Source organism: Ralstonia edaphi (genome assembly GCF_958350185.1).
In the GTDB taxonomy this organism is placed as follows: domain Bacteria; phylum Pseudomonadota; class Gammaproteobacteria; order Burkholderiales; family Burkholderiaceae; genus Ralstonia; species Ralstonia edaphi.
The window spans coordinates 1-57,671 of record NZ_CATWHI010000003.1; the positions used below are offsets into that span (position 1 = coordinate 1).

49 protein-coding genes and 2 pseudogenes (1 of these 51 running past the window's edge) are annotated in these 57,671 nt (G+C 62.6%); 17 read left to right on the plus strand and 34 right to left on the minus strand.

Annotated elements, in window-relative coordinates:
* From R2669_RS10420 to R2669_RS10430, 3 genes and pseudogenes are all read right to left on the minus strand, one after another.
* Positions 1–175: pseudogene (locus R2669_RS10420) on the minus strand (electron transfer flavoprotein subunit beta/FixA family protein); the annotation flags it as partial.
* Positions 176–195: 20 nt separating this feature from the next.
* Positions 196–1,581, minus strand: coding sequence for an FAD-binding oxidoreductase (locus R2669_RS10425; RefSeq protein ID WP_316888374.1), 1,386 nt, complete (start codon positions 1,579–1,581; stop codon positions 196–198).
* A complete protein-coding gene (locus tag R2669_RS10430; RefSeq protein WP_147216741.1) occupies positions 1,578–2,915 on the minus strand; it encodes an MFS transporter in 1,338 nt (445 codons plus the stop codon). Before R2669_RS10430 ends, R2669_RS10425 begins: the two co-directional genes overlap by 4 nt.
* A 123-nt stretch (positions 2,916–3,038) precedes the next feature.
* On the opposite strand from R2669_RS10430, the gene R2669_RS10435 reads away from it, so the two are divergent.
* Positions 3,039–3,974: a LysR family transcriptional regulator gene (locus R2669_RS10435; protein WP_102064638.1), complete on the plus strand. Its 936-nt coding sequence runs from the start codon at positions 3,039–3,041 to the stop codon at positions 3,972–3,974.
* A 74-nt stretch (positions 3,975–4,048) separates the two neighbouring features.
* Here the strand turns inward: R2669_RS10435 and R2669_RS10440 are convergent, their stop codons facing one another.
* The gene (locus R2669_RS10440; RefSeq protein WP_316888377.1) at positions 4,049–5,029 is read right to left on the minus strand and encodes a LacI family DNA-binding transcriptional regulator; all 981 of its coding nucleotides are present in this window, start codon (positions 5,027–5,029) and stop codon (positions 4,049–4,051) included.
* Between the two features lie 286 nt (positions 5,030–5,315).
* Here R2669_RS10440 and R2669_RS10445 point away from each other — a divergent pair, with 286 nt between their 5' ends.
* Both R2669_RS10445 and R2669_RS10450 read left to right on the plus strand, forming a co-directional pair.
* Positions 5,316–6,674, plus strand: a complete 1,359-nt coding sequence (locus tag R2669_RS10445; protein ID WP_147216737.1) for an MFS transporter — start codon at positions 5,316–5,318, stop codon at positions 6,672–6,674.
* A gap of 51 nt (positions 6,675–6,725) precedes the next feature.
* Complete coding sequence (locus R2669_RS10450) at positions 6,726–7,883, plus strand: L-talarate/galactarate dehydratase (RefSeq protein WP_316899998.1); 1,158 nt, start codon at positions 6,726–6,728, stop codon at positions 7,881–7,883.
* Between the two features lie 453 nt (positions 7,884–8,336).
* Here R2669_RS10450 and R2669_RS10455 read toward each other — a convergent pair whose 3' ends face one another.
* From R2669_RS10455 to R2669_RS10490, 8 genes are all read right to left on the minus strand, one after another.
* Positions 8,337–9,338: a transketolase family protein gene (locus R2669_RS10455; RefSeq protein ID WP_316888382.1), complete on the minus strand. Its 1,002-nt coding sequence runs from the start codon at positions 9,336–9,338 to the stop codon at positions 8,337–8,339.
* Positions 9,335–10,186: a transketolase gene (locus R2669_RS10460; RefSeq protein ID WP_316888384.1), complete on the minus strand. Its 852-nt coding sequence runs from the start codon at positions 10,184–10,186 to the stop codon at positions 9,335–9,337. Before R2669_RS10460 ends, R2669_RS10455 begins: the two co-directional genes overlap by 4 nt.
* A gap of 52 nt (positions 10,187–10,238) precedes the next feature.
* Positions 10,239–11,564: an MFS transporter gene (locus R2669_RS10465; RefSeq protein ID WP_102064632.1), complete on the minus strand. Its 1,326-nt coding sequence runs from the start codon at positions 11,562–11,564 to the stop codon at positions 10,239–10,241.
* Between the two features lie 92 nt (positions 11,565–11,656).
* Entirely contained in the window at positions 11,657–12,406 is a 750-nt protein-coding gene (locus R2669_RS10470; protein WP_147216729.1) for an SDR family NAD(P)-dependent oxidoreductase, read from the minus strand.
* A 149-nt stretch (positions 12,407–12,555) separates the two neighbouring features.
* Positions 12,556–13,449 carry a LysR substrate-binding domain-containing protein gene (locus tag R2669_RS10475; protein WP_096745283.1) on the minus strand — a complete coding sequence of 298 codons (894 nt, stop codon included), beginning with the start codon at positions 13,447–13,449 and terminating at the stop codon, positions 12,556–12,558.
* A 1,080-nt stretch (positions 13,450–14,529) separates the two neighbouring features.
* On the minus strand, positions 14,530–17,652 hold the full coding sequence (locus R2669_RS10480; protein WP_147216727.1) for an efflux RND transporter permease subunit: 3,123 nt from the start codon (positions 17,650–17,652) through the stop codon (positions 14,530–14,532).
* Positions 17,649–18,788 carry an efflux RND transporter periplasmic adaptor subunit gene (locus R2669_RS10485; protein ID WP_147216725.1) on the minus strand — a complete coding sequence of 380 codons (1,140 nt, stop codon included), beginning with the start codon at positions 18,786–18,788 and terminating at the stop codon, positions 17,649–17,651. The genes R2669_RS10480 and R2669_RS10485 overlap by 4 nt, the downstream gene beginning before the upstream one ends.
* Before the next feature lie 86 nt (positions 18,789–18,874).
* Positions 18,875–19,489, minus strand: a complete 615-nt coding sequence (locus R2669_RS10490; protein WP_147216723.1) for a TetR/AcrR family transcriptional regulator — start codon at positions 19,487–19,489, stop codon at positions 18,875–18,877.
* Positions 19,490–19,575: 86 nt separating this feature from the next.
* On the opposite strand from R2669_RS10490, the gene R2669_RS10495 reads away from it, so the two are divergent.
* The 3 genes and pseudogenes from R2669_RS10495 to R2669_RS10505 all read left to right on the plus strand — a co-directional run.
* The gene (locus R2669_RS10495) at positions 19,576–21,036 is read left to right on the plus strand and encodes an efflux transporter outer membrane subunit (protein ID WP_316888387.1); all 1,461 of its coding nucleotides are present in this window, start codon (positions 19,576–19,578) and stop codon (positions 21,034–21,036) included.
* Positions 21,037–21,095: 59 nt separating this feature from the next.
* Complete coding sequence (locus R2669_RS10500; protein ID WP_147216719.1) at positions 21,096–21,902, plus strand: oxidoreductase; 807 nt, start codon at positions 21,096–21,098, stop codon at positions 21,900–21,902.
* Between the two features lie 49 nt (positions 21,903–21,951).
* Positions 21,952–22,182 (plus strand): annotated as a pseudogene (locus R2669_RS10505) (MFS transporter); the annotation flags it as partial.
* Positions 22,183–22,309: 127 nt separating this feature from the next.
* On the opposite strand, the gene R2669_RS10510 reads toward R2669_RS10505, so the two are convergent.
* From R2669_RS10510 to R2669_RS10540, 7 genes are all read right to left on the minus strand, one after another.
* Entirely contained in the window at positions 22,310–23,284 is a 975-nt protein-coding gene (locus R2669_RS10510; RefSeq protein WP_316899999.1) for a hydroxymethylglutaryl-CoA lyase, read from the minus strand.
* Complete coding sequence (locus R2669_RS10515) at positions 23,281–24,513, minus strand: CaiB/BaiF CoA transferase family protein (RefSeq protein ID WP_316900001.1); 1,233 nt, start codon at positions 24,511–24,513, stop codon at positions 23,281–23,283. Before R2669_RS10515 ends, R2669_RS10510 begins: the two co-directional genes overlap by 4 nt.
* Before the next feature lie 9 nt (positions 24,514–24,522).
* A complete protein-coding gene (locus R2669_RS10520; protein WP_147216757.1) occupies positions 24,523–25,827 on the minus strand; it encodes an MFS transporter in 1,305 nt (434 codons plus the stop codon).
* A 199-nt stretch (positions 25,828–26,026) separates the two neighbouring features.
* The gene (locus R2669_RS10525; protein WP_316900843.1) at positions 26,027–26,926 is read right to left on the minus strand and encodes a LysR substrate-binding domain-containing protein; all 900 of its coding nucleotides are present in this window, start codon (positions 26,924–26,926) and stop codon (positions 26,027–26,029) included.
* A 498-nt stretch (positions 26,927–27,424) separates the two neighbouring features.
* The gene (locus tag R2669_RS10530) at positions 27,425–27,637 is read right to left on the minus strand and encodes a hypothetical protein (RefSeq protein ID WP_147216714.1); all 213 of its coding nucleotides are present in this window, start codon (positions 27,635–27,637) and stop codon (positions 27,425–27,427) included.
* A gap of 97 nt (positions 27,638–27,734) precedes the next feature.
* Positions 27,735–27,989 (minus strand): translation initiation factor 1, encoded by a 255-nt coding sequence (locus R2669_RS10535; protein WP_147216712.1) that lies wholly within the window; start codon positions 27,987–27,989, stop codon positions 27,735–27,737.
* 82 nt (positions 27,990–28,071) lie between these two features.
* Positions 28,072–28,302, minus strand: coding sequence for an isochorismatase (locus R2669_RS10540; protein ID WP_147216710.1), 231 nt, complete (start codon positions 28,300–28,302; stop codon positions 28,072–28,074).
* A gap of 629 nt (positions 28,303–28,931) precedes the next feature.
* On the opposite strand from R2669_RS10540, the gene R2669_RS10545 reads away from it, so the two are divergent.
* The gene (locus tag R2669_RS10545) at positions 28,932–29,276 is read left to right on the plus strand and encodes a hypothetical protein (RefSeq protein ID WP_316900845.1); all 345 of its coding nucleotides are present in this window, start codon (positions 28,932–28,934) and stop codon (positions 29,274–29,276) included.
* A 94-nt stretch (positions 29,277–29,370) separates the two neighbouring features.
* On the plus strand, positions 29,371–29,655 hold the full coding sequence (locus tag R2669_RS10550; RefSeq protein WP_147216708.1) for a hypothetical protein: 285 nt from the start codon (positions 29,371–29,373) through the stop codon (positions 29,653–29,655).
* 40 nt (positions 29,656–29,695) lie between these two features.
* Here the strand turns inward: R2669_RS10550 and R2669_RS10555 are convergent, their stop codons facing one another.
* Genes R2669_RS10555 through R2669_RS10575 form a run of 5 tightly spaced genes read right to left on the minus strand, consistent with a single transcriptional unit; the run spans position 29,696 to position 36,269 of the window.
* Positions 29,696–30,583 (minus strand): OmpW/AlkL family protein, encoded by an 888-nt coding sequence (locus R2669_RS10555; RefSeq protein ID WP_147216706.1) that lies wholly within the window; start codon positions 30,581–30,583, stop codon positions 29,696–29,698.
* 58 nt (positions 30,584–30,641) lie between these two features.
* Complete coding sequence (locus R2669_RS10560; protein ID WP_316900004.1) at positions 30,642–32,606, minus strand: acyl-CoA synthetase; 1,965 nt, start codon at positions 32,604–32,606, stop codon at positions 30,642–30,644.
* Positions 32,603–33,559 carry a fumarylacetoacetate hydrolase family protein gene (locus R2669_RS10565; RefSeq protein WP_316888405.1) on the minus strand — a complete coding sequence of 319 codons (957 nt, stop codon included), beginning with the start codon at positions 33,557–33,559 and terminating at the stop codon, positions 32,603–32,605. The genes R2669_RS10560 and R2669_RS10565 overlap by 4 nt, the downstream gene beginning before the upstream one ends.
* A gap of 31 nt (positions 33,560–33,590) precedes the next feature.
* Entirely contained in the window at positions 33,591–34,661 is a 1,071-nt protein-coding gene (locus R2669_RS10570; RefSeq protein ID WP_316900005.1) for a VOC family protein, read from the minus strand.
* A 9-nt stretch (positions 34,662–34,670) separates the two neighbouring features.
* Positions 34,671–36,269, minus strand: coding sequence for a bifunctional 3-(3-hydroxy-phenyl)propionate/3-hydroxycinnamic acid hydroxylase (locus R2669_RS10575; protein ID WP_410003888.1), 1,599 nt, complete (start codon positions 36,267–36,269; stop codon positions 34,671–34,673).
* A gap of 207 nt (positions 36,270–36,476) precedes the next feature.
* Between R2669_RS10575 and R2669_RS10580 the strand changes: the two genes are divergently transcribed.
* Entirely contained in the window at positions 36,477–37,244 is a 768-nt protein-coding gene (locus R2669_RS10580; RefSeq protein WP_147216697.1) for a TetR/AcrR family transcriptional regulator, read from the plus strand.
* A gap of 14 nt (positions 37,245–37,258) precedes the next feature.
* Here R2669_RS10580 and R2669_RS10585 read toward each other — a convergent pair whose 3' ends face one another.
* Positions 37,259–38,152 carry a LysR family transcriptional regulator gene (locus R2669_RS10585; RefSeq protein ID WP_316900007.1) on the minus strand — a complete coding sequence of 298 codons (894 nt, stop codon included), beginning with the start codon at positions 38,150–38,152 and terminating at the stop codon, positions 37,259–37,261.
* Between the two features lie 103 nt (positions 38,153–38,255).
* Here R2669_RS10585 and R2669_RS10590 point away from each other — a divergent pair, with 103 nt between their 5' ends.
* Both R2669_RS10590 and R2669_RS10595 read left to right on the plus strand, forming a co-directional pair.
* On the plus strand, positions 38,256–39,119 hold the full coding sequence (locus R2669_RS10590) for an SDR family oxidoreductase (protein WP_316900008.1): 864 nt from the start codon (positions 38,256–38,258) through the stop codon (positions 39,117–39,119).
* Positions 39,120–39,362: 243 nt separating this feature from the next.
* Positions 39,363–40,865, plus strand: coding sequence for a GGDEF domain-containing protein (locus tag R2669_RS10595; RefSeq protein WP_316900010.1), 1,503 nt, complete (start codon positions 39,363–39,365; stop codon positions 40,863–40,865).
* A 25-nt stretch (positions 40,866–40,890) separates the two neighbouring features.
* Here R2669_RS10595 and R2669_RS10600 read toward each other — a convergent pair whose 3' ends face one another.
* Complete coding sequence (locus R2669_RS10600) at positions 40,891–42,162, minus strand: hypothetical protein (protein WP_316888414.1); 1,272 nt, start codon at positions 42,160–42,162, stop codon at positions 40,891–40,893.
* A 567-nt stretch (positions 42,163–42,729) separates the two neighbouring features.
* On the opposite strand from R2669_RS10600, the gene R2669_RS10605 reads away from it, so the two are divergent.
* Positions 42,730–43,647 (plus strand): LysR family transcriptional regulator, encoded by a 918-nt coding sequence (locus tag R2669_RS10605; RefSeq protein WP_316888415.1) that lies wholly within the window; start codon positions 42,730–42,732, stop codon positions 43,645–43,647.
* A gap of 36 nt (positions 43,648–43,683) precedes the next feature.
* On the opposite strand, the gene R2669_RS10610 is transcribed toward R2669_RS10605, so the two are convergent.
* The 3 genes from R2669_RS10610 to R2669_RS10620 all read right to left on the minus strand — a co-directional run bounded on the left by R2669_RS10610 (position 43,684) and on the right by R2669_RS10620 (position 46,984).
* Positions 43,684–44,466, minus strand: coding sequence for a substrate-binding domain-containing protein (locus tag R2669_RS10610; RefSeq protein ID WP_316900012.1), 783 nt, complete (start codon positions 44,464–44,466; stop codon positions 43,684–43,686).
* Between the two features lie 62 nt (positions 44,467–44,528).
* Positions 44,529–45,824, minus strand: coding sequence for an MFS transporter (gene tcuC / locus R2669_RS10615; protein ID WP_316900014.1), 1,296 nt, complete (start codon positions 45,822–45,824; stop codon positions 44,529–44,531).
* A gap of 131 nt (positions 45,825–45,955) precedes the next feature.
* Positions 45,956–46,984: a GlxA family transcriptional regulator gene (locus tag R2669_RS10620; RefSeq protein ID WP_316900015.1), complete on the minus strand. Its 1,029-nt coding sequence runs from the start codon at positions 46,982–46,984 to the stop codon at positions 45,956–45,958.
* An 83-nt stretch (positions 46,985–47,067) separates the two neighbouring features.
* Between R2669_RS10620 and R2669_RS10625 the strand changes: the two genes are divergently transcribed.
* Entirely contained in the window at positions 47,068–48,165 is a 1,098-nt protein-coding gene (locus R2669_RS10625) for a DJ-1/PfpI family protein (RefSeq protein ID WP_316900017.1), read from the plus strand.
* A gap of 94 nt (positions 48,166–48,259) precedes the next feature.
* On the opposite strand, the gene R2669_RS10630 is transcribed toward R2669_RS10625, so the two are convergent.
* On the minus strand, positions 48,260–49,846 hold the full coding sequence (locus R2669_RS10630) for an isocitrate lyase (RefSeq protein ID WP_027678070.1): 1,587 nt from the start codon (positions 49,844–49,846) through the stop codon (positions 48,260–48,262).
* 147 nt (positions 49,847–49,993) lie between these two features.
* Positions 49,994–50,290 (minus strand): hypothetical protein, encoded by a 297-nt coding sequence (locus R2669_RS10635; protein WP_316900020.1) that lies wholly within the window; start codon positions 50,288–50,290, stop codon positions 49,994–49,996.
* On the opposite strand from R2669_RS10635, the gene R2669_RS10640 reads away from it, so the two are divergent.
* Entirely contained in the window at positions 50,289–51,533 is a 1,245-nt protein-coding gene (locus R2669_RS10640; RefSeq protein ID WP_316900022.1) for a saccharopine dehydrogenase family protein, read from the plus strand. The two genes, R2669_RS10635 and R2669_RS10640, sit on opposite strands and share 2 nt — an antisense overlap.
* Positions 51,534–51,563: 30 nt before the next feature.
* Here the strand turns inward: R2669_RS10640 and R2669_RS10645 are convergent, their stop codons facing one another.
* Positions 51,564–52,613 (minus strand): AI-2E family transporter, encoded by a 1,050-nt coding sequence (locus R2669_RS10645; protein WP_316900023.1) that lies wholly within the window; start codon positions 52,611–52,613, stop codon positions 51,564–51,566.
* Positions 52,614–52,867: 254 nt separating this feature from the next.
* Here R2669_RS10645 and R2669_RS10650 point away from each other — a divergent pair, with 254 nt between their 5' ends.
* Positions 52,868–53,149: an antibiotic biosynthesis monooxygenase family protein gene (locus R2669_RS10650; RefSeq protein WP_316900025.1), complete on the plus strand. Its 282-nt coding sequence runs from the start codon at positions 52,868–52,870 to the stop codon at positions 53,147–53,149.
* Between the two features lie 341 nt (positions 53,150–53,490).
* On the plus strand, positions 53,491–55,248 hold the full coding sequence (locus R2669_RS10655) for a GGDEF domain-containing protein (protein WP_316900848.1): 1,758 nt from the start codon (positions 53,491–53,493) through the stop codon (positions 55,246–55,248).
* A gap of 11 nt (positions 55,249–55,259) precedes the next feature.
* Here R2669_RS10655 and R2669_RS10660 read toward each other — a convergent pair whose 3' ends face one another.
* The gene (locus R2669_RS10660) at positions 55,260–56,072 is read right to left on the minus strand and encodes a DUF6597 domain-containing transcriptional factor (RefSeq protein ID WP_316900027.1); all 813 of its coding nucleotides are present in this window, start codon (positions 56,070–56,072) and stop codon (positions 55,260–55,262) included.
* A gap of 127 nt (positions 56,073–56,199) precedes the next feature.
* Between R2669_RS10660 and R2669_RS10665 the strand changes: the two genes are divergently transcribed.
* Positions 56,200–56,868: a glutathione S-transferase family protein gene (locus R2669_RS10665; protein WP_316873906.1), complete on the plus strand. Its 669-nt coding sequence runs from the start codon at positions 56,200–56,202 to the stop codon at positions 56,866–56,868.
* A 7-nt stretch (positions 56,869–56,875) separates the two neighbouring features.
* Here R2669_RS10665 and R2669_RS10670 read toward each other — a convergent pair whose 3' ends face one another.
* Positions 56,876–57,671, minus strand: the 3' portion of a protein-coding gene (locus tag R2669_RS10670) for a methyl-accepting chemotaxis protein (protein ID WP_316888430.1). It continues 1,007 nt past the right edge of the window; only the last 796 of its 1,803 coding nucleotides appear in the window; its start codon lies beyond the right edge, outside the window; it ends in the stop codon at positions 56,876–56,878.

The following is a 57,671-nucleotide window of genomic DNA, read 5'->3' on the forward strand; positions in this document are numbered from 1 at the left end:
TCACTTCGGTAGCGACGCCCGCTTCCTTCAGGCGGACCGCTTCTTCCACGGCGATCTCGTCGAACGGGTTCATGCTCATCTTGACGTTGGCCAGATCGACACCGCTGCCGTCCGTCTTCACGCGAACCTTCACGTTGTAATCGATCACGCGCTTGACTGCGACCAGGACTTTCATCGTGCCTTCCCTCTTGCTGTTTATAGAATCCGGCCGCTGTTCAGAATGGAGTTCGGGTCGAACAATGCCTTGAGGCTGCGCATCAACGAAATCTCTTCCGTGGACCGGCTGTTGTGCAAGAACGCCTTCTTGATAACGCCGATGCCATGTTCCGCAGAGATGGAGCCACCCACGTCCCGAACCGCGGTGTAGACGATGTCCTCGACGCAATGCAGGTTCTCGTCGGTCAGGTGAGGGCCCGACAGGACGTGCAGGTTGCCGTCGCCGATGTGTCCGAAGAACAGATGCCGCTGATCTGGAAACCTTCGCGTCAAAACCTCTCGGGTCGAACTCACGAACGTCTCCATGGCGGCCATCGGGATTCCCACATCAAACGCAGCGTGGGGTTTCATCTGGGCCAGCAGTTCGCCGACAGTTTCCCGGTATTGCCATAGCCGTTCCTTGTCATCGAGCGACTGCGCAACGATGACGTCCATCACCGTCTCCGCTTCCAACGCGTCGCCCAGGAAGGTCTCGAGCTGCCGACGCTCTTCCTCCTCGTTGGCACCCTGCGTTTCAATCAGGACGTAGACGGGCGCCTCCGCTGCAAATGGCTGGCGAAGCGATGCAACCTGCATGGCCGCTGCCATGAAATCGGCCCACATCACCTCAAATGCCGAGAGGCTGGGCAGCGCCATACGCGCTTGTTTAAGGAGTCGAGCGGCGGACGAGAATGAAGGCAGTGCACACAACGCGGTGCACGAACTGGTCGGCTTGGGGGTCAGTTTCAAGACGAGCCGCGTGATGACACCCAGCGTCCCCTCACTGCCAATGAAAAGATGCTTCAGGTCGATGCCGGTGGTGTTTTTCTCCACTCGGTTGAGCATCGTAAGGAGGGTACCGTTGGGCAATGCAACTTCGATGCCCAGCACCATTGCGCGCATGGTTCCGTAGCGGATGACGCGATTTCCCCCCGCATTGACAGCAGCGTTTCCGCCCAGTTGGCAGGATCCTCGCGCACCGAGGTCCAAGGGGAATGACCACCCGTGCTCTTCAACGCTCTTCTGCAGCGCTTCAAGGACCACCCCAGCTTGTACGACGGCGATACCGCCAACCGCATCGATCTCTTCAATGCGGTTCAGCCGCGAAAGCGAAAGCGCAATCTCGCCCGGGCGCGGCGTGCCTCCACCGGCAAGCCCGGTCAGACCGCCTTGCACCACAACAGGCTGCGAAAAGCGCGAACACACGTCGAGCGCGGCAGCCACCTGTTGCGACGTCTGCGGCAGCAGAACCAGTCCGGGCAACTGCCTTGGCGCTTCGCTCCAGTCGCCGGCGTACGCCGACACGAGGTCCTCGTCACGGACGATGCAAGCCTCTCCGAGCACGTCGACCAGGGCGGCGTACAAGTCTTCTAGGTGGTGTTTCATGATGCAGATTCCTGATTGAGCAGGCTGGCAGCGGCCTTGTGCGACTGGTCTCGAAGCGCGAATACGATGGCGCCCGACGCAAAGAGACATCCGGCAATGACGTAGAGCGCCAGGTTCGTACTGCCGGTGTGATCGACAATCCAGCCGACCATGTAAGGGCTCAGGAAGCCGGCGAGATTGCCCACTGAGTTGATCAACGCGATGCCAGCAGCGGCTGCAACGCCGCCCAGCAGGGAAGTTGGAATTCGCCAGAACACAGGCGCAAGACACTGCAGACCCATGCAAGCCAGCGTAAGCGCCACAATTGAGACGGCTCGATGATCGCTATATGCAGCACTCAAGGCCAACCCGGCCGCTCCCGCAATCGCCGCCACCAAGTAGTGCCAGCGATGCTCGTTTCGATGATCGGCACTGCGTCCGACAACGAGCATGGCCGCAATACCAAACGCATACGGAATCGCGGACAGCAGCCCGACTTCAGAGGGCGACTTCACACCCAGATTTTTGATGATGGAAGGAAGCCAGAACCCGAATCCGTACTGGCCCATGGCTGCCCCGAAGTAGACGAGTGCCAAGACCCAGACAAGGGGTCGTCGAAACGCAGCAGACAATGAAACCGTCGTTTTGCGTTGGCTATCCGCTTGAATGTTGGCAACCAGCAGTTGCTGCTCCGCCGGGGTCAGCCATTTGGCGGCATGAATGCTGTCGTCGAGATAAAAAAGGGCGGCGATGCCAATGACGAGCGAGGGAACGCTTTCGACAAGAAAGAGCCACTGCCAGCCGGCCAAAGCGTGATAGCCGTCGAGCGCAGTCAGGATCCACCCCGATAGCACACCCCCACTGACCCCAGCGATCGGGATGGCCGTCATGAAGATGGCGATCACGCGGCTCCTTCGGTTGGCGGGATACCAGTAGGTCAGATACAGGATGATGGCGGGAAAAAACCCCGCTTCGGCCGCCCCGATCAAAAAGCGCACTACGTAGAACGCCGTGGTGGAGTGTGCGAACGCCATGACGCCTGTGAGCAACGCCCACGTGATCATGATCCGCGCGATCCAGCGTCGCGCGCCTACGCGATGCATGACGAGGTTGCTCGGAACCTCAAAGAGGAAGTAGGCGAGGAAGAAGATTCCCGCACCGAAACCGTAGGCCTGCTCGCTCCATCCCAACTGGGAAACCATCTGAAGCTTGGCAAAAGCAACATTGACGCGGTCTAGAAACGCGATCACGAAGCACAGGCAAAGAAACGGGACCAACCGCCACGTGACTTTTCTGTAGGTGCGTTCTTCAGAATCGCCCGTCGTGGCGAGGGCCGCAATGATGGGGTGCGCCATGGTGTCTCCTTGGGTGGAATCGTTTTTTTTCTTTGGACTGGCGCGAGCATGCAGCACGGCATAGAACAACACAATCGATGAATAGTGGCCTATCATTAAGCTCGTCTTATTAATCGGTCGAACATGTCTCAAGCGCGTTTCACCCCGCGACAACTCAGCGCCTTCCTGACCGTTGCCGACGTTCGTAGCTTTGCCAAAGCGGGTGAGCGAATGAGTCTGTCAGCCTCGGCAATCAGCCAACTCGTGGCGGAACTCGAGGCGGCGGTGGGTTTTCGACTGTTTGATCGGACGACCCGCAGCGTGATGCTGTCCCCAGCGGGACGCGAGTTTTTGGCGCCGGCCAGAAGCGTGCTCAAGCACATTGAACTGGCCCAGTCATCCGCGGATGACATCCGCAATCGCGCGGCGGGCATCGTGCGCGTCGCTGCGCCCCTGGTGGTTGCCAGCACCATCCTGCCCGCGGCAATCAAGGCCTATGTGAAAGATCACCCTAAGGTCGTGATTCGCATCCGCGACGCGGCGGTGGACGATCTCATCAACATGGTGGTCAATGCTGACGTTGATCTCGCCATCGGACCTGACCAGGGGGTGTCGGAGGATGTCGCGAGCGTCGGCCTATTCCAAAGTCCTTGGGTGCTTTGGTGTGCGCGCAGCCATCCACTCGCCAAGCGGCGGGAAATTGCATGGGCAGACTTGCGTCATCAGCCGCTCGTTGCGGCGGGGCGGGACTACGAACGCAACGTATCCCTGATGCGAGCCGGCGCAGACGAACACGAGCGCATTGCACCCATGGATATCGTGGACAACATCAGTACAGCGCTGGGGATGGCGGCCGAGGGGTTGGCGCTTACGCTTGCACCGGCCTATGTTGGCCTGCTGGGTCGCCCGCTTGGTCTGGTGATGCGACACATCGTCGATCCAGAGGTGATGCGGCAGGTGTGTCTCTACCATTCCACTAGCCGGACAGTGTCGCCTGCGGCTGAAGGGTTTCGCGATCATCTAGTCGACTGGCTCAGGGGCAAAGACGATCTCGGGATGGCGGCGAGCAAAGCTAAATGATCTTTCGCTAGACGCTGGCAGCCGAGAATCTTCCAGTTATGCAATCGTGTCGCCGCACCCGGACGATTGCTGCACTAGGCACTCTCCCGATCAATGATGGAGAAACCGGTATCGATGCACACCGGGCCTCGGGCGGCGGCCATCTGGAACCGTTCAAGCAAAGCTGCTGCCGTCCGCTTGCCGATATCCGCACCGCCGACCTTGACCGTGGATAGCGCGGGGTGCAGTTGCGCCGCCATGGTCAGATCGCCGAAACCCATTACCGCCAGATCGTCAGGCACGTGCATGCCCCGGCTGGCTGCTTCCATCAGGACGCCCTCAGCAAGCGTGTCGGAGCTGCAGACGATGATGTCAGGCCTTGTGTATTCGAGCATGCGCCACAGCCCGCGCCGCCCGCCCTCAAGCGTTGCCGGTGCGGGCAGTGTTTCGAACGGACAGTCGCCGATGCCTTGTCTCGCAAGCTCTGCCTTGAAGCTTTCACATCGCCGCAAGCCGCGTGGGTCGTTGACCGAGATGACGCCGAAGCGGCGATAGCCCTTCTTCACTAGGTGGCGAGCAACGTCCCGTCCGACCTGTTCGTGTGAGAAGCCGATGGCCATGTCGATGGGCTTCTCGGTCAGATCCCAGATTTCCACGACGGGAATGCCGGCTCTGGTCAAGCGGTCGACAGTCGTGCTGGTGTGGTCGGTTCCCGCAAGAACGATGGCATCTGGCCGACGCCCCAGCAGTGCCTCGACCAAGGCTTCTTCACGACTGGCGGAGTAGCCAGTCAAACCTATCAGCGTCTGGTAGTTCGCCACCGACAATCCATCCATCAATGCCTGGACTGTCTCGGCAAAGATGGAGCTGGCAATGGTAGGCAGCAGAACAGCCACCAACCGGCTGCGGCTGCTGGCAAGGCCGCCGGCAAGCATGTTTGGCACATATCCCGTTGCCCGCACAGCCGCCAATACCTTCTTCTGCGTCTCCTCTCGGACGAGTTCAGGACGATTCAGGGCGCGCGAAACCGTCATGGGCGCGACGCCGGCCATGCGAGCCACATCGATGAGTGTCACGCTGGACGTCCCGTCGGCAGACGTGCCTTGCGACCGGCTTTTCGGCTTTCTGGCCATATTGCCCTCCCGGCAGAGTCAGTGGGGGATGGATGGAGGACGTTTTCGTCACCCTCGGTAACCGCAGGGTAAACGAGGATGATTGCGCAATCAATTCCGCTTGAATGATTGCGCAATCATCTAATAATGGCTTCGTCGGGTGCCGTATTTCACATGACACCGAAGGCGGCCCGGCAAAGAAAGATCTCGCTCAATTAGAAGCGAGCCTGGCATCCCACAGGAGACCCGTATGACCGTGCCAACTCAACTCGCGCATCGAACCGGGGTGCGATGGTTCATCTTGTCGATGATCTTCATCGTGACGGTATTCAACTATGTGGACCGCGCCACGCTGTCTATCGCGGCACCCGCGATGCGCCACGACCTCGGCTTTGACGCAATGGCCATGGGCATCGCGTTTTCGGCTTTCGGATGGGCCTACACGGCAATGCAGATCCCCGGCGGCCTGCTTCTCGACCGGTTCGGTGCGCGAATCGTGCTTGGAGTCAGCCTGCTTACATGGTCTGCCCTGACATTCCTCCAGGGCTACGTGCACCTGTTTGCAGCGTCAGCCTTCATCGTCCTCTTCGCGCTGCGCTTCCTGATGGGAATAGCCGAATCGCCAGCGTTCCCTTGCAACAGCCGGCTGACGGTGATGTGGTTTCCCACGCAGGAACGGGGGCTAGCGACATCAGTGTTCCAGTCAGCCCAGTACTTCGCGCTGGCAGCATTCACACCCATCATGACGTTCACCGTCAGTACATGGGGATGGCAGTGCGTCTTTTTCACTACGGGCGCCGTAGGTGTTTTGCTCGGACTGGTATGGCTACGCGTCGTCCGTGAACCATCCAGGCATGCCCGGGTGAACGCCGCAGAACTTCAGTACATCTCCACCGGCGGCGGCCTGCCCACCATGACAGATGGTCCGAGTCCGTTCAGCTGGCGTCAGTTGAAAGCGATCTCGGCCAATCGCATGATGGTGGGCATCTATATCGGTCAGTTCTGCCTGACGTCTATTACGTGGTTCTTTCTGACATGGTTCCCGACCTACCTCATCGAGGCGAAGGGCATGTCGATCTTGAAGGTGGGCGTGGTGGCAGCGATTCCCGCCGTTGCCGGTTGCCTGGGCGGAATGATCGGGGGCCTGTGGTCTGACTGGATGCTCAAGCGTGGCTTCAGTCTGACCGCTGCCCGCAAGATCCCGATCATTACCGGGCTGGCCCTGTCCAGCAGCATCGTCATTGCCAACTACGTGCAGTCGACCGCCATCGTGGTGCTCGTGATGTCGATCGCCTTCTTCGCCAAGGGTATTGGAAATCTCGGCTGGTGCATCGTGGGCGATGTCTCGCCCAAGAAAGCCATGGGCGTCAGCGGCGGCATCTTCAACCTGTGCGGCAATCTCGCAAGCATCGTTACGCCGTTGGCCATAGGTTGGATGATCAAGCAGACCGGTTCATTCGAGGCTGCGCTCACCTACGTTGCAGGCGTCGCTCTGGCGGGTGCGTTCTCTTATCTCTTGGTGGTCGGCAAGCTTGAGCGCCTTCCCTCCGAAGCCGCACCCGATATCAATTCGATTTCATCAACGGCTGCCGCGAAATCGTTGCCCTGATCTCGATGTAGCAGCAGTCAAACTTTCCATTTCTTCTCTTTAGCAATCACCATGAATCATCCTGACAGCCTTCTTACCGGCCAGCTCGCTCGCGACCGCATCGAGCACATTCGCATCAGTTCTGTTTTCCTGCCCCTTGCTGCCCCAATCAGCGACGCGAAAGTCCTCACCGGCCGCCAAAGGCCGATGACGGAAATCGCCATCCTGTTTGTCGAGATCAGCACGGCAGACGGCCATCGCGGTCTGGGCTTCAGCTATTCCAAACGTGCAGGTGGGCCAGGCCAGTTTGCGCATGCCAAGGAGATCGCGCCAGCACTCATCGGCGAAGATCCGAATAACATCGCGCGCCTGTGGGACAAGCTCGCTTGGGCTGGCGCATCGGTGGGCCGAAGCGGCTTGGCTGCCCAAGCTATCGGCGCCTTCGATGTCGCCTTGTGGGACATGAAAGCGAAACGTGCCAATTTGTCGCTTGCAAAGCTACTGGGTGCGCAACGTGATTCCGTTCGCTGCTACAACACCTCGGGTGGGTTCCTGCATACCCCACTTGATCAGTTGCTCGTCAATACCGACATCTCGCGCGCCAAGGGCATCGGGGGTATTAAGCTCAAGGTTGGTCAGCCGGATCGCGCCTTGGATGTGAAGCGTGTCGAAACGGTGCGGAAGCATCTCGGCGATGACTTCCCGCTCATGGTGGACGCCAACCAGCAGTGGGACCGACCGACTGCACAGCGTATGTGCCGCACCTTCGAGCAATTCAACCTGGTTTGGATCGAAGAACCGCTTGATTGCCATGACGCAGAGGGCCATGCCGCCCTGGCCGCACAGTTCGACACGCCGATCGCCACGGGGGAGATGCTGACCAGCGTGTCAGAGCACTGGGAATTCATCCGACAGCGCGGGGCGGATTACCTCATGCCGGATGGCCCGCGCGTTGGAGGCGTCACCCCCTTCCTCAGGATTGCCGCGTTGGCGGACCACGCGGGCCTCATGCTTGCGCCGCACTTTGCAATGGAACTACACGTTCACCTTGCGGCGGCATATTCCCGGGAACCGTGGGTCGAGCATTTCGAGTGGCTGGAGCCCCTGTTCAACGAGAAGCTGGACACCCGCGATGGGCGGATGATTGTCCCCACGCGTCCGGGCCTTGGGTTGTCCTTGAGCGAGCGGGTCGCAGGTTGGACCGCTCAGGCGACTGAAATCACAAATTGACAATAGAGGAAGTAGGACCCGCGTTCTTTCGGGATGGAAACGACGCCATCCTGTGAGCGGGGGGAGAGCGATATTGTTGCTAGAGGTCTTATCGATCCGATCTTTTGCCATAAGCGAAGAAAGGCAGGGAAGCGACGGGAGAAGATTCCGCCCCGCGAAGCACTCTTGCAAATGCTCGCGATGCAACAGTCAAAGACGGTTCAGCGCGAGTGTCGGCGTTGTCGGGACTGTAAATGTGACCCCTTCGAGGACTTGCCACGACTGCTTACGCGGCGCCAACCTCGCTTGGCATAAGTTGACGAACGTTATCGCCAAGCCATGAAAGCCAGCAAACTGAAACTTACGAAGGCGAAATGCGCTTTCGTCGCGTCAGATACTCAGTATCCGACGAATGCGAAGAAATTCGACCCTGAATGACAAAGACGCCTCCACCGACGGGCGGAGGCGTTTTTGTTAGTCCAGCCATCCCCGAATCGTGGATGCCATGACATTGGTGGAAATGCCGTAGCGGTCATGCAGCGTCGGCAGTGCACCGGCATCCAGGAACGCATCCGGCAGTCCCACCTGGCGGAACGGCACGCTGACGCCGGCGCGCATCAACGTGCCTGCGACCGCCTCGCCCAGCCCGCCGATCACGGTGTGGTTCTCCGCCACCACCACGAGCCGGCCTGAGCGTCGTGCCTCGCGCAGGATCGTCTCCGTATCGAGCGGCTTGATCGTCGGCACGTGCAGGACGCCCACGCCAATGCCATCGCCCTCCAGCGACTTGGCCACTTCGAGCGCGCGCATCGTCATGATGCCCGACGAGATGACGAGCACCTCGGCGCCGTCGCGCAGCAGCTTGGCCTTGCCCAGCTCGAACTGATAGCCGTATTCGTCAAGCACCACCGGCACGTTGCCGCGCAGCAGGCGCGCATAGACAGGCCCTTCATGCGCCGAAATGGCCGGCACCATCTGCTCGATCTCCAGCGCGTCGCATGGGTCGATGACGGTCATGTTCGGCATGGCGCGCATCAGCGCGAGGTCTTCGGCGGCCTGGTGGCTCGGCCCGTAGCCGGTGGTCAACCCAGGCAGCGCGCAGATGATCTTTACGTCGAGGTTGTCTTCGGCGATCGTCTGGTGCATGAAGTCGTATGCGCGACGGGTGGCGAAGACAGCGTAGGTCGTCACAAACGGCTGTGCACCTTCATTGGCCAAGCCGGCGGCGGCGCCCATGAGCAACTGCTCAGCCATGCCCATCTGGTAGTAGCGGTCCGGAAATTCCTTGGCGAAGATATGCAGATCGGTGTATTTGCCCAGGTCCGCGGTCATGCCGATGACGTTCGGCTTTACGCGCGCCAACTCGGCCAGCGCATGCCCAAACGGTGCTGGACGGGTTGCCTGCCCTTCCCCGGCGATCGACGCGATCATTGCCGAAGTCTTCAGCTTGGGCTTGTTGATGACGGTGCTGCTCATGCGGTCCTCCCGGCTTCCAGTGCTTGCAGCGCGAGCTGCCATTCGTGCGCATCAACGCGGATGAAGTGATTCTTTTCGCGTTGCTCCAGGAACGGAACACCGCAACCCATGCGGGTGTCGCAGATGATCATGCGCGGTTGTGCACCCTTGTGCGCGCGCGCTGCATCGAAGGCGGCCTTGACCGCATCGATGTCGTTGCCATCCACGCGCTGGGTGAACCAGCCGAACGCTTCAAGCTTCGGCAGCAACGGCTCGAACGCCATGATCTGCGTCGACGGGCCGTCGGCCTGCTGGTTGTTCACGTCCACCACGGCGATCAGGTTGTCCAGCTTCCAATGCGCGGCGGACAGCAACCCCTCCCACACGGCGCCCTCATCCAGCTCGCCATCTGAGAACAGCGTGTAGACGAACGCGTCGGAGCCCTTGCGTTTGAGGCCGAGGCAGCGGCCGACTGCAATCGTGAGCCCCTGCCCCAACGAGCCACCGGACATCTCCATGCCGGGCGTATAGCTGGCCATGCCAGACATCGGCAGGCGGCTGTCGTCACTGCCGTATGTCTCCAGCTCTTCGGCAGGCAGGATGCCAGCTTCGAGCAAGGCGGCGTAGAGCGCGATCGCATAGTGGCCGTTGGAGAGCAAGAAGCGGTCGCGGCCTCCCCAGTCGGGGTCTTCGGGTCGATAGCGCATGGCGCCGAAGTAGGCAACGGCAAGCACGTCGGCAATGTCCAGCGCTTGTCCGATGTAGCCCTGGCCTTGCACTTCGCCCATCAAGAGCGCGTTGCGGCGGATGCGGTAAGCGCGCTCGGCCAGGGGCACGGCGTCGGTCGGTGGCAATGATGTGGAAGTCATGATTGTTCCTGTGATGAAGCGGGGAGCACGGGCGACAGAGACAGTCACCGGCTCAACGGTTGACGGTCTTCGCCGGCACGAAGAACACCAGCACGGCGCCAAGTACGATGGCCGACGAGATGAAGATCAGCCCCGCCGTTGATTTACCCGTCAGATCGTTGAGCCAGCCGACAATGGCCGGAGAAAAGAACCCTGCGAGGTTGGCGAAGCAGTTGACTGCAGCGATGCCTGCAGCGGCCGACATGCCGCCCAACATGGCGGTGGGCAACGACCAGAACTGCGATGACGAAGACAGGATCCCAGCGGCAGCAATGCTCAGGCAGACCAGCGCGGCGCCTACGTTGCCAATCAACGGCAGCGCTGCGAACCCGGCGGCCGCCACCACCATCGGCACGGCAAGATGCAGGCGGCGCTCGCGGTGGCGATCAGCGCTCATGCCGATCAGCGGCAGCGCGACGATGGCGCATACGTAAGGCACGGCGGTGAACACGCCCACCAACAGCGGATCCGCCACGCCAGCCTTGCGGATCAACGTCGGCAGCCAGAACGTCAGCCCGTATTGCCCAAGCACCACGCAGAAGTAGATGGCAGCCAGCAGCCACAGGCGGCGGTCGGCGATGAAGGCGCCCACCGAACCATGTGCGGTTTTCTGTGCGTTGTCGCCGGCGACGTTGCGCTCGAGCAGCGCCTTTTCCGCATCGGTCAGCCACTTGGCGTTGGCAATCCCGTTGTCGAGATAGAAGAGAATCGCCACACCCAGCAGCAGCGAAGGCAAGGCTTCGATGAGGAACAGCCACTTCCAGCCGGCCAACCCCGCCGCACCGTGGAACGTATGCAGGATGTAGCCCGACAGCGGCCCGCCGACGATGCCTGCCAGCGGGATCGCCATGAAGAACATCGACAATGCCTTGGCCCGGCGCTGCGACGGGAACCAGTACGTCATGTACAGGATGACGCCCGGCGCGAAGCCCGCTTCGGCGACCCCGAGCAGAAAGCGCAGCACGTAGAACGACGTCGGCGTGCTCACGAACGCAAAGCCCGCTGAGATGACGGCCCACGTCAACATGATGCGCGCCAGCCAATTGCGCGCGCCCACCTTGTGCAGGATCACATTGCTTGGCACTTCAAAGAGAAAGTAGCCGAGAAAGAAAATGCCGGCGCCCAAGCCATACACCGTCTCGCTGAACCGCAGATCGTTGAGCATCTGCAGCTTGGCGAAGCCCACGTTGACGCGGTCCAGATAGGCGCCTAGGTAACAGATCATCAGGAAGGGAATGAGCCGACGCGCAACCTTGGCGTAGGTGCGGGACTCGAACGTGGCCGCATCCGCGCGCGCCGACTCGTCGCCCGGCAAGGGCGATGCAAACTTCGTGGTCATGGTGTCTCCTACCATGTGCCCCGGGTGGGCCCGGGTGCATGTGTCTCGAAGAAGTCCACGGCCGGTATGCCAGCCATGGCGGTGTGGGTCGTTCAGTGGATCAGCATGCCGCCGTTCACGTCGAGCGTGATGCCTGTCAAGTAGGCAGACAGATCGCTGATGAGGAACAGGCACGCGTTGGCAACGTCGGCCGCATCGCCAAGCCGGCCGAGCGGAATGCCCTTGATGATCTCCGCGCGCATCTCGGGCGTGAGCTTGTCCCCGGTGATGTCGGTCTGGATGAGCCCCGGCGTGATGGAGTTGATGCGGACATTGTCGCCACCAAATTCCCGTGCCATGGCCTTGGCCAGCCCCAGCACGCCCGCCTTTGCGGCGCTGTAGTGCGGGCCACCGAAAATACCGCCGCCACGCTGTGCGGATACCGACGACATGCAGACGATGCTGCCGCCCTTGTGCGCCTTCATGTGCGGCAACACAGCCTGCGACATATAGAGCGTGCCGCGCAAGTTCACATCGACCACAGCATCGAAATTGCCGGCCTGGATGTCCAGCGTGCGCAGCGGCTGCGTGATCCCGGCGTTATTGATGAGACCGTCAATGCGGTCGTATTTGGTGAGAGCGGCTTGCACAGCGGCATCGCAGGCGCTGCGATCGGTTACATCGCAGGCGAGGCCCAGATGCCCGTCCCCAAGATCGCGCGCCGCCTGCTCTGCATCTTCAAGCCGCAGATCCAGCACCACCACCCGTGCACCGTGTGCAGCAAGCGCCTTCGCCGTCGCCTTGCCGATACCGCGGGGCGAGGCCGCCCCGGTCACGATGACTACCTTGTTCTCGAGCAACATCGTTGTCTCCTGCTTGTTGGAATCTTGTTGGCTGCAGTGTTGTTCCAGCAGACGATTCGATCAACGCAGTTGGATTCAACTATGGCTGAGAAATTTTCAGATATGGGCCGCGACGGCCTTGGTGCGCTGCACCACACAAGCCTGCGGCGCTATGTCGTCGGATGCAGCGTCAGTTGCCGGTCGACCCAGGCAAGAAAGCGCTTCACGCGGGGCAGGTCGGCGTTCTGTGGTGGAAACACGATGTGGTGTCCAGCGACCTCAAGCGCGTGGTCGTCGCCAAACACTGGCGCCAGCCGCCCCTGCGCCACGAGGACCGAGGCCAGCAACGTGCTCTCCAACGCCACGCCAAGCCCGAGTGCCGCGGTCTCAAGCGACATGTATGAGCGGTCGAACGCAAAGTCGAACGCCACATGCATGTGTTCAACGCCCACACGCGCGAACCACTGCTGCCACTGCACAAGCGGCGTTTCGGATCGAATGAGTCGATGCGCGAGCAAATCCTCCGGGGATGACACCGGGTGTTTGTCTAGATATGCGGGCGACGCCAGCGGGACAATGCGTTCGCCGCGCAGCGTCTTGATCTGGACGTCGCGCCAATGTGCGTGTCCATAGCGGATATCGATGTCGTAAAAGCCGCTGGTAAACGAGACATCCTCATACGAACACGAGACATTCAAGCGGATGTCGCTGTGGTCCTCCTGGAACGCCGCGAGCCGGGGCAATAGCCACATCAGGCCGAAGCTTGGGCTGGAGTGCACGCGCAAGATCTCAACTTCGGCGCGGCTGGAGGCGCGCTCAGTGGCGCGGCCCAGGTCGGCAAGCGCCCCCGTGATGTCACGCAAGTACTGCTCACCTACGGGCGTCAGTACTAAGCCGCGCCCTTGCCGGAAGAACAAAGGCTGGCCAATCGCCGCCTCCAGATTGCTGATCTGGTGGCTGACAGCCGACGCTGTCAGGCCAAGCTCTTCGGACGCGCGATTCACGCTCTTCGTCCGCGCGACGGATTCGAACGCGATGATCGCCTTCATTGGGGGAATACGCATGTTTCGCATCGCGGGCCGCGGCGAGCAGTTGACGGAATACGAAGCCTAGCCTCTTTTGCTGTGCGGCATGGACAGTTCCACACTCAGTTGTGGGCTAATCCCTGCTCTCTTCCACTGTTTCGATCCCGAGAGCGGGCAGGCAGCTTGTGACTTGCGCTCGCCTAGCGCGTCGGATTTCCAGAGAGGTTGTATCAGGACGTCCAGGGCCGACGGGCACCCGCGAAAATTCAGAGTTACGTGAACCAAAACGCGGATAGTTCAAAGTTAAGCGAACCACGAGTTCAACGTTGGCCGAGCAACTCGGCCGGGAAGGCCTGCAAATCCTGACCTACCGGTTCAGCGTTGAGTGAATCTCGACATTTGGAACTTCAGTCACTCAATTTGGAACTACCTCGACGATCAAGGCGGCAGCCTCAGCATCTTTTCCTTTGTTTTCAGTCACTTATCCTGCAGGAGTTCTCCGTCGCTGCGGGCAGGCCGTTCCGTTCTTCCTAGATCGCAGTGACGCGACGGAGGACAACAGGAACGCTCATCCAAGCACGGGGAGTGTGATGTAGATGCCCGGAACGGGCGATCGGTGTAGTGATACGTCCTGCTCCACAGGCCGCTTCCAGCCTAGGACCACCCTGCTTGTTGGCCCGCTCTATAAAAAAGCTGGGGGGTGTCGAGGCTCCCGCGCCCGTCACTCCAGAATGCAATCAATAAAAAAACGCCTGCCCCTAAGGTCGAGAGAGAACGGAGGTAACACGGGGCAGGCGTGAGCCAAAATTTACCGCTGCATACGCGGAATTCAACACAACGTCTGAGGCACCGTGAGCCTCATCGTGCCGGCATCTTGATTCTGAGTGCTGGTCGGCATGCCGCCGCTGAGCGGATCAAAGGGCCCCATTTCCCATCACGGGCCTTTCGCATTCCCTTTGCGCGCTCCGCTCAAACTGGGCGACCGTCGTGGCACGCGAAGCTGTCAGCGGTGCGAGAGCGAGCACGCTAGGTACTTCCGACTTGGCAATCATCTTCTTCAATGAAATTAAGCCCCTCTGACTGAAACACCTGCCCAGCACATACGCTTTCTAGTCGGCGTTACTCCGGCACAAGGCTCCCTGCCTGTTGTTCGGTCTGATGCCGATCCGGCGGCGCCTTCGTCGCATAGCCCGGCCCAATCCTGAACCAGATGGAGTACATGGCTGGCAAGAACACCAGCGTCAGGATCGTCCCTGCGAACGTGCCGCCAATCAGGGTGTAAGCCAGTGCTCCCCAGAACACCGAATGGGTGAGCGGAATAAAGGCGAGGATGGCGGCCAAGGCGGTGAGGATCACCGGACGCGCTCGCTGCACCGTAGCCTCTACGACGGCCCTGAACGGGTCCAGCCCCTCATCCTTGTTGTGCTGGATCTGACCGATTAGGATCAGCGTGTTGCGCATCAAGATGCCTGACAGCGCAATCAGGCCGACCAGCGCGTTGATGCCGAACGGCTTGCCGAACAGGATCAGCGTCGGCACCACGCCGATCAGCCCGAGGGGACTGGTCAGGAAGACCATCACCATCGCCGGAATGGATCGCACTTGGAAGATGAGGATCAGCAGCGTCACGGCCAACATGATAGGGAACAGCGGCAGCATGGCCTTCGTCGCCTTGCCCGACTCTTCGATTGAACCGGCTTGCTCAATGCGGTATCCGCTCGGCAGCTTCTCGATGATGGGCTGAAGCTGCTTGCTGATGGCGGTCGACACATCGGGCGGTTGCAGACCGTCGGCAATATCGCCACGCACCGTGATGGTCGGCATGCGGTCGCGACGGCGCATGATGGGCTCCTCCATGCGCACCTCGATCTTGCCGATCTGCGAGAGGGGAATGCGCTGCCCATTGGCACCGGCCAGCGTGAAGTCTCCGACCTTGGCCGGGTCGAGCCGCACGTTGCCGGCCGAGCGCGCCGTCACCTGCACGGTGCGGATGTCTTCGCGCACTGCCGTCACCGGAACGCCGTTGAGCAGAAATTGAAGTTGCTGCGCGACGGCACTGGAAGTCAGGCCAACGGCTTGCAGACGGTCTTGCTGCAAGGTGAAATGCAGCGTGGGGACGCGCGTGCCCCAGTCCGTATTGACCGTGCGCATCATCGGGCTGGCGTCCATGACATGCTGCACATCAGCAGCGATACGCCGCAGCGTTTCCGCATCCGTGCCAGTGACGCGATAGGCAACGGGGAACGGCGAATATGGCCCGAACACAAGCTGCGTGACACGTACACGCGCCCCCGGGGCCAGGCCATCTGCAACCGCCTGACGTAGCCGCTGCTTCAGCATGTCACGCTCTTCCTGGCTGTCGGTGCGGATCACGATCTTGGCGAACGAGGGGTCGGGCAGCTCCGGCCCCATCGCCAGATAGAAGCGCGGCGCGCCCTGGCCGATATAAGCCGTCACGATCTTGGCTTCCTTCTGCTTGGCGAGCCAGGCTTCGATCTTTGCGGTCGCCGCGTCGGTCTGGTTGATCGACGTGCCATAAGGCATCTGCACCTCGACCAGCACTTCTGGGCGATCCGAGATCGGGAAGAACTGCTTCTTAACCACCGCCATGCCCGCAATGGCCAAGGCGAAGAGGCCCACCACCGCGCCCGCGACTAGCCATTTGCGCGCAATCACGCGCCCGAGCAGCACTCGGAAGCGGTTGTAGCGCGGGGTGTCGTAAATCGCATCGTGGCCGCCTTCGACCTTCTTGAAATCGGGCAGCATCTTCACGCCCAGGTACGGCGTGAACACCACCGCGACCACCCAGGATGCAATCAGCGCAATGCCGACAATCCAGAACATGTTGCTGGTGTATTCACCCGCCGTGGATCGCGCAAAGCCGTTGGGCATGAAGCCGACGGCCGTGACCAGCGTGCCCGACAGCATGGGCGCGGCGGTGTGGCTCCACGCATAGGCCGAAGCGGCCACGCGGCTGTAGCCCTCTTCCATCTTCACCACCATCATTTCGATGGCGATGATCGCGTCGTCCACTAGCAGGCCCAGCGCCAGGATCAGCGACCCGAGGGTAATGCGATCGAAGTTCTTTCCTGTCGCGGCCATGACCACAAACACCACGGCGAGCGTCAGTGGCACGGCTGCGGCCACCACAAGGCCTGCGCGCCAGCCCATGCTGATAAAGCTCACCAGCATCACCACCAGTAGCGCAGCAAAGAACTTGAGCATGAACTCGTCGACTGCACCGGCGATGTTGACGGCTTGGTCCGTCACCTTAGTCAGACTCATGCCGAGCGGCATGTCCGCATTGATGGCGCCGACTTCCTTGTCGAGTGCCTTGCCCAGATCGAGCCCGTTCCATCCATCGCGCATGACGACGCCCAACAGCAACGCGGGCTGCCCGCCATTGCGCACCATGAATGTGGCGGGGTCTTCATAACCGCGCTTGACAGTGGCAATGTCCGAGAGCTTCAGCGTGCGGCCCTGCGAGACCACCGGCGTATCGCGAATCTTCTGCAGCTCGTCAAACGCGCCATCCAGGCGGATGAACACCTGCGGCCCTTTCGTTTCGACCGAGCCGGCGGCCGTCAGTGCATTCTGGCTGTTGAGCGCGGCAAACACGTCTTGCGGGCTCACGCCGAGCGTCGCCAGCCGGTCATGTGAGAACTCGACGTAGATGCGCTCGGACTGTTCGCCGATGATGTTCACCTTCTTCACGCCTGGCACGTGCAGCAGGCGCTGGCGCAGCGTCTCCGCATCGCGCGCGAGCGCACGTTGCGGCTCGCCCTGTGCCTTCAGTGCAAACAGGGCAAAGGTCACGTCCGAATATTCGTCATTGACGATGGGTCCGATCACGCCGGACGGCAGGTTGGCCACCTCGTCACCGACCTTCTTGCGCGCTTGATAGAACTCCTCCTGCACTTCCGATGGTGGCGTGCTATCGAGCAACGTTAGCGTAGTGAACGCGAGACCGGGCCGCGTGTACGTTTCCGTGCGATCGTACCAGCGCAGCTCCTGCATGCGCTTTTCGATCTTCTCAGCCACCTGGTCCTGCATTTCCTGCGCGGTGGCGCCCGGCCACACAGTGACGATGTTCATCACCTTGACCGTAAACGCCGGGTCTTCCGCGCGGCCCAGTTTGAAGAACGAAATAAGCCCCGCCAGCGAGATGAGGCAGATGAGGAACAGCGTAACGGCACGCTCGCGCACCGCCAGGGCCGAGAGGTTGAAACGACCTTGGCTCACGGGCGCACCTCTGCAATTGCAGCAACTGCGGTAGCGGCCTGCTGACCTGCCACGCGCACTTGCTGTCCTTCGCGTAGCAGTTGTGCGCCGAGCGCGACTATGCGGTCTCCCTGCTTGACCTGGCCTGCAACGCGGGCGCCTTCATCGCTTAGGCGCAGGAGCGCGATGGACCGCCACGAGACCTTCGCTGGATCACCCTGGATGACCCACACGCCGGGGCCCTTGCCGGCGTCGAACACGGCACCGAGGGGTACCTGCAAATCGGCCACTTGAAGATCGCCTTGCGCCGTCGCTGCCCGCTCGGGAATCCGAATCGTGACGGTCGCGCCCAACGGCGCGTTGGCCAGATCGCCGTCGAGCACATAGCGCGCTTCATACGTGCGGGTAAGCCGGTCCGCAGCATCCGATAGTTGCCGCAGCTTGGCGGGCGTGCCGTCGCCTTCCCTGCCGAACAACGTGGCCTGCGCGACCGAGCCGATTGCGGGACGCAACGTTTCCGGCAACTGGACCACTGCCTCACGGCGGCCAGCGTGAGCCAAGCGCACCACCGCCTGCCCGGCATTAACGACTTGGCCGGGCTCGGCCAACGTTTCCATGACCACGCCGTCACCGTCGGCAACGAGTTCTGCGTAACGGCTGGCGTTGCGGGCGACATCCGCCTGCGCTTCAGCGGCGCTCAATTGCGCTTTTGCCGCGTCCGCCGCCGCCTTAGCTTGGTCGTAAGAGGAAGCGGAAATCGCGCCAGTCCCGCGCAGATCGCGGTAGCGCGCTTCATCTTCCGCCGTCTGCTGCGCGCGTGCGCGGGCGGCCGCTACGGCTTCTTGCTGCGCATGCGCGGCGAGCTTCAGATCGACCGGGTCGATGCGCATGAGCGGCTGCCCGCGCTTGACGGTCTGACCTGCATCCACCAACCGCTCCAGCACCTTGCCAGGCACGCGGAAGCCGAGGTCGCTCTGCACCCGGGCAGCCACGACACCCGTGAACGATCGGGATGCCGACGCAACGGGCTGAACGAATGCAACACGCACCAATGGGGCCTCGGTGCGCGGGTCGCCGGGAGCCTTTTCGCCGCAAGCGGTCAACGTCAGCGGCAATGCAAGAACAGCGGTAGAGGTGATAAAGCGACGCGAAAGCATGAAAGCCCCATCGACAGGATGATCTGGGCTTTCATTCTTGTTCAAGTGACTAATTTAGTCAATGGTCACATACAAAAATCTGAGCGTCAGGGAGAAAGGCTTCGGAGTACGAGGCTGGAAAGCAGCCCAGGCGCGACCTCCGTGTAGTCGAAGCTGTACTGCAAAAGCAACGGATTCATGAACGGACGCATGACCAGGTAGATGGCCGCCGTAGCCTCGTCTAACGGCGTCTTGCGCTCGAAGTCTCCGGTCTCGCGCCCCTCCTGCAGGACATTGCGCAGCAGTTGCTGGATGCGGCCCTCATAGGCGATCACCGACTGCCACCGCTCGGTCGCAGCCGAGGCAGCGATTTCGTAGAGCTTACGGTCGTGGGAAAACAGCCGAAGACTAGCCTCCGTCAAGGCTTTAAACATGCGGCGGAGCTTCTCCGGCGGGGACCCGGCCTCGGCCAAAGCGGCATTCACGTCGGACTCGATCTCGCGCAGGCAGTTGGCGCAAATCATCTCGCCAATGGCCTGCTTGGACTCGAAGAACTTGTAGATGTAGGCCTTGGAAAAACCAATCGCCTTGGCCAGATCGGACACAGCGGTCTTCTCGTAGCCGTACCGACTGAAGTGCTCGGTGGCGGCGGCGACGATCTGATCTCGTACGTCATGGTCCGCCGGGCCGCGGGCGGAAACGGGGTAAGGAGTGGTTTTCATGGGCTTCAGCTTACGCCAGTCGAGATAGTTGAACAACTTGTGACCGATTTGTACTATAGTCACTCAAAACTTCGATGGACGTCGCCATGTTGCCAAAACACTCCCTTGCAGCCCTTCTCGTTGCCGGCCTGGCCACAGGGTGCGCTGTCGGCCCCAACTATGTGAAGCCGGAGGCGCCGGTTCCCGATCGATTCCTGGGTCAGACCTCGGTCGAGCAACGGCCCGCCCATGGTCCAGCGGATCTGTCCGCGTGGTGGGCCGGTTTTGGCGATCCGCAGCTCACACGGTTTGTTCAACTCGCGTTGGAACAGAACCTGGACCTCGCCCAAGCCTTCGCCCGTGTTACACAAGCGCGCGCTGGTCTGGGTGCGGCCAACGCCGCGTTGCTGCCCTCGGGCAATGTCACAGGCCAAGCGGCGCGTGCATATCAGTCCGTCGAAACGCCTCTAGGCCGCGTATTGAATGCAAGGCCGGGCTTCGACCGCTACGGCAACGCGTTCGAGGCCGACGTCAACGCAAGCTGGGAACTGGACGTATTCGGCGGACTGCGCCGTGGCCGAGAGGCAGCATTGGCCGACTATCAGGCCTCCCGGGCAGGCGCAGTCGCCACACGGCTGGCAGTGGCCGCGCAGACCGCTGATATCTACATCACCATCCGCGGCTTGCAAACGCGCCTGAAGGTGGCCCGTCACCAGGTGCAAACACAGGAGGAATTGCTCTCCACCATCAACCTGCTATACGGCAAGGGGCTGGCTGCCGAGCTTCAAGTCAGGCAGGCAGAGGGCGCGCTCGCTCAGGTGCGCGCGTCCATCCCGCAGCTTGAGACGGGCCTCCACGCGGCGATGAACGCACTGGACGTAATGCTCGGCGCGCTGCCGGGTACACATCGGACGGAGCTTGCGCAAGACGCCGACATTCCGGCCGCGCCGCAGATCGCCATCAATGGATCGCCAAGCGAGTTGCTAAGGCGCCGGCCGGATCTCATCGTTGCTGAACGTCGCCTGGAGGCATCCAACGCGCGCATCGGCGTTGCCATTGCAGAGTACTACCCGAAGTTCTCGCTTAGCGGCCTGCTGGGTAGCGCCACATCGGTGGGCGCCGGCAGCTTATTCGGCAGTGGCGCCAGTCAGTTTGCTGGCGTGCTCGGCCTGCGCTGGCGCCTCTTTGATTTCGGTCGCATCAATGCGCAGATCGATCAGGCCAAAGCCCAGGAAGCCGAGATGCTGGCCGCATACCGGCTCGCCGTGCTGCGCGCCACGGAAGACGTGGAAGACGCGTTCTCTGCACTGGTCAAGCGCGAGGAACAGACCGCCGTGCTCACGCAAGGCGTCGATTCGCTCAGCCGCGCGCGGAACGCTTCGTTTGCCGCGTACCAAAAAGGCGTCGTCAGCCTGATCGAAGTCCTGCAAGCCGACGAAAGCTTGCTGCGTGCATCGGATGCGCGCGCGCAAGCGCAAACCGAATCGGCACGCGCCGCCGTCGCCGCCTTCAAGGCGCTGGGTGGTGGCTGGCAGCCCGATACATCGACCGCAATTGCCAGCCAATAGCGCGCACTGAAGAACCCATTTACCGCAAGCCCCACTCACCCATACACAAAGAAGCTGCCATGTCGAATTCCAAAGTTGTCGTGATCACCGGCGTGTCCTCGGGCATCGGCCGTGCCACCGCTGCAAAGTTTGCCCTGCGAGGCTGCAGAGTGTTCGGCACCGTACGCAACCTCGCAAGAACACAGCCAATCGCCGGCGTTGAACTGATCCAGATGGATGTCCGCGATGAAGCCTCGGTTCGGCACGGTGTCGATACCATCATCAGGCGAGCGGACCGCATCGATGTGCTGGTCAACAGCGCTGGTGTGGGCCTGCTCGGCGCAACTGAGGAAACATCGGTTGCCGAAGCACAGACCCTATTCGACACCAACGTGTTCGGCATCCTGCGTACCACGCAAGCCGTATTGCCGCATATGCGGGCGCAGCGTTCTGGACGCATCGTCAACATCAGCTCGGTGCTGGGCTTTCTGCCGGCGCCTTACATGGGCCTCTATTCGGCATCTAAGCACGCAGTGGAGGGAATGTCCGAGACGCTGGACCACGAGGTGCGCAAGTTCGGCATTCGTGTCTCGCTTGTGGAACCCTCATTCACCAAGACCAGCCTGGATACCAACGCGCCCCATGCGGCTTCCAAAGTCGCGGCCTATGACGCGGAGCGTGGTGTTGTTTCACAGGCCATTCAAAAAAGCGTCCAGAAGGCGCCGGACCCCGATGGTGTCGCAAGCACCATCGTCGATGCTGCACTGGGGGCATGGAAGATGCGCCTTACCCCCAAAGGCGAAGCATCCCTTCTGAGCAAGCTGCGCCGTTTCATGCCGGCAGGACCGGTCGACTCAAGTCTGCGCAAGACGTTCGGGCTCTCCTGAAACGTGTTGCCCGAAGCAGATCCGGCTCACACATTATCGGAAGAGCCTAATGACGAATCCAGACAGCTCAGCAGCCGCGGCTTCTGCCGCGAACGCTTCGATTTTGCCCAATGCACACCTCGACACCGCATCCCCTTGGCCAGTGTTCGGGGTGGCCAGCGTTGCGGTGTTCCTGGTTTCGATGGACGGCACGATGCTGTTTGCTGCGTTCAGCGCATTACGTGCAGGATTTCCGCAAGCCACTGCGGCCGACCTTTCCTGGGTGCTGAATGCCTATACCCACGCGCCTGTACAGTGCTCAAGCCCTATTGAGCAATGCCGTCGAAGAGGCGGACACGCAAGCTCCGACAGCGGAGCCTGCCTCCCCCCAACAGCAAACGGCTGACGGGATTGCGCTGAGTACCTTGTCAGATTCGCGCCTCTGCTCGCGCTCGTATCGCCTCGAGGTCGTGCGGAGCAGGATGCAGTTGAAGCCGTTGCCCGGCTTTAGCGACCTGACTTGGCGTGTCATGCCCCAGCAGCGCAGGAAGGCGACGCGATACCGCCACCAGACCGGCCAGGTCGACTCCCGTGTCGTAGCCCATCAGTTCAAGCGCATGCACGGTATCTTCGGTACAGATGTTCCCGGTGGCGCCAGGTGCGTACGGACAGCCACCAATGCCACCCAGTGAAGCGTCGAAGCGGTCTGCGCCGGCCTCGATTGCCGCCAGCACATTGGCGAGCCCCATGCCTCTGGTGTTATGGAAGTGCAGCGTCAACGCGGCATCGGCCCATCGCTCACGGAACGCTCGCACAAGCGTGTTCACCTGCGTGGGATACCCCATCCCGGTGGTATCGCACAGCGTGATGCTGTCGGCGCCCAACTGCGTGTGAAAGCGCTCCGCCCAGTCCAGCACGGTCGCCATCTCGACTTCGCCTTCCATCGGACAGCCGAATGCGCATGAGAGCGAGACATTGACGCGAACGCCAGCCCCGCGAGCCAACGCAGCCACTTCGCGCAGCCCGCCAAACGACTGCTCACGGGTCATGCGCAAATTTGCGAGGTTGTGCGTTTCGGTGGCCGACATGACAAGGTTCACCTCATCCGCCCCGCAGTCGATCGCACGCTCGGCGCCCCGCACGTTCGGCACGAGCGCGCTGTACACCGTGCCCGGCACGCGACGGATGCCTTTCATCACGGCCTCCGCGTCAGCCAGGACGGGAATGGCCTTGGGCGAAACGAATCCGGTGACTTCGATCTTGGCGAGGCCCAAAGAGGACAGCGCATCGATCAGCGCAATCTTTTCTTCAGTGGGTACAAAGGTGCATTCGGCCTGCAATCCATCCCGCGTGCCGACCTCTTGGATGTGGATGCGGCGGCGATTCCCGTTCCAGGCAGTCATGCGATGACTCCTTTGTTCCGCAGCACGTCGATCTGATCATCGGCGATGCCGAGTTCTCGCAACACCGCAGTCGTGTCCTCTCCCAATCGTGGCGCAGCGGTGCGAACGGTGCCCGGTGTGCCCTCCAATTTCGGGACCACGCCCGGCACTTCCAACGTGTCCCCTTCACGGGTGCGCTGCGAGAGGATCATGTCCCGTGCACGGTAGTGCGGGTCTTCAACGATGTCCTTGGCGGTATAGACTTTCCCGGCCGGTACGCGCGCTTCAGCCAGCAGGTGCAACGCCTCTTCGACCGTTCGCAATGCCGTCCAGCTGCCAATGGCGCCATCAAGTTCTTCAACCCGAGCGACACGGCCCGCATTATTGGCAAAGGCAGGATCGTCCGCGAGATCGGTGCGCCCGATGGTGTGCATCAGGCGCTTGAAGATGCTGTCACCATTGCCAGCGATGAGGATATAGCCGTCCACACACCGATAGGCATTTGACGGTGCGATGCCTGGCAACGCACTGCCGGCAGCCTCTCGTACGGCACCAAACGCGCTGTACTCCGGGATCAGACTTTCCATGACGTTGAGCACAGCCTCGTTCAGAGCCACGTCGATGACCTGGCCCTTGCCGCCGTTCACTTTGCGGTGGTACAGCGCCGTGAGGATGCCGATCGTGCCGTGCAACGCGGCGAGCGTGTCGCCAATGGAGATGCCGCACCGCACAGGTATGCGGCCCGGCTCGCCGGTGAGATGACGCAGGCCGCCCATGGCTTCGCCAATGGCGCCGAACCCGGGCAGATCACGGTATGGCCCCGTCTGCCCGTAGCCAGAGATACGCAACATCACCAGGCCCGGGTTCAGTTCCGACAGCACATCCCAGCCTAGCCCCCAGCTTTCCAGCGTGCCGGGGCGGAAATTCTCAATGAGCACATCGGCTGAAGCAATCAGTTCTCGCGCGATCTCTTGCGCTTCCGGGTTGCGCAGGTCGAGCGCCACCGAGCGCTTGTTTCGGGACTGCACCTGCCACCAAACGGAGGTGCCGTCCTTCAGCATGCGCCAGTTGCGCAGGGGGTCGCCCGCGCCGGGTGGCTCGATCTTGATCACCTCGGCGCCGAACTCGCCCAGCGTCTTGCCAGCAAAGGGCCCCGCGATCAATTGCCCCATCTCGATGACGCGCACCCCTTGGAGTGCCATGGGAGCGCAATGGATTTCGTTACCGGATTGCACGTGTTGTTGTTGCATCTCTCTACCTCAGTCTTTGGCGCGCAGCTGGGCTGGCATCGCGAACGTCAGGATGGCCGCACACACAAGCCCGAGGCCGCCAATCAGGTAAAGCGCCGGCGTGGTGCTGCCCGCCATGTCCTTGATTCGTCCGACGACCACCGGGCTCACGATGCCGCCCAGTTGACCTAGCGTGTTGATGAGGGCGATGCCGGCTGCTGCCCCGGCGCCTGCGACGAGCTTGGGAGGCAGCGCCCAGAACGCGGGAATCGCGGCCACCACGCCCGCGCCCATCATCGCGAGGGCCAGGACCAGCATGGCGGTCTGCTTGTCGAAAATGCCGGCGCTGAAGAATCCCACCGAAGCCAGCACCATCAGCCCAATCACGAACTTGCGGCGTTCGCCCGTACGGTCTGACACACGGCCTACGACGACCATGGTGATCGCCCCGCACAGGTAGGGCACAGCCGTTAGCAGACCGATGGTGGTGGGGTTGGTGATACCTGACGTGCGAATCATGTGCGGCGCCCAGAAGTTCAGGCCGTACGAACTCACCTGGATCAGGAAGTAGATCAGCCCGAGCATGAGGAAACCCGGCGTCTTCAACGCACCGATCAGCGAGTGGCCGGCTATATCGCGGTTCTGCCGCGCGATGTTGGCGCTCAGCAGCGCACGCTCCTCCGGCGCAAGCCAACGGGCATCTTCAATGCGGTCCTTGAGCACCTTGAAGACGATGTATCCAAGAAGCACGCAAGGCAGCCCGCCCACCAGGAACAACCAGTGCCAGCCGCGCATGGCAAGCACACCGTCCATGTGTGAAAGCACCAGGCCCGATGCAGGCGCCCCAAGCAGCCCTGCAAACGCAGATGCCAGGAACAGCATGGAGGTCATCCGGCCGCGGTAAGCCGCCGGGAACCAGATCGTCAGGTAGTACAGGACGCCCGGAGCAAAACCTGCCTCCATCGCACCAATCACGAAGCGCAGCCCATAGAACTGCCATTCGGTTTGCACAAACGCCATCAGCGCGGTGGCAATGCCCCACGAAACCATGATGCGGGCAATCCACCGACGGGCGCCCACCTTGTACAGCATGAGGTTGCTCGGTACCTCGAACAGCACATAGCCCACGACGAACAGCCCGGCGCCGAGCCCGTATGCCGTGTCGCTCAGACCCAGGTCGGTCTGCAATGAAAACTTGGCAAAGCTGATGTTGATGCGATCAAAGAACGCGAACAGATAACACACCATGATCAGTGGCATGACGCGCCACGCTATCTTGCTGACGATGCGCGCTTCGTCGATTTGCGTTGGTGGTGTGGCCGCCTGAAGCGGCATGGTTTCCGTGCCAGCCATCGTTGTCTCCTGTGGATGCCGATGTCAGGCGACGGGGCGCTCACATGGGTGAGGCTGGCAACCTGCATCGTTGGGGTGCGCTCTGAATGGCGCGTGCAGGCATTCTGGTTGCGGCCGGGCCGCGGCAGAAGAACAAATGCGAGAACCGAGCTTTCACGAAACGCGAAAGCGGCTTAGGAACCTACGGGGTGGTCGACCTCAGATGCTCGATCAATGTGCGGACGTGGCGTGGCACCGCATTGATGTCACGCAGGCCCAGCAACAGGCTTCGCTGGGCCCAGTCATCCTTGAGCGCGATCTGGCGCAGCTGCATTGAGCGCACCAGCTCACGCACGGCCTGCAAGGGAAGCACGGCGACACCCATCCCGGCGGCGACCATCTGGCACATTGCGTCGAAGCTTCGCACGCGAATGCGCAGCTTGAGGCGACGCCCCATGGCCTCGGTTTCGGTCTGTAAGCGTTCGGCCAGCGATGTCCCCTCTGACAGGCTGACAAAATCGTAGTCGAGGGCTTCCGCCAAATGAAGCTCTCTGCGACGGCTAAGCGGATGTTGCTTGGGCACGACCAGCCCGAGATGGTCTTCGCGGTAATCCAGACACTGCAGGCCGAGCGTCGGCGTACGGTCTGCAAAGATGCCGACGTCAGCCCGGCCGTCGAGCACCGCCAGCACAATATCGCTGCTGTTCTTCTCTTCCAGCTCGATGCGGATGCCCGGATTGGCCTGCGTGAACGTTGCCAGCTGCTGTGGAAGGAATTGCGTCACCGCAGAGGTATTCGCCCACAGCCGCACGACGCCTACGATGCCCGAGGTGAAGTCCGACAACTCGGCGGCAAGCAGATCGACGTCCGCGAGGATGCGCTGCGCATGGCGGTAGAGCGCCTGGCCGGCCACCGTGAGCGTCACACCCCGCGAATGGCGCTCCAACAGCGGCGCGCCCATCCCGACCTCCAGATCGGAAATCCGCTTGCTCGCAGCGCCGACCGCCAGATGCGCCAATGTGGCCGCCTTGCTGATGCTGCCGGTGCGCGCCACCAAAGCGAACAGCGACAGAGAAACAAAATCGATGCGGTGTGGGTTGATCATGGCAGCAGATTGATGGGTCTTGCTCAGCGGATGGTATAGCCGGCCGTGCCGACAACGCTACCGTCTCGCAAAACACCGCATGCTGAACCTCTGGTGAGGCGCTCGTCGATCTCAAACATTCGATGTCGGGTGTGTGAGCGCGACATTCCGCGGTCAAACACCCGCGCATGGCCCTCCGAGGTCCAAACGCGGGCCAGAAACATCCGACCCATCGGACCTCGGAGACCCGTGCTTCGCCGTCAAAGGGTCGACGTTGTCCCGTTGAGGCCGACGCTCAACCGTCAGAGGGTGGAAGGCGTCTCTCGGAGGTCGGAAATTTGGAGCTCAGACTGCGGAATGCGACGGTTTGAGACTCGCATGCCGCCCTCCGGGGTTCGACGTCGACGCTTGACCGTCCATGTTCGAGCCACAGACGCCCCTGATTGATCGCGCGCCTTGGAACGCACGAGCGGAGCGAGGCGATGCCATGGCGCAATGGCGTCGGCAATGCAGTGCCTAATCATCGAGGGACCATCCCGGATTCGGCACGTTTTTCCCTTCGCGATAGGTCCAGTTCGCGCCGCACGTGCGGCATATGAACGTGCTCACCGTGACGGCGGAAGTCTTGGAGGCTTTGATGCGCTGCGTGTCAGTGATTCTCAGGAAAGCATGGCCTGGCGCACCAAGTCGGTGGACTTCGATCGCAAGGCAATCGCGGCAAAGTGTCATGCCAACTCCTCTCTTAAGTAACGTGGGCCTGATATGGGGCGGGCGCCAAGGGAAGCGCCTTGGCATTAGGCTACGCGTTCGTCAACATCGTCTTCGGCTAGACGCCAAACACAGGGCCGCCGTACTTCAACAGCAATTGCTCGATCTGGCTCATGTCATCGGTGCGCGGCGTTCTGTCTTCCGTCACGCGTGAGGGGCCGCCATAGACGGCAGCCACATGCCTGCGCACCGTCAGTACATCATCGGCCGGTGGCGTGACGATGACCGCATCACCCGGTACGTGCCGATAGCTGCCATCTTTCCACCCCTGGGGCGTCAGATGCAGCTCTTCCCACTCTTCACTGGCAGACATGGTGATTTCCTTCCCTTTGACTTCGGAGTTGCGCCTGCCGTCGCCGCAAGCGAAAAAGCCGCCCTAGGGCGGCTTGCGTGGTTCAGTTCGTGTGGCGGTGCGTCAGGCGTGCGATGGCTGCTCTTCCGGCAAGCCGCGCGGCATTCCTCGCGAGGGCTTCGGTGCCATGCACGTTGTGGCGCATCGAGACGTTGGCCAGAAGACGTTCCGTGCCATCCCGGTACTCGTTGATGAGATAGGTGGCAAACCAGACGCCGGGTTCTTGTTCAATTGGGTACACGGATACCGTGTACGGGGAGTCGACTTTGTTCAATACAGTGCTAGGTTCGGGCGAGCGCTGATGCAGGTGTGGAGCGCTTGGGCAATCCAATTCCTGCCGATGCACTACGCCACGATGGGTAGGGCCAACGCCTTGGAGCACGCATACAAATGCATGACGCAAGCGATTGGAAACGAGGTGACCGTACTTGCGTAGGCCGGCGCGCCAGTACATACGCGCTGCATACGGAGCGGATAAACCGCCGGTCAGGTAGGTGATGGGCCGCATGGCCCAAGATGATTCGGGTGTACGCCCGACGGGTGGCCAGCGCTTAGTGTGTTGTCTTGCTGGGCACCCTGCCCGATCCATTTGAACGATGGGCAAAGGTTGCGCATGGTAACAGCTTCTCGCAACCTCGCTCGTCGCGAGCGGCATTGGCTTACCCCGCTGCTGAGCACACGCAGCATCCTATGCCGCACTTCGAAAGATCGTCATGCCGCCGCGCATTGATCGGAGTAGAGTGAGCCCGGCCGCAGCACTACGGTTCTTGCGTCGTTCAGTACGAAAGCATGGGTTTCCGCACCTGGGCGCTCTTGCGTGCTGATGTGGCGACTCGCGGCGTGAATCACATTCACCGCGTCTGGAATGGGCGCCCCACCTTGCATGACCAGCCAGGAAACAAGATGACGCATGCCTCTGGTAAGACCAGCTTTCTCTGCACCCTCCCCGGCGCGGCAAAGAGCATGGCGTATTCCATCACGGTCGGTTTTATCCGCGATGGGGAGCCGAACTGCGTGCAGTTCACCAGTTTCGTGGGTGAAGGAAGGCGGTCCTTCAGGCTGTTGGCAAGCGCCCCGGATCTTGCGGCCGCAGCCAGGGGCAGCATTGAAGCCTTGTGTCGGCTGGCCATCGGGCAAGTGATTCGAGACAGTCTTCACGCGAAAACTGCGCAGGGCGACCATACGCTCGACATGCGCGTGCAGCCTTGGGAAGGCGATCTCAGACCGGCGGGATCACGTCACGCATAGACGCCGCTTCGTCCGCATTTGGTTATTCGTGGATAGTTCAACGAAGCCGGCACAAAGAGCGTACAGTGGGCTACCCCTTTCAACGGAGATTGCCGTGGATGCCTATCCGATTTGCCGCTACAAGGGGTTCGATGTTTACCCCCTCATCTATCTGTTCGATCCGCCCCGTGAATGGCATGAGCCTCGTCCTGATCGGTCTTACAGTGCCTCCGTGCTGATCTGCGAGGAAGGGCAGCCACCGAGTACCGAACGCTCCCGGATCTTCCCACTGCTGGCCACCCAATGGGACAGCATCGGGACGGCAAAACGCGCTGCCGCGAAGATGGCCGAAGACATCATTGATGGATTTGTGCCTGGCCTGCCCTTGCATTCCCTGTAACTGCATCCCTTCACGTAGTTACGCAGTGGTGGGCGACCCACTAGAACCGGTATCCAACATTCAGGCTGAAGACGACCGGCTTCACGTTGATCACCGTCTTGTTGACGGCCAGCACCTGGCCTTCCTGGCTGCGCAGCGTGATGGTCGAAGTGGTCTTGAGCGGCAGATAGGCGACGGTGCCGACCAGCGTCCAGTTCTGGGCGAACTCGTAAGACATGCCGATGTTGGCGACTGGCGCCCAGGAACTGGAGGTCGCTGCCGACACTTTGGCGGGGCCGGTCGGGATCTGGCCCATACCCAGCTGCAGGACTTGGCCGAGGTTCTGCATCGCGCTGACGAAATTCGGGTTCAGGCGCAGTTGGGTGAAGAAGTTGTAGCTGACGCCCGCGCCGATGAACGGCCGCAGCCTGCTCTGCGCGGTGCCGAAGTAGTACTGCCCAATGAGCGCAGGATTCCACGCACGGGCAGATGCGACCGGGTTGTTCTTCGGCAGTCCCAGATCAATGAGCGTGAGGTTGCCAAGCGCCGGCACCGGCGCGATGACCTTGCCGCGACCGTAGATGTCAGTGGTGGGCGGGATGCCGCCGACCGCCGTAACGGCCCAGTTGTCGTTGACGAAATACGTCTGCGTGAGTGACAGCGTGGTTGAGCTGCCCGTCTTGGCGCTGGTGCCAGGCGATTCATAGGTGCCCAGGCCCAGCGCGCTGGTCGAGGTGGACAGCGGCGTTGACGAATCCGTGGGATGAATATGAAGCACCCCAACCGAGAGCACGTTGCGCCCGCGGATGTAGCGGTCAAAGAAGCTGCCATCGCTGGCGGCCTGCGCTTCGTTGGATTGGGCATGTGCCACGGGAGCTGCCATTGCGATGGCGGCCGCCACGGCAAAAAAAGAACGAGCGGGGGCGGAGCGCAGAGTGAAGTGCGCCATGGTGTGTCTCCTGTTTTGGAATCGTTGTATTGGCTAAGGCAGGCTGGGGCGTGACGGACTAGGGAGGCGCGCCTCCGTCTGACGAGATGGAAAACGAAAACGGGAATCGGCCAAGGACGGCCGCCACGCCATCGTGCGATGCCGGGTCGCGCAGGCCCGCACGTACCGAGATGCCGGTAGTCTTGTCTTCATCCAGCACGAGGCGCACGCCCTCGATGCCTGCGTCGCGCAGCGCGCAGTGCAAGGCATCGGCGGTTTCCATGCGCTTGAGCGCGGGCTTGAAGATCTTGCCCACCGCCGTGAGCGGCATGGCATCAACGATGTGGATTTGCTTTGGCTGCGCAGCGCGCTCAAGGATGGTTTCGCGCACGAAGTCGGCTAGTTCTTCGTGGCTGGCCGTGGCGCCGGGCTTGAGCTGGACGTACGCCACGGGCAGCTCGCCGGCATGTGCATCGGGCCGCCCGATGGCCGCCGCGATCTGCACAGCCGGGTGCCGGTGCAGCGGCTCTTCAATGGTGGCCGGATCGATGTTGTGGCCGCCACGGATGATGAGTTCCTTCTTTCTGCCGGTCAGCCAGAAATAGCCGTCACCGTCCATGCGGCCGAGATCGCCCGTGTTGAGCCACGCCCGGCCATCGCCCAGGTCGATCCACAGTCCCTTGTTGTGCTCGGGCTGCACGTAGCCGCCGAAGACGTTCGGGCCCGAGATGACGAGGACACCAGCTTCGTCGGTAGTGCAATCACGCAGATACCGGCCGTCTTCACCGAGCACTATGGCCTTCATGAGTTGGCCCGGCACACGCAGGCCAATGGAGCCGAGTCGCCGGTCGCCCAGCGGTGGGTTGACGCTGCTCACGCACGTGCCTTCGGTCAGGCCGTAGCCCTCCAGAATCTTGACGCCGGTACGCTGCTGGAACGTGCGAAAGACTTCTACGGGCATGGGTGCCGCACCGCACAGGCCGTACTGCAGCGAGCCGATGTCGTGCTTGCCAACGGGCACATCGAGCAACGCCGCATACAACGTCGGCACCGCGCTGAAAAAGTTGATGCGATGGCGCTCGACGATCTCCCAAAAGCGCGCGACAACACCCTCGCCGCGATAGCCTTGGGGCGTGCCGAGCACTACGTGCGCGCCCTTGGAAAACGGCAGAAGACCGGTCGCCAGCACGGCGTTCACATGAAACAGAGGCAACCCGCAGAAGATGGTCTTGCCGGGCCCCACGCTGTTGCCGAGGAACTGGCCTGCGGCCCACGCATTGGCCACCTCGTTGCCATGGCTGCGCATGGCAATCTTGGGCAGGCCGGTGGTGCCGCCCGTGCAGAAATATGAAGAGGTATCCCCCACATTGAAGACCCGCGGAAACGCCAGCGTTGCGCCGGATTCGCGCGCCATCGCCCGGCCGAAATCGTGAAGCTGGATATGTCGCGGCACGGCGGCACGCACACCTTCCCGGCCATGGAGGCGCTTGCATTCCCTGCGCTGCACGAGCCGCGCCATCCAACCCTTGGGCCCGCGCACACGGTCGGCCAGGTTGACGAGCACCAGATGCTCGAGCGATGCCACCTCGCCCAGAATGCGCTGCACCTTCGGCCACAGATCGGTGCCCGGAAACGGCGCCAGCGTAACCAGCACGCGCGCGCCGGCAGCCTTCAGCAGATCGGCAATGGCGGGCCCTTCAAGCAGCGGGTTGATGGCGCAGACCGTGCCCGCCGCCTCGCCGCCCCAGATCACGAAATGCGTTTCCGGCAGGTTCGGCAGCACGTAGGCCACCACTTCATCGCGACGAATACCGAGCCGCGTGAACAGGTTGGCCGTGCGCGTGATGTCTCGCACGAGCTCGCGATACGTCCACGTCTGCGCCTTGCGATGATCCGCCGCGCGCAGGAAGAACGAGAGCGCTGGTGCAGACGGGTTGATGGCGGCGCCGCGCCGGATCATTTCGTACGTACTGGTCGGTAGGTCTGCGGGCATTCCCCGCGCTTCAATGGCGAGGATGTCGCCCTGGTTTGCAATGCCGTTCATGCTGCGTCTTCCACCACGCGGTTGCGTTGCGTGCCGAGGTCGATCTCGCTGTCTGCGCTGAAGATGCGCGCTTCGACAACGTCGCCGGGCTTCAGGTATTGCGGGCGCGCAGCCTGCACCTTCATGAACATCCGCCACTTGGTGGCTTCCGGCAACAGCGCGGCGATGCGCTGCTTGGCGGGGGACGGCACGCTCAGCGCGCAGCCCGCGGGCGTGCCCGTGGCGATCAGGTCACCGGCGTGCAGGTCGTGAACGCCCGATAGCTCGGTCAAGGTTTCTGCGGGCCTGTGGACGAGGTTGGCGGTGGAATCGCTCTGCCGGATCACACCGTTGACGGCCAGCCTCAGTTGCAGATCGCGCAGCCGGCCGAAGTCGTCTTTCTGCAACAGGCACAGGTACGGGCCCACCGGGCCGAACGTGCGATAGCTCTTGCCCTTGTAGAACTGCATCTGCGGAATCTGGATGTCGCGCGCCGAGTAGTCGTTGACGATGACGATGCCCGCCACGTAGTCATGCAGGTTGGCTTCCGTGACGGACTCGCGTGTCGTCACATCGCGTTTCATGACGAGGCCCAGCTCGATCTCGTAGTCGAGAAACCGCACGTGACGGGGCCGCACCACATCGGACGTGGCCGGCACGATGCAGCCCGGCGCCTTGGTGAACACCATGTTGAAGTGCTTTGCATCCGGGTTCATGCCCGATTCGATCATGTGCTGGCGGTAATTCGCACCCAGGCAGACGAACTGCTGATTGCGCGTGACCGGCGAAAGGATTTCGACCTCAGACACCTTGATGGCGGTGCCGGCCAACCCCGAAAGCGCTTCCACCGTGTTGGACTGGAGAAACGCCGCGGTGGTCGGGAAATCGCCCGGAATGGGCGTGATCATGCCGGCGCGGATCACGCCCCACTGGGCGCGACCCTGGTATCGGTAATGGAGGACATTCAGTGCCATGGGCGTATCGGGGCTGTCGGTAAAGGAAGGGTTACGCGAAAAGCTTGGCCAGCGTGCGCAATTTGCCGACAGTCAGGTCGGGGCTGTTGCGCAGGTTGCGCAGCAGCGCGACGAGCTTGGACAGAGAGAGCTTGGGTTTCGTAAAGCTGCGCGGCATGACAGGGCCCCATTGCGACATCGCTTCACGGCTCACGGCATGGATACCGGTGGGCTGGTCGGCGGTGAACATGTCGCCGTCGCAGTAGTGTTCGTGCTTGTCGCCCCAGGGGTCTTGCCAGTAGTCGAAGATCTGGCTGCCCAGGATGTGCCGGCCGATGCCCCACGCATGCTTCCAGCCGCGTTCGCGCAGGATGCGCTGCCCCATGCCGATGGCATCGGCGTCGATCACTTCAAATGCGCTGTGGCTGTAGATCGGCGCGAAGCCCTGCGCGAGTGCGAGCGTGTGGTGATCGGCAGGCGTTGCGCCCAGGTCGAGCCGCATGAACGCCACCGCCGGTGAGCCATCGGGCAGCACCTGCACATCGCTGGGAATGAAGCCGAAGTGCTGTGTGTACCAGGCGCTCGTGGCCTGGTAGTCGGCCACTTCCAGCACGACGTGGCCCAGGCGGATGACCTCTTGCGGCTTCGCCTGAACGCGCTGCGTGTCATTCACGCGGACGATGCTGTCGGCCGTATTGAGCGCCATTGCCGAACGATGCGGCAGCGTGCCGCCGGGCGCCTGGCCCCAGACGGCGTCGACGCGAAAGCCGGAAGGGTCACGCAGGCGTACGCACAGTCCGCCGCCCGGTGCGGTGATCGGCTCCACGCCCGATGCACCCGGCACGCGGGCGAGCGCTTCCAGGTCTTTGCTGTCGGCAACACGCAAGCCGAATCCGACAAAGCGGTCTGTGTCTGCCTTGTGGACGACATAGCAGAACGGGGCGGCACTGGTGCCGCGCATGAACAGCCGTTCGCCGTCGCGCGCCACGGTGTGCAGGCCGAAATCGGTCAGGAACTGCTCTGCCTTGGTCAGGTCCGGCCGCTCGAAGATCAGGTAGGCCAGTTCGATCGCCTTGGTGGTCGGGCGTGGGTGGCGTGCAGGTTGGGCAGTCGTAAGTTTCATGGTGAGACCTCAAGCGGCGCGTGCGACAGGAGCCAGGGAAGACGCCTGCCCGGCAGATGCGCCGAGCAATGCGAGGCTTTCTCGTACAAGGCGCGCGGCATCCTGTGCCGGGCCGTCATGGACGATGGTGCGATCAGGGCGGATGACGGCGGCCCAGCCAACGGGCACGGAGCCCGGCAGAAAAACCCCTTCAAGGTCTTCCCACGACTCGCCTTGCACGGCGTGCAGGCGCTGCCCACGATGCGTGATTCGGAACACCTTCCCGCCCGCGGCGGTAAACGCGTTGGCGGTGCCGGCATCCAGTTGTGCGCTGACGTCTTGGCCAAACCCGATCAACGCGAGCGCGCCGCCAAACACGTCATCGCTCAATCGGGTCGTGCCATCGGCGCCACGCACCCAGCCTTGGGCAAGCACGGCGCCACGGCGCAAACGCGAGCCGCCCTTTCCATTGACGAACAGGCCGCGTGCGAACGCGTTCTTCGGTTTGATGCCGAGTTCTTCGAGCTGCGTGCGCAGCGGGGGAACCAGGCGCACAAGGCGCATGAGCCCGTGCGTGAGCAACGCAATGCCTGCGTTGCGCGGCATCACGAGCTTGCCCATGAACTTCGCGAGATTGATCATCGCCTTCGCATGCGGGCGGCGTTCGCGATCGTACGAATCAAGAATGCCCGGCGCCGCGCGGCCCTGGACGACCCATGCCAGCTTCCAGCAGAGATTGGCCACATCCCGCAGACCAGCAACAAGCCCCTGTCCAACGAAGGGCGGCGTAATGTGCGCTGCGTCTCCGGCAAGAAAGACCCGCCCCTTGCTGAACGTATCGACCACGCGTGCGTGAAAGCGATAGACCGCCTTGCGCTCGATGACGATGTCGTCGACGTTGCACCACGGCTTGAGCAAGGTGCGGATGCGTTCGTCCGATTCCATTTCGGCGCGCGTCTCACCGGGGCTGAGCATGAACTCCCAGCGTTCGCGGCCGCCTGGGGCCGTCATGTGAGGCGTCGGGCGACGATGGTTGCAGAGGAACTCGACGTGGTCGATCGGGCTCGGCACGTTGCGCGCATCGACGATGAGCCAGTCTTCGGCAAACGTCTTGCCCTTGAACGCCTGGCCGATCATCCCACGCACGACGGAACTGGCGCCGTCTGCGCCGATGACGTAGCGCGCACGCACGCGATGCGTCTGTCCGCAAGCCAACGCGACTGAAGCGACGACGTGGTCGTCGGCGGCTTCAAGCCCGTTGCACTCGGCGCCCAGCGCGGTGTGCACGCCGTCGTATTGCTGGAGCTGGCGCCGCAGGCTGCGCTCGAGATCGGGTTGGTAGAACGTGACGAGCTTCGGATGGCCGTCGGCGCCGCCGAGCGTATTGACGCGCGCGAATTCGCCAAACACCGGCGAGCGCATGCGCACAAACGGGATCGCAATGGTCTCGAGTTCGCGCTCGCCAATGCCCGCCATCTGCAGGATGCGTAGCGCTTCGTTGTCGAGTGCGATGGCGCGAGGCGCCATGAAGATCTCCGTGGATTTCTCGACGACCAGCACCCGTACGCCGTATCGGGCCAGCAGATTTGCAGCCATGGCGCCTACCGGGCCGAAACCCACGATCAGCACGTCGACTGCGGAAGGCAAATCAACGGCCTGGGATGACCGGGGCGTGAATGGAAGCGCTTCCTGCGCCTCATGTGCAGCTGTCTCCACGCGAACTCCTGTTCTTGTATCGCCCTTGGGGTGGGCGTTTTCGATATTCAAATCATAACTGATAAATTTGTCAACTTTGATCAGGTTAAACTCTAACCCCCGCTTCATCGACTCGACTCCATGCCCAGGACTTCCACCCCCCGCCCCGCCAAGGCCACTAAATCCGCCACAGCGGCTGCAGCGGCCAAGCCGGCGGCCACCGCCATTGAAGAAAAGGAGCCGCGCGGAGCGCGTCGCAAACGCGAGACACGCTCGCGCCTGTTAGAGGCGGCGCTCAAACTGATGGCCGAGAAGGGAATGGAGGGCGTTGCGATCAACGAGATCACCGAGGCCGCGGATGTCGGCTTTGGCTCGTTCTACAACCACTTCGAATCGAAAGAGGCGATCTACCTGGCGCTGACGGACTGGGTGTTCGAAGAGTTCGCAGACACGCTGGACCGGATTGCCGGGGGCCTTGCCGACCCGGCCGAAGTGATTGCCGTATCGGTGCGGCACACGCTGCTGCGCGCGCGACGTGAGCCGGTGTGGGGGCAGTTCCTGATTCGCGAGGGCTTCTCGCCGCGCATCCTGAGTCGCGGGCTTGGCCAGCGGCTGCTTCGCGATATCGGGCGTGGCGTCGCGGCAGGTCGGTTTGACGCGCCCGATCCATTGATGAGCCTGATTTCCGTTGGCGGCACCGTCCTCGCCGCCGTGGCTGTCGGCGTGCAGATCGATGCGCAATCGGAGCCGGCGGCCACGCTGCTGGCAAGCCTCAGCGACAGCAAGAGCGATTTTCCGGAGCGGGCGGCATCCGCGCTGCTGCGCATGCTCGGGCTGAGCCACGCCGAGGCAGAAGAGATCGCGCATCGCCCATTGCCGGAAATGCGCGGAGACCCCGAGGCTCTATAACCGGATCCCTCGAGTCAGGAACGGATAAAGGCCGCTAGCTCTTCGGGCTCGCCCGTCGGGAACGCGTCTTTGAGGTGCTCGAGAAAAGCGGAAACACGAGCGCTGAGCAGCCGCCGGGAAGGATAAAGCGCCCATAGCGCGATATCGGGGCCATCCACATCGCCCCAATGCACCAACGCGCCGGCCTCCAGATCGTGCGCCACGAGGGACACGGGCAGGCACGCGGCACCCACGCCAAGACGGACGGTGTCGCGCACCATGATCAGCGACGACAAGTGCGCGACGGGCTTGATCGCGATGCGCGCCTTGCCCTTGGGCCCCGTGATGTCCCAGGCGGCGCTTCCCGTGCCGGCGCCGCGCAGGACGGCCGGCGCAGCGCTCTTGCCTGTTGGCCGCGCAAGTCCCGGCTTTGCCACGACGACCAGGCGATCGCGCAGAAATACGCGTCCGATCAGGCTTTCGTCCGGGTCCGGGTTGACTCGAATCACGAGGTCGTACCCTTCCTCGATCATGTCGACGCCGCGGTCTTCGGTCGTCACCTCCAACTGCACGTCGGGATACTTCAACGCGAACGTGGCCACCAGCTTGCCCATCGCAATCTGGGAAAACAGCATGGGCGCGCTGATGCGCAGTCGGCCGCGCGGGCGTTCGCTTCCCGATGCGATTGCCGCGGCGGTCTCGGCAATCTCGGCGAGCAACGTGCCGGTACGTTCATACAGCGCCTGGCCTTCCTGGGTGAGCTTGAGCCCGCGTGATCCGCGCTCAAACAATCGGAGGTCAAGACTGCCCTCCAGCTCCGAGACCCGGCGAGACAGCGTGGCCTTCGGTCGCCCCGTCGCGCGGGCGGCCTCACCAAAGCTTCCATGCCGGGCGACCAGGTTGAAATCGGCGAGCGCGAGCAAATCCATGTGTTCCACCAGTGAGATACCGCGTCTATTTATAGCATCTTCCGGACCATAGATGGATCACCTACCTTAGCTGGGAACCCAACCCACTCAAGGAGTGAACATCATGACCATCCTCGTTACTGGTGCTACCGGCCGCGTCGGCCGCCAAGTCGTCGATCAACTCGTCAAGCGCGGTGCGGACGTACGCGCGCTGGTGCGCGACCCGTCAAAAGCCAACTTTCCGGCCAGCGTGAATGTCGCGCAGGGCGACATGCTGGATCTGGATTCGCTGCGGCGTGCCTTCGCCGGTGTCCGGACGCTGTTCCTGCTCAATGCGGTCGCAGGCGACGAATTCACGCAGGCCTTGATTGCGCTGAACGTGGCGCGCGAATCCGGCGTGGAGCGCGTCGTCTATCTGTCGGTCATGCACGCCGAGCGCTTCGTGAACGTGCCGCACTTTGCGGTGAAGTCCGGCGCTGAACGCATGATCGAGCAGATGCGCTTCAGCGCCACCATCCTGCGTCCGGCCTACTTCATGGACAACGAACACATGGTCAAGGACGTCATCGTCAACCATGGTGTCTATCCGATGCCGATCGGCAGCAAGGGCGTCGCGATGGTCGACACGCGCGACATCGCAGAAGTCGCGGCCATCGAGCTGATCCGCCGGGACGCAGCCCCGGGCAAGCTGCCGATCGAGATCCTCAACCTCGTGGGCCCTGATACGCTGACGGGCCCCGAACTGGCGTCGATCTGGTCAGAAACGCTCCGCCGCCCCGTAGCCTACGGCGGCGACGACCCGACCGGATTCGAGAGCAACCTGACGAGCTTCCTGCCCAAATGGATGGCTTACGAGATGCGCCTGATGGCCGAACGTTATGTGAGCGACGGCATGGTTCCGCAAGCCGGCGATGTCGAGCGTCTGACTACCCTGCTCGGCCGGCCGCTGGGTTCGTATCGCGACTTTGCCGCGGCGCTCGCCAACTGAGCTGCATGCGGGTGTGGGCGGGTTGGCAGGAAGGCCAGACGCCAGCCCTCTTCCCTGCATCTCCGCCCAATGCAGCGGGCCGGCAACAAAAAAAGGCCCGCTGCACTGCAGTTTTCCCGTCTTGAGTCGATTACCAACGGTGAAGGCGTGCCACGTACGCCTCCATATCGCTCCTCGATCGACCTCAGTTCGCCTCGGTAAACGGGCAGACGTGCGGTCTGTCGTCGCGCTCAAGACCACGACATGCCTCTTCGCCTCCTCGCCCGACGGCTGGCCACATCGGCAGGCCACCATCCCTTTGTCGTGGGGGCGCTCGGGACGCTGCTGACATTGATTGTCCTGGCAATCAGTGTGCTGACGCTGTGGGCCAATCGTGAAACGGCCGTCGAGCACGCTCACGAAACCTCGCGGAATGTCGCCGCCGTTCTGGCAAGCCACATCTCACGCACCGTTGAATCGGCAGATCAGTCGTTGCTGATGCTGATTGCCGCGCTCGACAAGCCCGGCATCCGAAACCTCGATCCGGAGGTCCTGCACGATCTGCTGTTCAACCCGACGGCTTCCGCGCGGTATGTCACGGGCATGGGCGTGACCGACGAGAAGGGCCGGCTCGTTGACGGTTGCTGCTCGGCGACGCACCGCTGGGATTTCAGCGACCGCGACTACTTCATCGTCCATCGCGACCATGCAAACGTTGGCCTCTATATCTCAGCGCCCTACAAAGCGCGGTCGCGCGGCGGCGTGGAAGCCATTGCGCTGAGCCGGAGGATGAACCGGCAGGACGGGACCTTTGCCGGCACCGCGCTGGTCGCCATCGACCTCGATTACTTCAAGCAGCTGCTTGAGAAGCTCGATATCGGGCCGCACGGCGTCACGGCCATTGTCCGGACCGACGGAACGCTGGTGGCAAGAAATCCGCCGCCGGGCGCAGTCCGCGCGGTCAATTTCAGCAAATCGCTGACGTTCCCGCGCATGGTGAACCAGGAGTCCGGCTTCTATGTGGCGCCATCTGCGAGCGACGGCGTGCTGCGTCTCTATACGTTCCAACGCGTGCCGGGCACACCGTTCATCGCCGTGGTCGCGCCGGCCATGAGCGATGCGCTTGCAGCCTGGCGGCGGCTGTCATGGATCGTCGGGCTGTCGTCGCTGTCGGTGAGCCTGGCCTTTTGCGCCGGCGTCTGGCTCCTGGCATTTGCGCTGCGTGGACGCGTCATGGCCGAAACCCACCTGCGGGAGCTTACGCAAACCGATCCGCTCACCGGGCTGAAGAACAGACGCGCGCTGGATGTCGCGCTGGAAAACGAGTGGGACCGCCTGCAACGCAATGACAGTCGCCTATCCGTGCTCTTCGTCGATGCCGATCATTTCAAACGCTATAACGACGAGCACGGCCATGCTCAGGGCGACATCGCGCTGCAGTATCTCGCCCACTGCATTTCCAAGCATGCGCGACGACGCGGCGATCTCGCGGCTCGATACGGCGGAGAGGAATTCGTGGTGTTGTTGCCCGATACAGGCGAGACCGGCGCAACACGCATCGCCGAAGCCATCCGTGCCGAAGTGGAAGGAACCCGCGCCGGCCCCGGCGACACAGCCTTGGCCCCTTTCACGGTGAGCATCGGTTGCGCGACCGCACGGCGCGCGAGCTTCGCGTCGCTCACCGCATTGACCAAGGCTGCGGACGATGCGCTCTACGAAGCCAAGCGCAAGGGCCGCAACCGCGTTGACTACGCGACGGCTATCTAGCCTCGCATGAGCGCCGCCCGCCCGGTTATTGCAGGGTGGCTCCGCCCCCGCCGAGGTACAGACCGAGCAGGCGCGCAAACTGGCCGCCGTCGGTGTTGATCGTCGTCTGGTACGTACCGCCCGAGCCGAAGACGATGGCGAAGGTATGGCCGTCGCCGTATTCCTGCGTGTTGCGCAGCATGTAATCGACGTGGTTGTCGCGGTAGTGCTGGTTGGTGCCGCCCGGCGTGCTGGACGGCACGCCCAGCGGCGTCTGCCACCACAGAATGGGCAGCCCATTCCCCAACGCAGTCCGATAGTCCAGGTAACTGCTTTGCGACTGATGGAAATTCGGCGTGGCGATGTTGCTCTCGTCCCAGTAGAACGTGCCGCTGCGGCCTGTGCACTCCGACACGGCGGCGGCTTCGAGGCAGCCGGCGTCGCGGTCGCTGGTCTGGGCGACGATGAAGTCGGCCTGGTGCGCAGCCGCAGCGCGCATTTCCCCCGCAACCGCAGTCGGCGATCCCGACCAGAACGCGGGCGGAAATCCGATCAGCGCCTTGGGTGCGATCTGGCGCGCCATCTGCACCAGGCACTGCCCGATACCGGCGGCGGTGTTCGGCAGGCTGCTGCATTCCGGCTGGCTGTTCACCACCGCGGGCATCTGCGTGGGGTCGTGACTCGGCGCCTGCGCCCACACGTAGCCCCAGAAATCGGGCTCCAGGTTGATCAGCACGGGCGCATTCAGCGCAGCGATGCGTTGATACATCAATCGCGCCTGGCTCCAGTACGTGTTCATGAAGGTCGCATCGGTGATGCCGCTCAGGTTGCCGTCACCGTTCTGCGCCATCTGGTAGAAGGTAAACATCGGGGTGGCGCCATAGGTCTGGGCAGCTTGCGCGGCATACGTGATGTACGCGCCGTCAGGGCTGTTCCAGTAGGGCCACGAACCCGGCCCGGCCCCCACGAGGTAAACGTCGATGATGTCAGGCCGAATGCCCTGGCTCTGCATATCCGAAATCGACTGGCCCGAACCGAGGCCGACGAGCACGCGCGAAGGCTTGCCCAATTTCTGGACGAGCGCTGCGCTGTTCGACAGGGTCGATGTACTGCCGCCGGTCGTTCCACCGCCATTTCCGCCGGTCTGGCCACCCGTGGTCCCTCCACTGCTGCCACCACTGGTACCGCCTTGCGCCCCTGTGCCGCCGCCCGTGCCAGTCGTGCTGCTGGCCTGCGTGCTATCGGATCCGCCACCACAGCCCGCCAGCGCAAACGCAATCGCTGCGACGGCAATCCATCGTTGAGAAAACACGATCATCAAAGAAATCCTTGAAAGAAGAGATGCATCTGATATCTGGTTGCTGGGCCCTCCTTCGAGCCCGCGGCATTCAGTTCGCCATGCGCGACGTCATCTGTGCAGCGCTGAATGCGCCGCGATAGATGCGGAGTCATCGACAGGGCCTTCGCGCGTCGAAGCGTCGAAGCGTCGGTGCGAACTGTTGACCATGCTGCCCAGCTGGCAAGCCTCTTCCAACAGCGGTGCCCCGGACACCGGCTTGTTGCACATACACCCTCCCAACTCTTTTGTTGTCGTCAAACCGGGCGCAAGGCTGCACGAACCGTGCCACACCCCCTACGAAAGAGGGGTGACATGCCTTGGTGCGACATGTGACACGAAGCGTCGGCGCATTTCAACGCATTGGCAGGTTTGATGAGCTTTTTTGATAAAGCGGTTGAGCGCTGTCGCACGCGGCCTCTTCGAATCCGCGCCCCGTGTCGGTGCACAGCGTTCAACTGGGCGAGCCCTGCGCGTGCCGCTGGAGACGTGTCACCCCCGTAATAAATCGCGCAAAATGCTGCGCATCTGGGATGTGGAGGCTGGCCGGTGGGCATCAATTTCGATTTGACGGACTTGCAGGCGTTTCGCGCGGTGGTGGAGTTGGGCAACTTCCGCAAGGCCGCGGAAGCGATCAGCATTTCCCAGCCCGCGTTGAGCCGTCGAATCGACAAGCTCGAAAGCGCGCTCGGCGTGCCCCTGTTTGAGCGCACCACACGCCGCGTCACGCTCACCACGGTCGGCCGCGTGTTCGCCCGCAGTGCCGAACAACTGCTCGACGATCTGGACGTCGCGCTGCTGGGTATTCGCGATATTTCATCGAGCCGCCTGGGGCAGGTGACCATCGCGTGCGTGCCGTCGGTGGCCTATTACTTTCTGCCGAACCTGATTGCGCGTTATCACCGCCGCTTTCCGCGCATCCGCGTCAAGCTGCTGGATGCAAGCGCGAACGAAGTGCTGGGTGCCGTCATCAGCGGCGAGGCAGATTTTGGCGTGAGCTTCATGGGCAGCCAGGAGCCCGAAATCGAATTCAAGATGCTGCTGCAGGAGCGGTTTGTTGTTGCCTGCCGACGCGATCATCCGCTCGCCCGAAAAAAGCGCGTGACGTGGAACGAGCTTTACGAACACGAATACGTGTCAGTGGACAAGACCTCCGGCAACAGACTGCTGCTCGATCAGGCGCTCTCGGCCGTTGCACCGCGAGCGCCAAGCGTCTGTGAGACGCGGCACGTCACGACGATGCTGGGGTTGGTTGAAGCCGGGCTGGGTGTCGCTGCAGTGCCATCGATGGCCATGCCGGGGCATGACCATCCGATTCTCACGAGCGTGCCGCTGGTGGAGCCGGTCGTGAACCGGCGCGTCGGGATCGTGAAGCGGCGCGGCCGGGCGCTTACACCAGCCGCAGAGGAATTTCACCGCATGATCATGGAAGCGAAGCGCGGAGGCGTGACGTCAAGCGACGCCTAACGAGCACCGCTTGACATGCCGCGCGAGCGCAGTGACTCAATGCGCAAGTACCGAATCGAGGCCCGTCGATTTCACGTCCGGCTGCACCCCCGGCGAAGCGAGATAGTCGAGAAGCGCCTTGGCTTCCTTCGGGTGCTGCGCACCGACGGGGATGCCCGCAGCAAAGCGCGTCACAGATTGCAGCGACTCCGGAATCTTTCCGACGAAGGCCGCACCCTGCACCGGCAGCAGTTCGCTCACTTGCTGGAAGCCGACTTCGTAGTCGCCGGTGGCCACCACGGATGCCACCGGAATGCGCGGAATCATCTTCGCCTTTGCCTTGACCTGCTCTTCAATGCCCAGCTTCTTGAACAGCTCGCGCTCGATATAGACGCCGCTTGCACTGTCCGAGTAGGCGATCGACTTGGCATGCAGCAGCACTTGCTTGAGGGCCTCGGGTGAGCTGATATCGGGCTTGGCTGCACCTTCGCGCACCACCATGCCGATGCGCGAGTCGGCCAGTTCCACGCGCGAATCCGGGATGACCTTGCCTTGCTTGATCAGATCGTCGAGTGCGTAGCCGACCATGATCACGGCGTCGGCAGGTTCGCCGCGTGCGAGCCGATTCGGAATCGCTTCGGGCGACTTGCCCATCGACGGGCCGAGTGCAGTGTCGAGCGTGTTGCCCGTCTGCGCGGCGAACTTGGGCCCAAGCAGCTTATAGGCTGCCGTAAAGCCCCCAGAACTCATGACGTGCAGTTCAGCAGCGTGGACGGTGGTTGCCAGTGCCGAGGTGGCGACGAGCGCGGCTGCGCACAGGTTCCGAAACAGAGTCTTCATGGTGAGGGTCATGCCAGGTCGTACGTGTTTGTGAATAGGCGGAACGCGGGATGCGTTGGGCGTCAGTGCGCCGGCGCCAGCGTTACTGCACGGCGGCGATAGAGCGTCAACGTCGCCAGGAGCGCGCATGCGGCAGCAAGACTCATCCAGTAGCCGGGAGCGGCCTTGTCGCCAGTCATATGGATGGCCGCTGTCGAGATGGCGGGGGTAAAGCCGCCGAACACTGCCGTGGCGAGGCTGTAGGCAAGCGAAAACCCGGCAACGCGCACCTGCACGGGCATCACTTCGGTAAGCGCGACGACCATCGCGCCGTTGTAGATGCCGTACATGAACGACAGCCACAGCAGCACGAGCAGCATGTTCGTGAAGCTGGGCGCGTGCGCGAGGAACGAAAGCGCCGGGTATGCCGTGGCGATGGTCAGCACCGTCATGCCGATCAGCAGCGGCCGGCGGCCGATCCTGTCGGAAAGCGCACCGCCAATCGGCAGCCACACAAAGTTCGACACCCCAACGCACAGCGTCACGAGCAGGCTGTCGGCCGTACTCAGATGCAAGACGGTTTTGCCGAACGTCGGCGCGTAGACAGTGATGAGGTAGAAGCTCGTCGTGGTCATCGCCACCAGCATCATCCCGGCGAGCACGACGCCCCAGTTTTGCAGCAGCGTGCCGAACACCTCCTTCATGCCCGGACGATGCTTGCGCGCCTTGAACTCCTGCGTTTCTTCAAGATTACGGCGCAGCACGAAGATGAACGGCACGATCATGCAGCCGACGAAGAACGGCACACGCCATCCCCATGCGGCGATGGCCGGTGCACTGAGCCATTGGTTGAGCGCGAAGCCCAGGCCTGCCGCCACGACGATTGCCACCTGCTGGCTGGCAGACTGCCAGCTCGTGAAAAAGCCCTTGCGGCCCGGCGTGGCCATCTCGGCCAGATAGACCGATACGCCGCCCAGTTCCGCGCCCGCCGAGAAACCCTGCAGGAGACGCCCCAGCAACACGAGCGCCGGTGCCAGGAGACCAATCGTGGCGTAGCCGGGAACGAACGCGATCAGCACCGTCCCGCTTGCCATGATGGACAGCGTGACGATGAGCCCCTTGCGGCGGCCAACGTCGTCAATGTAGGCGCCGAGCACGATCGCACCGAGCGGCCGCATCAGAAAGCCGGCGCCAAAAACAGCGAACGTCATCATCAGCGAGGCGAACTCGCTTTCGGTCGGAAAGAAGACGTTGGCGATCTGCGTGGCGTAGAAGCCGAACAGGAAGAAGTCGAACTGCTCCAGGAAATTCCCGGCGGTGACGCGGAAGACCGCAGCGGCCTTGGATTGCCCGGTCGAAAGGCTGGACGGGGGGTGCATCGAGGTGTCTCCTGGAAGCCAAAAAAAGAATACGCCGTTGGACGGCGTTTGTCGTTTTGGCAATGTTCGCCGGGAGACTGGCAAACGAGAAGTGCAATTTTCGGAAGGATTGATGTGCTTTGGTTATCAATCTATCCATTGATGGGCGCAGGGGTGCCTTGCGCTTGCCGCACACTGAAGCGCTCCCGATACAGACCTGGCGTGATGCCAAGCCGCTTCTGGAACACCCGATGCAATGCGTGGACGCTGCCAAAACCGGCGCGCTCGGCGACACGCGCCAAGGGCCAGTCGGACGTTTCGAGCAGGGCCTTGGCACGCCCGATTCGTGCGGATTCGACGAACTGCGCCGGCGTCATGCCGATTTCCTTGCGGAACGCGCGAGAGAACGTCCGCTCGCTCATATCGGCACGCGCCGCAAGCGCGGGACCCGACAGATCACCGGTCGGATCTTCCACGATCCTGGTCGCCAGATTGCGCAAGCGCGGTACCGCTGCAGCCTGCATGGTCAGCGCCGAACTGAGCTGGGACTCGCCGCCCGGCCTGCGCATGAAAAGCACCATTTGCCGCGAGACCGCCAACGCTGTCTGCGCATCGCAATCCGCTTCGACCAACGCCAGGCACAGGTCGATGCCGGCCGTGATCCCTGCCGAGGTGTAAATGGGCGGTTCGGCCACGAAGATGACATCCGACTCCACGTCGATCTGCGGACGCAGTTCTTTGAGCAGCGCAAGCGAGTTCCAATGCGTCGTAGCGCGCTTGCCGTCCAGGAAGCCGCCTGCAGCAAGAACAAAAGCGCCCGTACAGACGCTTGCAAGCCGGCGGACTTCGGGCGCACGCGATTTCAGCCACGGAATCAGTTCGGTCTCGAAGATGACCTTTCGGAGCCCCTCTTCGCTGCCGCCCGCGACGATGACCGTATCGATATCGCGCGGCAGGTCGGCGAGCGCAACCGTATCGCCAAGACAAAGCCCACCCGCTGAACTGCAAGTCACGGCACCGCCTGCAGGAGAAGCAAGAGCGATCTCATAGGGCGCGACGTGCTGGGGCCTGTGATGGTTTGCCATCGCGAAAACTTCCATCGGCCCGACAACGTCGAGGGCCTGCACCCCGTCGTAGGCAATGACGGCGATGCGCCTTGGCTTGAGAGTCCACGCGTGCATTGGCGAAAAATGCGATCAATTTGTCGTTTCGGGCGGCAGTGCTCAGCCGCTAGAGTGGCGGTCCTGCTCTCCGGAATCTTTCCATGTACCGCAGACTTCTGAAAGCCGCTCTGCTCGCTCTCACCGTCATGCTGACGCTCATGCGTGGCACAGAAGCCGCGCCTGCGGTGACCAATGACCTCCGGTTACCACCGCTCAAGGCAGGACGAACCCGGCCTCTGGTCGCGATTGTGGCCGACAACGCGGGCACGGAGACCACTGATCTCCTTGTTCCTTACGGCGTGCTGAAAGAGGCGGATGTTGCGGATGTCGTCATCGTGTCGACGCACCCGGGAGCGGTAAACCTGATGCCCGCGTTGAGAATCGAGGCCGAAAAGACCCTGGAGGCATTCGACTCGGCACATCAAACCGGCGCGGACATTGTAGTCGTCCCCGCCCTGCACGATGACCGGAATGAAACCATCATCCGCTGGGTCCGCGCGCAGGCAGACAAAGGCGCATTCGTGCTTTCCATCTGCGAAGGCGCGTGGATTCCGGCGCGAGCGGGCCTGCTTGAAGGACGATCGGCCACGACGCACTGGTACGCATTCGACAGCATCGCCCGAGCCTTTCCGCAGACACGTTGGACTCGAGACCGGCGCTATGTTGTCGACGGCAACATCATGACGACAACCGGTGTCTCGGCCTCCATTCCTGCAAGCCTCTCGCTTGTTGAAGCGATTGCCGGACGGGCGAAGGCCGCCGCAGTGGCATCAAGGTTGGGCATCGACGATTGGGGGGCTGAGCACGACTCCAGCGCGTTCCATCTCACGGCCGGGCGCATGTGGTCCATTGCCAGAAATGCCGTCTTGTTCTGGAAGCATGAAACGTGGGCAATCCCGATCGCGGACGGTGTCGATGAAATCGCCCTGGCGCTGACCGCAGACGCATGGTCCCGAACGTATCGGTCGCAAGCGATTGCGGTTTCCACTCAGACGATCGTTCGATCGCGCCGTGGGCTCACGCTGCTACCCAGCGACACGGCTGCGAATGTGTATCGGCAACTTGCGCTCCCGAAGTCCACATCGGCGGGCGCGCTGCAGGAAGCGTTGGGCGCAATCGCCGGCCGGTATGGCAGCGCGACTGCCGACATTGTCGCGCTCCAGTTGGAGTACGGGCGCGAGGCCCAGGCGGCGAAGTGACTGACCCTTACGGAACGCTCAGCACGCCGGGCGAAAAAAAACGCCAACCCGCAATGGGTTGGCGTTGTGCTTTGGGTAGGACCTTGGCCGTGAATCAGTGGAACTGGTTCATCGTGTTGTCTTTACCTGCCGCCTTCAGCGCAGCTTCGCCGCTGAAGTATTCCTTGTGGTCGTCGCCGATGTCCGAGCCCGACATGTTCTGGTGCTTGACGCAGGCGATGCCTTGGCGGATTTCCTTGCGCTGCACGCCAGCCACGTAGCCGAGCATGCCCTGGTCGCCGAAGTATTCCTTGGCCAGGTTGTCGGTCGACAGCGCGGCGGTGTGGTACGTCGGCAGCGTGATCAGGTGATGGAAGATGCCGGCTTCGCGCGATGCATCGGCCTGGAACGTACGGATCTTCTCGTCGGCGAGCTTCGCCAGTTCGCTGTCGTCGTACTCGGCGCTCATCAGCTGGCCGCGCTCGTAAGCCGACACGTCCTTGCCCGCTTCCTTCATCGCGTCATACACCTGCTGACGGAAGTTCAGCGTCCAGTTGAACGACGGGCTGTTGTTGTACACCAGCTTGGCGTTCGGGATGACCTTGCGGATTTCCTTGACCATGCCGCCGATCTGGCCGATGTGCGGCTTTTCGGTTTCGATCCACAGCAGGTCGGCACCGTTCTGCAGCGAGGTGATGCAGTCGAGCACGCAACGCGCTTCGCCCGTGCCGGCGCGGAACTGGAACAGGTTGCTCGGCAGGCGCTTCGGACGCAGCAGCTTGCCGTCGCGCTTGATGACAACGTCACCATTGCCGAGTTGGTCGGCCGACAGCTCTTCGCAGTCGAGGAACGAGTTGTACTGGTCGCCCAGGTCGCCCGGCGTGTTCGTCACGGCGATCTGCTTGGTCAGGCCGGCGCCCAGCGAGTCGGTACGGGCGACGATGATGCCGTCGTCCACGCCCAGCTCCAGGAACGCGTAACGGATCGCGCGGATCTTGGCGAGGAAGTCTTCATGCGGCACGGTGACCTTGCCGTCTTGGTGGCCGCACTGCTTCTCGTCCGACACCTGGTTTTCGATCTGGATGCAGCAGGCGCCCGCTTCGATGAACTGCTTGGCGAGCAGGTACGTGGCTTCTGCGTTGCCGAAACCTGCGTCGATGTCGGCGATGATGGGCACCACGTGCGTGACGTGGTTGTCGATCTTTTCCTGGATGGCGGCCTTGGCAGCAGCGTCCTTGGCGGCGTCCAGCTCGCGGAACAGGCCGCCCAGTTCACGGGCGTCGGCCTGACGCAGGAAGGTGTACAGCTCGCGGATCAGCGCGCTGACCGAAGTCTTCTCGTGCATCGACTGGTCCGGCAGCGGGCCGAACTCCGAGCGCAGCGCAGCGACCATCCAGCCGGACAGGTACAGGTAGCGGCGTTCGGTGCTCTTGAAGTGCTTCTTGATGGAGATCATCTTCTGCTGGCCGATGAAGCCGTGCCAGCAACCGAGCGACTGCGTGTACTTGGACGGATCGGCGTCGTAGGCGGCCATGTCCGCACGCATGATCTTGGCGGTGTACTTGGCGATGTCCAGACCCGTCTTGAACTTGTTCTGGGCACGCATGCGAGCAGCGTACTCGGGGTTGATGGCATTCCATGCGCTGCCGTGGGTTTCTTTCAAACCGGCAACTGCCTTGATGTCGTCTTGATACTGGGCCATGTCAATTTCCTGGAAATGAAGCGCGTTTGAGAGGAATCGGTTGCGTGTGCAGCTCCGGATTTCGAAGCGAGCAGCGTGGATTTATTGTAGGTCGGCTTTGACGCGTCGCAGCAAGGTCTTATATAAGACATAAGAGTTAGTTTTTCTTTATTTTTCAACAACATAGCTAACAAATTTTGCGATGCGGAACGTGTTTTCAGCAAACGGGACGGCAACGACGGAGAATTTCCGGGCAGATTCCGTAATGTGAAACGGTCTTTCAAGTGCTGAAGCCAAGCAAATCCGCCCGCGCCAACCCGGCGTGCGCGTGTCCGACCAGAAATGCGGTGAGCACGCGGCCGGTTGCCCGGCGGGCTCAGCGCCTTCACTATTTGTTTGCCGCAAAACGATAAAAGTGGCGCAGCCCTCCGCCCTCATCCGTCCAAAGAAAAAGGAAAACTCCATGCCCGCTCCGGACTATGACGTCGTCGTCTTTGGCGCCACGAGCTTTGTCGGCCGGATCCTGACCCGCTACGTGGCCGAACACTTTTCGGGTGATGCGGAAACGCTGCGCTGGGCCATTGCCGGACGATCAGAAGCGAAGCTCCTGGAGGTCAAACGATCGCTTGGTGCGGCTGGCGAGTCCCTTCCGATCATCGTGGCGGATGCCGCCAACGAAGTGCAGCTGCGCGCACTGTGCGCACAAACGCGGGTGGTGGTCTCCACGGTTGGCCCCTATGCCCTATATGGCGAGCCGTTGATCAAGGTCTGCGCCGAAAGCGGGACGGACTACTGCGACCTCACCGGCGAGACGCAGTGGATCAAGCGCATGATCGACAAATACGAAGCGAGCGCGCAGCAGTCCGGGGCCCGCATCGTGCATTGCTGCGGGTTCGACTCCGTGCCGTCGGACATGGGCGTCTACTTCCTGCAGCAACAAGCCATGCGGCAATGGGGATTGCCCGCCACCCAGGTGAAGCTGCGCGTCAAGACGCTAAAGGGCGGCGCATCGGGCGGCACGATCGCCAGCCTGATCAACGTCGTGCAGGAAGCCGCAGCCGACCCCACCTTGCGCAAGGAGCTGGCCGATCCCTACGCGCTGTGCCCCAAGGGTCATGGCTTCACGGCGCGCCAGCGCTCGGTCAGGGGCGCGGCATTCGATGCTGATTTCGATGTGTGGATTGCGCCGTTTGTCATGGCGGCCATCAATGAGCGCGTGGTGCACCGCTCCAACGCCTTGTCCGGCAACGCCTATGGCAATCCTTTCCTCTATGACGAAGCCGTGATCACCGGGCACGGCCTGAGTGGCCGCATGAAAGCCATGACGATGGTGGCCGGCCTGGGTGCATTCATGCTGGGCATTGTCATCAAGCCTGCTCGCATCGTCATGCAACGCTTTCTGCTGCCCAAACCCGGCGAAGGCCCCACGCCAGCGGCGCAATTGGCAGGCCGCTACGACCTGCGGCTGTTCGGCCGCACCGCTCAAGGCAACACCTTGCGCGTGAAGGTGACCGGCGATCGCGACCCGGGCTACGGCTCGACCGGCAAGATGCTCGGCCAGGCTGCCGCCAGCCTCGCGCTGGACCACATGAGAGACGGCATCAAGACGGGGCGACCGGGCGGCTTCTGGACGCCGGCCACGATGTTCGACGAACGCTTCATCGAGCGCCTGACGCGCCACGCAGGTCTGCGGTTCGAGCGGATATGAGCGGGACGCGCCGCCCATTCGGCCGGAGCCTCATTCGCTCTGCCCGCGCGCAAAGATGTCCCAGCTGGCCATGAACAATGCGGCGACCAGCGGCCCGATCACGAAGCCGGTGATGCCGAACAGCTCCATTCCGCCTAGGGTGGAGATCAACACGACCCAGTCGGGCATCTTGGTGTCCTTGCCGACCAGCAGCGGGCGCAGCAGGTTGTCGACGAGCCCAATCACCCCGCCGCAGAACGCGACGAGGATCACGCATTTCCAGATCGCCCCCACCATCAGGAAGTAGACCGCGACCGGAATCCACACGAGGCTCGCGCCAATGGCCGGCAGCAGCGACAGGAACGCCATCAGCGCGCCCCACAGCACCACGCCGTCAATGCCAAGGATCCAGAAGATCAGCCCGCCGAGGGCGCCCTGCACCAGCGCCACGGCAATGTTGCCTTTGACGGTGGCGCGCACCACGGTCGTGAACTTGCTGAGCAGCAGGCGCTTGTGCTCTTCGTCCATCGGCAGCGCGCGGCGCACGCGGCGGCCGATCTCGGCGCCATCGCGCAGCAGGAAGAACACCATGTACAGCATCACGCCAAAGCCGACCACAAACTGGAACGTGTTCTGCCCGATGCTCAGCGCCTGCGTGGCGGCAAACTGGCTGATCTGCGCGGCGCCGTCGGCCAGCTTTTTCTGGATGCCGGCAATGTTCGTCAGGCCCGCTTTGGCAAGCAGCTGCTGAACCCACGTCGGCAGCGCATGCACCGCTTCCGATAGGTACCGGGAGTAGTTCGGCTGCGCGCTCTGGACCTCCTGATAGGCGACGCCGATTTCCTGCACGATGGTCGCTGTCACAAAGATCACAGGCAGGATCACGATGAGGATGATCAGGGCGAGGGTGGCGAGCGCAGCGAGATTGCGCCGCTTGCCCATCCGAGCGACCAGCGCGCGCTGCACGGGCTGGAACAGGATCGCCAGGATGACACCCCAGAACACCGCGCCGAAGAACGGTGACAGGATCCAGCAAAGGCCAAGCGTGACGACGAACAGCAAGAGGTAGAAAAATTTCTGGTGGTCGTTTCCGCTATCCATGGGTTGCTTTTGCTTGAAGGTGACGCCTGAAGAGCCCGAGCAGGATCCGGGCCAAGGCAATGAAATCCGAGTATGCCCGCGCAGCGGCGGTTGTCAAAGGGGCGCCGGCAGGTGGACAAGGCCTGCGAAGCCAACCAAAAGTTCGCGTCGCACGGTCGAACAACCCCGCTACCGGCCCGGCCATGGCGCGAGCGATTGCCGGCTATAGTCTGCTCACCCCATCCAACCGAACGGAGCACAACGTGGTATTCGAAATGGCCCACATCGAAATTCTCGCCGGCAAGCAGCGCGAGTTTGAAGCCGCTGTCCAGCAAGCCCTGCCGCTGTTTGCACGCGCCAAAGGCTGCCACGGCGCCGAGCTGCACCACATTGTCGAGCGCGACACGAGCTACGTGCTGCTGGTGCGCTGGAACACCGTGGAAGACCACATGGTCGATTTTCGCGAGTCTGACGACTTCCAGGAATGGCGCAAGCTGGTGGGGCCGTTCTTTGCCAAGGCGCCGGAGGTCGTGCACTCCGAGGTGGTGGTCAAATAACCAGCGCGCCGGATCATTCGATCCTCACTCAGGCACGAGATGCGCATGGCGCCATCTCGTGCCATGCCGCGGCAACGACCTGACAGTCCGCTGCCCCTTCGGCCCTTCCTTCCGCCTGAACATCCCGTAAGAATCCTTTTGCATTTGTTTGCAGTCCGCACTCGCGGCGCGAGTCCAATGGCAACGTAAAGAAGCGCCCGATGCTGCCGTTAGCCAGAGATGTGCACTGCACGCGGCAATAAGCGCGGGCACCTGTGCAACCCGTTTGCAACTGCCTTCCGGCTCTGCCCAACCGCTCGCCCAGACGCTCCACCCCTCCGTTCATGTCTTCTGAAACGTCGATGGACAGGCGCTTTGGCGCCAGCGTCGCCATCGTCCTCGTTCCGGTGTTGTCGTTGTCGTGCTGGCTGCTGGGCTACGCGTGGCTGGCCTATGGCCGCGCCGACGATGCGGCCCGCAGCATCCAGGCGCTGCGCATGACGCTGCTGGCGATGGAGAAGGTGTCAGCCGAGCGCGGCCCCACCAACGGCGTGCTCGGCGAAGACTTGCCGGTGCCGGCCGAGCGCATCGCGGCGCTCCAACGCATGCGTGCCGCCAGCGACGAACACGTTGCCCAATTGCTCGACGCGCTGCGCCCTGAGGATTGCCCAGGCTGCGAAACCGACATCAAGGCCGCGCGCAGCGCCCAAACGCACCTGGCTGCGGCCCGCGCCAACATCGACCGACTGACCGCCCTGCCCCTGCGCTCACGCAGCAGCAACGACCTGGCCGACGGGGTGGGCCGCATGATCGCCGTGATCCCCGAATTCCTGCCCATCGTCAACGCGCGCACGTCCAACATCACGCGTGGCGATCCCGACGTGCTCAATTGCCTGACGCTGGCGCGGCTGTCGGCCGATCTGCGGGAATACGCGGGCCAGCTCGGTTCGCGCTTCACTGGCGCGCTCGCCATGCACCGCATGCTCACGTTTGAAGAGCAGCTGGCCATCGAACGCACGCAAGGCCGCATCGACCAACTGCGCAGCATGATCGAGACCCGCGTGGGCGCGCATTCGGCATTGAACCAGCACGCGCTGGCCACCGTCGGCGCCCAGTATTTTGGCGATGGACTGCGCTATGTGGCCACTGTGCGCGCCCAGGCCAGCCAGCCCGGCGGCGCCGATATCTCCCCGGCGGCATTTGCGGACCGCTACGTGCCCACCATGCGGGCCATCACGGATTTCCGCGACATCGTGCTGCGCCTGGCGGAAGACGACATCCGCGAACATCGGCGCGCGATGCTGCTGGTGCTCATCGGCTCGGCAGGCGCGGTCTTGTCGGTGCTCGGCGCCCTGGCGTGGATGACGATCTCGTTCCGCCGCAACGTGGTGGGGCCGTTCGTGAACGCCACACGGCTGATTGACGGGATTGCGCGCGGCAACCTGAGCGTGCACATCCCGACCGCCTTTGCGCGGCGCGAGATCCGCGCGATGTTCGAGGCGATCCGCGTGCTGCGCATCAACAGCATCGAGCGCCGCCGGCTGGAAGTGGAACGCGCGCACCTGATGCAGGAACTCGCGCGCATGGCCGAGACTGACCCGCTCACCCAGTTGCTCAATCGCCGCGCCTTTGAAGACCGGGCCGGCGCGATGTGCAAATCGCCGCAGCCCAAAGCGCGGCTCGTTGCACTCATCATGTTCGACATCGACCACTTCAAGCGCATCAACGATACGTACGGCCATGCCGTGGGCGACGAGGCGCTGCGCACCGTTGCAAGGCTGTGCCGCGCCGAAGGCCCGTCCGCCGACATGGTGGCGCGCATCGGTGGCGAGGAGTTTGCGGTGATGGTGTGGGCGAACAGCCTCGCGCAGGCCCGCGCGGTTGCCGATCATCTGCGTCATCGCATTGCCGAGGTGACGGTACCCACCGGCACCGATCAGCCGTGCCGCATGACCGCCAGCTTTGGCGTGGCAGCAGCGTCCGCGGCGGATGGGCCCGAACTGGAGCCGCTGCTGCGGCGGGCGGATCATCTGCTCTATGCCGCGAAGCTGGCGGGGCGCAACTGCGTCATGACGGACCGCCCGCCTGCGTCGCCAGACGTGGCGGTCGCGGCGGATTGATGCCGGGCGCGCTAGGCCTGATTGGCGCGCCGGTATTCTCCAGGCGCCTTCCCCACAAGGCGCCGAAAATCCCGCGTGAAGTGCGCCTGGTCGAAGTAGCCAAGCCCGTGCGCGAGCTCGGCCAGGTCCACGGCTGCGCCGTTGGCAAGCTGGTCGGCCGCCTCGTGCAAGCGGTATCGGCGGATCACCCATTTCGGCGTCACGCCCACGTACTCCGAGAACAACTGCTGCATCGTCCGTTCGCTCATGCCGGTGCGCTCGGCCAGGTCGCGCACCTGTGTCAGGCGTGCGTCCTCTTGCAGCGACTGCAGGATGGTGTGGATGCGCTCAACCTGCGGGTCCGGCGGCGGCAGCACGCGTAGCAGCAGCGTTTCGGCGGCAGACACCATGCCGGCGTCGTCACCTGCGCCAAGCACGATCTCTTCTGCCTGCGCATGGCCAATGCCGAGCACATCGGAAACCGGCACGGTCTTGTCGGTCAGCAAACGTACCGGCTTGCCGAAGAACGCGCGAAAGGCGCCGGGCCGGAAGCGCAGGCCAATCACCCGGCCTGTCTCGGCCAATGTGGTTTCGAACGCGCCTGACACCACCCCAAAGACGGCGGTCTGCCGACGGTCGAACACCAGATTGACGCACGGATACGGCAGCGTGCGCTGCGTATAGGGCGGCTGGCCGCGCAGGTCCCATTCGACAACCCAGTGGTGATCGAGCACGCCGGCCAGGGCGGCAGATGGCTGATAACGGTTCAGGCGGAAGCGCTGACGAAAGGCCAACGGATCGACCACCCCCTTTGGCTTGGCGGCAACGTCACGTAGATCGGTCATGGAATCGGCGGCGAAGGCGATGCCGCGATGATGCACTGCGGCGGCGGATTTTTCCAAGACGGATGCGGCCTCCTCACCTACAGTGGCCAGCTTTCCTCCCCCCGTTTCATTGCCCACGGAGCCAACGATGCCGCAAGACCGCCACCTGACCCTCTACCACTCCCCGCGCAGCCGCTCGCGTGGTGCGCGCATGTTGCTCGAAGAGCTCGGCGCCGACTACGAGGTACACGCCTTCGACCTGACCACGGGCCAGCACAAGACGCCGGAGTTTCTCGCGCTCAATCCGCTGGGCAAGGTGCCGACGCTGCGTCACGGCGATGCGGTCATCACCGAGCAAGTGGCGGTGTATCTGTATGCGGCAGAACTGTATCCCGAAGCCGGGCTGTCGCCAGCCGTGGGCGACCCGCTGCGTGGGCCGTATTTGCGATGGATGGCGTTCTACGGTTCGTGCTTCGAGCCCGCTGTCGTCGACCATTCCATGGGCCGCGCGCCGGCCGCATATTCGACCTCGCCCTATGGCGACTTCGATACGGTCATTGCGGCGATCAACGCGCAACTGGCCAAAGGGCCGTACTTCCTGGGCGAGCGCTTCACGGCGGCAGACGTGCTCTGGGGCGCCGCACTCGACTGGATCACGATGTTCAAGCTGATGCCCGAAACGCCCGTGGTGCGCGCGTATATCGACCGCATCCTTGCACGGCCCGCGGTCAAGCGCGCACAGGCCGCAGACCTCGCTTTGGCGGAGGAACAGGACCAGGCCAAGGCGGCTGCCAGCGCAGCCGCTTCCGAGGCCTGAGCCGGGATCAGTGCGACAGGCGGAACTGCCCCACCGCCTCATTGAGGTTGTGGGCCTGTTCCTCCAGCGACTCCGCGGCAGCAGCCGCCTGCTCCACCAGCGCGGCGTTCTGCTGCGTCACCTGGTCCATCTGGTTGACGGCCTGGTTGACCTGCTCGATGCCGCTGCTCTGCTCTTCCGACGCCGACGAAATCTCGCCCATGATGTCGGTCACACGCTTCACCGCATCGACGATCTCCGCCATCGTCACGCCGGCCTGATCCACCAGCGCCGTGCCGTTGGAGACGCGGTCCACCGAGTCGTGGATCAGCGCCTTGATTTCCTTCGCGGCGCCTGCCGAGCGTTGCGCCAAGCTGCGCACTTCGCTCGCCACCACGGCAAAGCCGCGGCCCTGCTCGCCGGCACGTGCGGCTTCCACCGCGGCGTTCAGCGCCAGGATGTTCGTCTGGAATGCGATGCTTTCGATCACGCCGATGATGTCGGCAATCTTCTTGCTGCTCTCGTTGATGCCGCCCATGGTCTGCACGACCTGGCCGACCACATCGCCGCCGCGCGTGGCAACATCCGACGCCGTCACGGCAAGCTGGCTGGCCTGACGAGCGTTGTCTGCGTTCTGCTTCACGATGCTCGTCAGCTCTTCCATGCTCGAGGCGGTTTCTTCCAGCGAGCTGGCTTGCTCTTCCGTGCGCTGCGAGAGATCTGCGTTGCCGGCGGCAATTTCCTGCGCGGCCGAGCGCACCGAATCGCTGCCCAGGCGGATCTGCTGCATCACCGCGGTGAGCTTGTCAGCGAAGGTATTGAAC

Bases quoted from the DNA above. Each gene is read 5' to 3' on its own strand.
- R2669_RS10425 (WP_316888374.1), bottom strand. From the start codon at position 1,581: ATGAAACACCACCTAGAAGACTTGTACGCCGCCCTGGTCGACGTGCTC.
- R2669_RS10430 (WP_147216741.1), bottom strand. From the start codon at position 2,915: ATGGCGCACCCCATCATTGCGGCCCTCGCCACGACGGGCGATTCTGAA.
- R2669_RS10435 (WP_102064638.1), top strand. From the start codon at position 3,039: ATGTCTCAAGCGCGTTTCACCCCGCGACAACTCAGCGCCTTCCTGACC.
- R2669_RS10445 (WP_147216737.1), top strand. From the start codon at position 5,316: ATGACCGTGCCAACTCAACTCGCGCATCGAACCGGGGTGCGATGGTTC.
- R2669_RS10450 (WP_316899998.1), top strand. From the start codon at position 6,726: ATGAATCATCCTGACAGCCTTCTTACCGGCCAGCTCGCTCGCGACCGC.
- R2669_RS10455 (WP_316888382.1), bottom strand. From the start codon at position 9,338: ATGAGCAGCACCGTCATCAACAAGCCCAAGCTGAAGACTTCGGCAATG.
- R2669_RS10460 (WP_316888384.1), bottom strand. From the start codon at position 10,186: ATGACTTCCACATCATTGCCACCGACCGACGCCGTGCCCCTGGCCGAG.
- R2669_RS10465 (WP_102064632.1), bottom strand. From the start codon at position 11,564: ATGACCACGAAGTTTGCATCGCCCTTGCCGGGCGACGAGTCGGCGCGC.
- R2669_RS10470 (WP_147216729.1), bottom strand. From the start codon at position 12,406: ATGTTGCTCGAGAACAAGGTAGTCATCGTGACCGGGGCGGCCTCGCCC.
- R2669_RS10475 (WP_096745283.1), bottom strand. From the start codon at position 13,449: ATGCGTATTCCCCCAATGAAGGCGATCATCGCGTTCGAATCCGTCGCG.
- R2669_RS10485 (WP_147216725.1), bottom strand. From the start codon at position 18,788: ATGCTTTCGCGTCGCTTTATCACCTCTACCGCTGTTCTTGCATTGCCG.
- R2669_RS10490 (WP_147216723.1), bottom strand. From the start codon at position 19,489: ATGAAAACCACTCCTTACCCCGTTTCCGCCCGCGGCCCGGCGGACCAT.
- R2669_RS10495 (WP_316888387.1), top strand. From the start codon at position 19,576: ATGTTGCCAAAACACTCCCTTGCAGCCCTTCTCGTTGCCGGCCTGGCC.
- R2669_RS10500 (WP_147216719.1), top strand. From the start codon at position 21,096: ATGTCGAATTCCAAAGTTGTCGTGATCACCGGCGTGTCCTCGGGCATC.
- R2669_RS10510 (WP_316899999.1), bottom strand. From the start codon at position 23,284: ATGACTGCCTGGAACGGGAATCGCCGCCGCATCCACATCCAAGAGGTC.
- R2669_RS10515 (WP_316900001.1), bottom strand. From the start codon at position 24,513: ATGCAACAACAACACGTGCAATCCGGTAACGAAATCCATTGCGCTCCC.
- R2669_RS10520 (WP_147216757.1), bottom strand. From the start codon at position 25,827: ATGCCGCTTCAGGCGGCCACACCACCAACGCAAATCGACGAAGCGCGC.
- R2669_RS10530 (WP_147216714.1), bottom strand. From the start codon at position 27,637: ATGACACTTTGCCGCGATTGCCTTGCGATCGAAGTCCACCGACTTGGT.
- R2669_RS10535 (WP_147216712.1), bottom strand. From the start codon at position 27,989: ATGTCTGCCAGTGAAGAGTGGGAAGAGCTGCATCTGACGCCCCAGGGG.
- R2669_RS10545 (WP_316900845.1), top strand. From the start codon at position 28,932: ATGACGCATGCCTCTGGTAAGACCAGCTTTCTCTGCACCCTCCCCGGC.
- R2669_RS10555 (WP_147216706.1), bottom strand. From the start codon at position 30,583: ATGGCGCACTTCACTCTGCGCTCCGCCCCCGCTCGTTCTTTTTTTGCC.
- R2669_RS10560 (WP_316900004.1), bottom strand. From the start codon at position 32,606: ATGAACGGCATTGCAAACCAGGGCGACATCCTCGCCATTGAAGCGCGG.
- R2669_RS10565 (WP_316888405.1), bottom strand. From the start codon at position 33,559: ATGGCACTGAATGTCCTCCATTACCGATACCAGGGTCGCGCCCAGTGG.
- R2669_RS10570 (WP_316900005.1), bottom strand. From the start codon at position 34,661: ATGAAACTTACGACTGCCCAACCTGCACGCCACCCACGCCCGACCACC.
- R2669_RS10580 (WP_147216697.1), top strand. From the start codon at position 36,477: ATGCCCAGGACTTCCACCCCCCGCCCCGCCAAGGCCACTAAATCCGCC.
- R2669_RS10585 (WP_316900007.1), bottom strand. From the start codon at position 38,152: ATGGATTTGCTCGCGCTCGCCGATTTCAACCTGGTCGCCCGGCATGGA.
- R2669_RS10590 (WP_316900008.1), top strand. From the start codon at position 38,256: ATGACCATCCTCGTTACTGGTGCTACCGGCCGCGTCGGCCGCCAAGTC.
- R2669_RS10595 (WP_316900010.1), top strand. From the start codon at position 39,363: ATGCCTCTTCGCCTCCTCGCCCGACGGCTGGCCACATCGGCAGGCCAC.
- R2669_RS10600 (WP_316888414.1), bottom strand. From the start codon at position 42,162: ATGATCGTGTTTTCTCAACGATGGATTGCCGTCGCAGCGATTGCGTTT.
- R2669_RS10610 (WP_316900012.1), bottom strand. From the start codon at position 44,466: ATGAAGACTCTGTTTCGGAACCTGTGCGCAGCCGCGCTCGTCGCCACC.
- tcuC (WP_316900014.1), bottom strand. From the start codon at position 45,824: ATGCACCCCCCGTCCAGCCTTTCGACCGGGCAATCCAAGGCCGCTGCG.
- R2669_RS10620 (WP_316900015.1), bottom strand. From the start codon at position 46,984: ATGCACGCGTGGACTCTCAAGCCAAGGCGCATCGCCGTCATTGCCTAC.
- R2669_RS10625 (WP_316900017.1), top strand. From the start codon at position 47,068: ATGTACCGCAGACTTCTGAAAGCCGCTCTGCTCGCTCTCACCGTCATG.
- R2669_RS10630 (WP_027678070.1), bottom strand. From the start codon at position 49,846: ATGGCCCAGTATCAAGACGACATCAAGGCAGTTGCCGGTTTGAAAGAA.
- R2669_RS10640 (WP_316900022.1), top strand. From the start codon at position 50,289: ATGCCCGCTCCGGACTATGACGTCGTCGTCTTTGGCGCCACGAGCTTT.
- R2669_RS10635 (WP_316900020.1), bottom strand. From the start codon at position 50,290: ATGGAGTTTTCCTTTTTCTTTGGACGGATGAGGGCGGAGGGCTGCGCC.
- R2669_RS10645 (WP_316900023.1), bottom strand. From the start codon at position 52,613: ATGGATAGCGGAAACGACCACCAGAAATTTTTCTACCTCTTGCTGTTC.
- R2669_RS10650 (WP_316900025.1), top strand. From the start codon at position 52,868: ATGGCCCACATCGAAATTCTCGCCGGCAAGCAGCGCGAGTTTGAAGCC.
- R2669_RS10655 (WP_316900848.1), top strand. From the start codon at position 53,491: ATGGACAGGCGCTTTGGCGCCAGCGTCGCCATCGTCCTCGTTCCGGTG.
- R2669_RS10660 (WP_316900027.1), bottom strand. From the start codon at position 56,072: ATGACCGATCTACGTGACGTTGCCGCCAAGCCAAAGGGGGTGGTCGAT.
- R2669_RS10665 (WP_316873906.1), top strand. From the start codon at position 56,200: ATGCCGCAAGACCGCCACCTGACCCTCTACCACTCCCCGCGCAGCCGC.